The sequence below is a fragment of the Microbacterium sp. NPDC091676 genome, from assembly GCF_044756645.1.
Taxonomy (GTDB): domain Bacteria; phylum Actinomycetota; class Actinomycetes; order Actinomycetales; family Microbacteriaceae; genus Microbacterium; species Microbacterium paraoxydans_D.
This window is the reverse complement of sequence record NZ_JBIVTI010000002.1, coordinates 1-54939: the sequence shown is the minus strand read 5'-3', so window position 1 is coordinate 54939 and position 54939 is coordinate 1. Positions and strand designations below refer to the sequence as shown.

Genomic DNA, 54939 nt, shown 5'->3' with positions numbered 1-54939 from the left:
CTCGGGCACAGGCGAGCCAATGTTCCAGTCGCCGGCTCGCCACCACTCGCGAATCTGGCGCGGGCTGGTCGTGGCGTCGTGGTGGCCGTGTTCCGTAATGGGGCGCTTTCCGTCAATCGGGAGCACCGCCCATCCGGCCATAGCGAGGTCCAGCGCGGCGCGCAGCAGGCGGCTCACGACTCGTCCTCGCCGCGTAGTGCGCGCAGGTGCAGCAGCTCTTCCAGCTCGGCGTCGTCCCACTCGATGGTCGGGGTGCCGTGCACGGGCACATCCGGGCCGAACACGAACACATCGGGATAGCGCGCGTCCAGTGGCTTGCCGTTGAACGCCTTGGAGAGCGCCCGTTCCATGTCGGCACGGGTGTCAAACGTGTAGATGCTGAGCTCGGGCTGATCGCGCGTACCCGTGAGCGTGGCGTATCCGTACTGGTGCTCGGCCCCAGGCCCGATGTGGACCGCCTGCACCGCGCCCGCAAGCTGCCGAGCCGCGATGTTGCGGTAGGCCTCCGCGCTCATCGCTGGCCCCCAGTGCGCAGCAGCCCGCGCAGTTTGCGCAACTGCGCCTCAGTCGGATCGGGGAGAGCAGCGGCCAGTCGCTTCGCAGCGGCGAGGTTGGCGGCGCGCTCCTGCTCGCGTCGAGTCTGCGCGTGCGTCGGCGTGCCCTTAGACAGTGCGGTGCTCATCGCCGATCACCCCGCAGAAGTGTGGTCAGCCGGTGAATCTGCTGATTGGTTAGCCCGATTGGTGCAAGGGCGAGCGCTTTCTCAATCGCGCCTTCGATCTTGTGTGCGGCAAGGTCGCGGCGCGCTTCGGCCTCGGCTTCGGGGTTGCGCTCACGGACGGCGCGGGCTACACGTGCAGCGGCAGCGTGCGAACGGCCACCCCTGGACAGCGGTTCGGTGGTAGACAACGGGAGTCTCCTCAAGCGGGTTGAAGAAACCCCCGCGAAGAGGCTCGGACCTGTTGTCCTCGGCACCTGGAGCGTCCAGGCATTTTGATGCCGTGTTATGAGGCCATAATGTTTTCCGCGCCGACCACCAGCGCTATTCAGTTGTGGGCAATGCTAGATGAAGATCACGCCGTCCGTCGCAGCGGCACGGTGAAGCATCTCCTGGAAGTTCTCGTGTTCGTACTTGGCAGAGCGCCCGCACCCGGCCACCGGGCACTCGAACGCGGGGTGAGGGTATACCTGCACGCCGTCGTTCGTGGTTCGCAGGTAAAACTCATCGGCCTCTCCGTCAACGCGGATGAACACGCCTTCGGCATCGGACCACTCGTAGCGACGCAACCTCACGAGCCGCTTGTGCGCGGTGCCGCGGGGGCAGGCGACAAGCACTTGGGGGTTGGTCTGTTGGCTCACAGACACTATCGTGCCCCGGCCCGCCGAGGCCTCACAAGATCAAAACCCTCCCGCAGACGGGAACTCTCCGGTCAGCCGACCAATAAGAACTTCTTGCGCCTCGGCGTGTTGACCGACGCCAGCGACCGCCTGCCCGACTGGGGCTGCCACGGCGCTACCTAGGGTCGGCGGGAGGGCGCTGGGTCGCCCAGATCGGCGCACGGCTCCGCGCTGCCGACCCGCTATCCCTTCGGGGCCACCTGCACGCTCTCGGGGTCCCACGACTTGCCGCTGCCGCTGGGCAGGATCGTCACCGTAACCAGCGTGTCCAGCACGGCGCGCTTGACGTCTATCGACAAGCTCTCCCACACCTGGCGCGCCTTCGGGCCGACCAACTCAGCGGGCACGGCAGCCGGTAGTGCCTTCTCCACTTCTGCGGCAGCCGCAGCACGGTCAGCCCGCAGTCGCTCGGTGATGCGCGCGAGCTGTGCGGCGTCGATGGTGCCGTCTGCGAACATGTCAGCCGCGTTGGCCATGCGGGCATCAATCGCCTCCACGGCGTCGCGTGCGGCTTGCAGCGCAGCCGGGTCGCCCTTGGTGAGCAACTTTGCGGCACTCGGCTTATCAGTCAGCCACGCGATGATCGTCTCCTCAACCAGCTCATCAACGAGTTCCTGCTTGCGGCGCACGCGATAGCACTCGTTACACACGTAGCTCGGCGGCTGGCGCTTGGTGCCGCCCGTCTTCGTCTTCGTCCACCGGCCAGGAGCACGGACCATCTTGCCGCCACACGGGATCGGCTCGCCGTCGTCATCCAGCGCGTCGGTAGGCCGTCCACACCGAGCGACTCCCGCCAGCAGGTGCTTCGGCTCGCGGCCAGCCGGGGCAGTACGGCGCGCCGGGTCTGTCAGCACGGCCTTCAACCGTTCGTGTGTGTCCTCGTCAATCACGCGAGGCGCACCATCAGGGGTGCGTCCCACCACCTTCTTCCGGTGGACGATCAGCCCTGCGAGGTTGGCGCGTAGCAGCATCTGCTTGAGCGTGGTGCTGTTCCACAGCGGGTCGGGAGTGCTGTAGGTCGGCTCGGGGCGGTGCTCAGCGCGGGCTTGCTCCCTGGCCCGGTTGCGCTCGACAGCACGTGGGGAGGGGATGCCTCGCTCGTTGAAGTCCTTGCACACTGACCGCAGCGAGTCGCCGTCAAGCACGCGGCGCACAGCCTCGCGGATCGTCGCGGCCTCTTCCTCGTCCAGCACCATCGCTGAGCCCTCGCGCCGGTAGCCGTAGCCCACACGACCATTGTGGATGCCGTTGGCTGCCCGCTGCCCGTTGGCGGCGACCTGCCGCGTGGCCTTCTGCTCACCCTCGTACTGGGACCACGCGGCCACGGTGCGCGCTACGGCGCGGCCTGCCGGGGTGGTCAGGTCCAGGGTGCCCGCCGTCACGGTGTACACCGGCACGTTCAGGGCGATCACCCGTTCCAAGTCCTTCGTCAGGCGCAGCAGCCGGTCTTGATGCCACGCGATGATCGCCGGGGGGTGGGCGTCCAGCATGGCCTCGAAGCCGGGGCGCACCTTGCCGCTCGTGGCGCTGATGTCGTTGTCGGTGTAGACGTGGGTCACGCGCAGCCCTAGCGACTTGGCCAGCTTGCGGCACTCGGCCTCCTGGCGGGCAACGGCCAGCGCTTCGCCGGTGCGGTCCAGACTCACCCGCGTGTATATGACGCAGTCCATAAAGGTACGTTAGCGCAATGCTCTAGCCCCTGGTGTTCCTCATCCTGCCGTTGTCCGTCGTGTTCGCGATCTATCCGGGACTGTTCATCCTGCGCCTCGGCATCGGGTGAGTGGTCTGTGGGTGAGGTCGCGAGGGCTTACGTTTTGTCTATGGGAAGTCTCGAGTACAACAGCTCTCGTCCGCCGATCGATGTCGAGGACACCCTGCTGGCGCATCTGAAGATCGTGATCTCCACGAAGCTGCGGCGCCAGGAGAGCTTCATGATGACGTGGCCTTCGGGGAAGAAGAGCCCCGGTCGGCTCTCCGCGTGGATGCACCCGGCCATCCCGCTGGTGCTCGAGTTCGACGCCGACCCGGTCCCGGCGATCGACCCGGCCCGGGTCAGTCACATGATGGAGCGCTTGAACGCGCGCGGCGAGCTCCTCATCGACGAGTTCACCTCCTGACGCTGCCGCGGCTTCCCGCGGGGCTCAGACGTCCCAGTCCGGTAGTCCCCCGAGGTCTGCGGCGAGGCTCCCCTCGCCGGCTACCTTGACCTGGAAGAGGAACACCCGCGACGTCGGGTGGACGAGGACGCTCGCGAGGCCGTCCGACGTAGCGAACGAGACGAATGTCGGCTCGGTGCGTGCGGCGGCTTCGATCCGTTCTCGGAGGGCGACGACATCGGTGCCGCGAGGCAGAGGATAGGTCAGCCCGTCGATCTCGACCCGCGCCCGCATCTCATCGTCAGGTCCAGGGCGCATGCGTGACAGGCTATCCCTCGTCGTGGTGTCCGGACCCGGGGTTGTGCGATTCACGCGACGGGAGTACAGAACTCCGCCGCTTCGCCCTCCGGGCACCGATGACGATGACGATGACCGAGACGAGGACCACCACGCCGACGACGATCGCGATCATCACGGGAATCGACGGCAGCAGAGGGTTGGGTTCCATGAGGCAGGAGCCTATTGCGTTCTCGGATCTTCCGGTAGGAGGCCGTGAAGCCCGGCCGTGTGGATGACGTCCGCGCCGCGCCAGGTCGCCTCGGTCGTGAGGCGTTCCCTGCGTCGACTGTCGGCGAACTCGGCGCGTGACAGGTGCCGCTCCATCATTCCTCTATCGAGCAGCGAGCACCCGTCTTGAACCAGCCATCTGTGTTCCAGCGCCACTCACCGACCGTGAAGTCGTCGGACCGGATCCGGACCTCGGAGGAGTAAGACGCACCGACGATGATCGAGTGCCACTCGTGACCAGGCGACGCGAAGTTGACCACGGAGCCCGCGAGGGAGGAGCCGAGGTCTTCGGTTGAACGCAACTCGATCGCCTTCTCCTGGTCTTCGGACTCGTATGAGACGGCGTACCAGTCGTCGGCGTCCGAGAAACAGGTGACATAGTCCACCGAGCCGTCGGAGTTGACTCGGAGAGCCGAGGGGTGAGTTGCGGTGCAACCCGTGAGCACGACCACGGCGCCGACGACGGCGAGCGAAAGCGCTCTCTTCCTCCGCTTGGGCATGGAAAGACGCTATAAGGCACGATCAAGTGCGTGATCTGTCGATGCCCGATCGTTACCTCGATCGGAGTGGCGAGCGACGTTGCGCTCGGGATCAACCTCCTCGGCGTTCCGCCGCTTTGCAGGTCGAGGCCTGCGCACCGGCCGAGTCGTCCGCGGCGCGACGACTCAGGATCGACATCGCTGGAGCCGTTGAGGGGGCCGTGCATCCGGCCCTGTGGATAACGTCTGCGCCGCGGTGGGTCTCCGATGCACACTGGCGGCATGATCTCTCGTGCGCGCTCGATGTTCCGTGCCTTCCACGACGACGAACGGGGAGACGTGCCCGGCTGGGTGCTCGTGACCCTGATGACCGCGGGGCTCGTCGTGCTCATCTGGGCGGTCGCCGGGCCTGCGCTCACCTCCCTCTTCGAGCAGGCCATCCAGCGGGTGTCGGGGCTCTGACATGCGTGCGCCTGCGGGGGTGACCGACGACCGCGGATCGAACCCGGTGGAGTTCGTGCTCGTCGGCACCCTGCTCACCGCGCTCACCCTCGCGGTGCTGCAGCTCGCGTTCGCGATCTACGTGCGCAACGTCGTCCACGACGCCGCCGTCGAGGGGGCGTACTACGCGGCTCTCGCGGACACGACGGCCGCGGAAGGGGAGGAACGGGCACGCGAGGTCATCCGTCGCGCGGTCGGCCCCTCCTACGCGGACGACATCACGGTGGCCTCGGCGTGGCGGGAGGGACAGGAGACCGTCGAGGTCCGGATCCGGACGATGCTCCCGGTGTTCGGCCTCGTCGGCGTTCCGGCGGCCTTGCAGGTGGAGGCCCACGCACCGGCGGAGTCGTTCGATGCGCGATGACGCGGGGTCGAGCTCGCTGGAGTTCATCGCTGTCGGGGTGATCATGCTCGTGCCGCTGCTGTACCTCGTGATCGCCGTGGGCTCGGTGCAGGAGCAGTCGTTGGGCGTCGAGGCCGCGGCGCGGCAGGCCGCACGTGCCATCGCCTCGGCGCCCGACATGTCGGAGGCTGCCGGCCGCGGGGAGCGAGTGCTGGCGGGGATCGTCGAGGAGTACGGCATCGACCCCGGCGCGATCGACGTCGCGGTCTCGTGCCGCCCCCGTCCATCGCCCTGTCCGGCGGCGGGAGCGACGGTGGTCGTCACGGTCTCGACGCGGGTGCCGCTGCCGCTCGTGCCGGGCGTGCTCGGACTCGACCAGGCGACATCCGTCCCCGTGGAGGCCGTGTCGGTGCAGAAGGTGTCTCGGCGATGGGCCGGGGGATGAGGGGACGCGCGCCGGCCCCGAAGCAGCATGGAGAGGGCGACGACGAGGGGAGCGTGCTGCTGCTCGTGCTCGGCTACCTGATCCTCGCGCTCGCGGTGCTCTTCGTGTGCGTCTGCGCCACCGATCTCTACATCGCCCAGAAGCGGCTGGACGGTCTCGCGGATGCGGCGGCGCTCGCCGGAGCGGACGGCTTCACGCTGCAGGTGGAGGGGGACGTGCCGCGCGCGACGCTCACCGACGCGGGGGTGGCCGAGCAGGCGGCGCCGCTCGTCCTCGGAGCGGGGTTCGAGGCGACCGTCGTCGATGCGGGCACCCCGGACGGCGTGAGCGCGCGCGTCACCGTCGCGGCGACCTGGCACCCGCCGCTGCTCTCCCCGTTCGTGCCGGACGGGGTGCCGCTGCAGGCGACGGCCACGAGCCGGACGGCGCTGCGCTGAGCGACCGTGCGCTCAGCCGTCGGCCGGGTCCGGCGTGCTCGGGGGCGTCCGGGGGACGAACCGGGGGATCCAGCGCAGGAACCCGGCGGCGCCGACGAGTCCGATCAGGCCCATGGCTCCCGCCGCGAACGACAGGGAGGCGACCGCGGTGATGCCCGAGACGAGGAGCGGAGCGACCGCGCCGCCGGCATCGGTCAGCGTGCGCCACGATCCGAGGAACGCGGCCGGGTCGTGCTTCGGGGCGACGTCCGCGCCGAGGGTGAGGAGGATGCCGCTCGACAGTCCGTTGCCGACGCCGAGGACCGCGGCGAACATGCCGAACCAGAGCACCGCGGAGTCGAGGTCGTGCGTGACCGACAGGGCGAGGAACCCGGCGCCCATCAGCACCATCGCGGGCATGGCCGCCCAGAGCCGGCCAAAGCGGTCCATCACCTGGCCGCTGGCGTAGAACAGGGCGAAGTCGATGGCTCCGGACACGCCGACGACGAGGGCGATGGTCGACGCGTCGAGACCCAGCGAGAGGCCCCACAGCGGGAGGACGACCTGCCGTGCCGATCGCACCGCCGAGAGCGAGGCCGCGGCGAGCCCGAGCCGGCCGAGCACTCCGCGCTGCCGCCACATCGTCTGGAAGATCCCGGCCCGCTCGACCGTGGGGATCGACCCGGTCACCGCCTCTCCGCTGTCCTCCACGAAGCGATCGGTCGTCCGCAGCGGGGCGACCGTCTTCTCCGGATCCGGTCCGAAGAGCACGAGCAGGACCATGACGACCAGGCAGGCGAGGAAGAACCAGATCGCCGCGGCCTCGGTGCCGAAGAGCTGCAGGAGGCCGGCGGAGACGAACGGACCGATGAAGATGCCCAGACGGAAGCTGCCGCCGAGCAGGGAGAGCGAGCGGGCGCGGAACACCAACGGCACCCGCGTGGTCATGAACGCGTGCCGGGCGAGCCCGAACGCGGCGGCGCACAGGCCGAGGAGGAACACCGACGCCGCGAGGATCCCGAGCGACGGCGCGAACACCATGCCGACGGCGGCGAGGATGGCGATGGCGCCCGCGATCACCATCGTGAAGCGCTCTCCGATGCGACCAACGGCCCAGCCGGCCGGGAGGTTGCCGCACAGCTGGCCGACCACGAGCGCCGAGGCGACCAGGGCCGCGAAGGCGACGTCGGCGCCCATGGACGCGGCGATGACCGGGATGAGCGGGATGACCGCGCCCTCGCCGAGGGAGAAGAGGACGGTCGGCAGGTACACCATCGGCCCGAACTGTCGGAGGACCGTGGATGCGCTGCTCACGTCCTTCACGCTACTCCGGTCGGCGTGCGGGCCTGGACATGCCCGTCCCCGCGCGCGCGGGCGGCACGTTAGGCTGAGGTGTCATGCTCGAACTAGATCTCTCCGCCGAAATCCAGGCGCTCAGGCACACCTTCGGCGACATCAGCGAGGTCGTCGATGTCAACCGTCTCCGCGAGGACATCGCGCGTCTCAGCGAGGAGGCCGGCGCGCCCGACCTCTGGGACGACACCGAGAACGCCCAGAAGGTCACCAGCGCCCTGAGTCACCGCCAGTCGGAGCTCGCCCGCATCACCGGCATCGCCCAGCGCCTCGACGACCTCGAGGTGCTCGTCGACCTCGCGAACGAGATGGGCGACGAGGAATCGGCGATCGAGGCGCGCAAGGAGCTGCAGACGCTCACCGACCTCATCAACCAGCTCGAGGTGCAGACGCTGCTCGACGGCGAGTACGACGAGCGCAGCGCCATCGTCACCATCCGCTCCGGCGCCGGCGGCGACGACGCCACCGACTTCGCCGAGATGCTCATGCGCATGTACCTGCGCTGGGCGGAGCGCCACAAGTACCCCGTCAAGGTGATGGACACCTCGTACGCGGAGGGTGCGGGCATCAAGTCGGCGACCTTCGAGATCGACGCGCCCTACGCCTTCGGCACGATCTCGGTCGAGGCCGGCACGCACCGCCTCGCCCGCATCAGCCCGTTCGGCTCGGCGGACAAGCGCCAGACGTCGTTCGCCGCCGTCGAGGTCATCCCGCTCATGGAGGAGGCGACCGAGGTCGACATCCCCGAGAACGACATCCGGGTCGACGTCTTCCGCTCCTCCGGCCCCGGTGGGCAGTCCGTCAACACGACCGACTCCGCCGTGCGCATCACCCACCTCCCGACCGGCATCGTCGTGTCGATGCAGAACGAGAAGTCGCAGATCCAGAACCGCGCCGCGGCCATGCGCGTGCTGCAGAACCGCCTCCTCCTGCTGCAGAAGGAGCAGGAGGCCGCCAAGAAGAAGGAGCTCGCGGGCAACATCACCGCGAGCTGGGGCGATCAGATGCGCTCCTACTTCCTCTACGGCCAGCAGCTCGTGAAAGACCTCCGCACGGGCCAGGAATCCGGCAACCCCGCCGCCGTGTTCGACGGCGACCTCGACGACTTCATCTCGGCGGGCATCCGCTGGCGCAAGCGCAAAGACGAGGACTGACCACCACGACGAAGGCCCCGGGAATTCCCGGGGCCTTCGTCGTGTGGTGCCGACGGGTCAGCGTGCCGACGCCTCGACGGTCACCCGGGCGACCTCCTGCAGCATCTCGTCCGTGATGACGACCACATAGGACGAGCTCTCGGCGACGTCGAACGACACCGTTCCCTCCGTCGTGGAACCGGCCTTCTGCTCGCTGGACTCCAGCGTCGCGTCACCGAAGATGTCGTAGTCGCCCTCGGTGCCATCGGCCGTCTCGACGGAGAAGTAGAGCGGGTTGACGTACGTCGTCCCGTCGAGCGTCTCCCAGGCGACGTCGATCATGAGGTAGCCGCCGTTGTTCGCCTCGAAGTCCGAGCCGTTGCTCGGTCCGTACGTGGCCGACCGGATCGTGACCTCGGCCGTGCCCTCCAGCTGGGGTACGGCGACCGGCTCGCCCAGCGTGGCCTCGGCGACCTCGCCCGTGCCTGCGTCGCCGGGGTCGTCGGTCTCCGGCGCCGGGCTCTGGCTCGTGCCCTCGTCGTAGTCCGGAAGGGTGACCGGGCGCACGGTGTTCGCGACGGCCAGCACGAAGAAGATGCTCACGACGATCGCGACGATGCCGCCGAGCACCGACACCCCGAGACCGGTGATCCCCGGCCACTTGGTGCCCTTCAGGAACAGGGAGATGAGCGAGACGATGAATCCCGCCGCCAGGAGGAACCAGGCGAACGGCAGCGTCACGGGGATGAACGCGAGGAGGAGGCCGAGCGCGGCGAGCCCGAGGCCGACGAGCCCCAGCACCGAGACCTTCTTCGGTGCCGCGGGAGCGGGGGCCTGGCCCGGGTAGGGGGCCTGTCCGGGGTACGCGCCCTGGCCAGGGTACGTCCCCTGTCCGGGGTACGTCCCCTGCCCCGGATACGTGCCCTGACCAGCCGGCGCCTGACCGGGGTATCCACCGGCACTCTGCGTGCCCGGGTAGGCGCCCGGTGCCGGGGAGGCACCCTGGCCCTGGTAGGGGTTCTGACCGGGGGAGCCCGCGGTACCGCCGTCGGCACCGGCGGGCGGGACGATCGGTGCCGCACCGGGAAGATCGTGCGCACCGCTGGCCGGTGCGGTCCAGTCCTGCGCCGGCTCGGGTGCGACGATGAACTCGGTCGCCGGTTCGTCCGGAGCGATCTCGCGCTCGGCGGCGACCGCCTCCGCATCAGCGGGCTCCGCCGCTGCGGTCGGTTCTTCCGCCCGCGGTGCTTCGACATCCGTCGTCGCGGCCGTGCCCTGTTCCGGGACGCCGTCCGCGGTCGCGTCCTCGGCGGCCGCAGGGGCGGCGTCCTCCGTCGTCGTCTCCGGGGCGAAGTGCTCGGTCCACTGCTGGCCGTCCCACCAGCGCAGGCGCCCGGAACCGTCGTCGTACCAACCAGCAGGTGTCGTCATGGGGATCCCCTCCGTGTGTGCGCTCGCGTGGTGCACGCGAATCGACACTCCATGTATAGCAGCGGGCGGCGACGTCGGTGGGGCCGTGGGCACAGAGGAATCGCGGTCCGGCGTGCCGCGCGGCGGGGTGTCGTGCCGAGCCCCGGCCGATGCCGCGCTTAGGCTCGAATCGCCATGATTCGGTTCGAGAACGTCACGAAACGCTACCGCGGGACGTCGAAGCCCGCCCTGTCCGGTGTCGACTTCGAGGTGCAGCGCGGGGAGTTCGTCTTCCTCGTCGGCGCCTCCGGGTCCGGCAAGTCGTCCTGTCTGCGCCTCATCCTCCGCGAGGACGTGCCGACGAGCGGTCGGGTGGCCGTCCTCGGCCGCGACCTGCGGGCGCTCGCGAACCGGAAGGTGCCCTACTTCCGTCGGCACATCGGCTCGGTGTTCCAGGACTTCCGACTGCTGCCGTCCAAGACGGTGTATCAGAACGTCGCGTTCACGCTGCAGGTCACCGGCTCGTCCCGCGGCTTCATCCAGCAGGCCGTTCCCGAGGCGCTCGCGCTCGTCGGGCTCGACGGCAAGGAGAAGCGCATGCCGCACGAGCTCTCCGGCGGGGAGCAGCAGCGCGTCGCGATCGCCAGGGCGCTCGTCAACCGTCCGCAGGTGTTGCTCGCCGACGAGCCCACCGGAAACCTCGACCCCGCGACCTCCGTCGACATCATGCAGCTGCTCGCCCGGATCAACGCGGGCGGCACGACCGTGCTCATGGCCACCCACGAGGCCGGATTCGTCGACCAGATGCGCCGCCGCGTGATCGAGCTCCGCGACGGCGAGATGGTCCGCGACGAGGTGCACGGCGGATACGGGGATACCTCGAACATCCCGCGCCTGGTGCCGGAGGAGGTCCGCGGCGCCGCGGCCGCCGCCGCTCTCACCGCCGTCCAGGAGGTGCAGCGCCAGACCGCCGACCTCTCCGTCGTCCGCGCCGCGCTGGCCGAGGAGCTGGATGCCCAGCGTCGGGCCGCCGCCGCGTCTCCTGCAGTCACCAAGCCCGCTGCCGCCCCGGCCCCGCAGGTGGTCGAGCCGCCGGAGCCCTCGCGGGAGCCGGGCGTGGTCGAACCGCCGGATGTCGTGCATCCCCCGGCCGCATCGCCGCCGTCCGCGGCCGCCGTGGCGCCGCGGACGCGTCCGATCGTGATCCCGGAGGTGGATGTCGCCGAGCTCGGCGTCGCCGACCGCCTCGGGCTTTCCGATCAGGACGACGAGGAAGTGGGCCCGACCTCATGAGAATCGGACTGATCCTGACCGAGGCCCTCGTCGGCCTGCGGCGCAACATCTCGATGGTGATCTCCGTCGTGCTCGTCACGTTCGTGTCGCTCACGTTCGTCGGCGCCGCGATCCTCATGCAGTCCCAGATCGGCGTCATGCGCGGGTACTGGTCCGAGCGCGCCCAGGTGGCCGTCTACATGTGCTCCGCGGTGTCGGAGTCGGACACCTGCGTGGACGGTGCGGCGAGCGAGGAGCAGGTCGCCGCCGTGCGCGCCCAGCTCGAAGGCGACGCGCTGTCACCGCTCATCAGCTCCATGACCTTCGACACGAAGGAGGAGACGTACGCCAAGCTCGTCGAGCAGGTGGGGGAGGAGCAGGCCAGTGTGCTCTCGCCCGACCAGGCGTTCGAGGTCTTCTTCGTCACCATGAAGGACCCCGGGCAGTCCCAGGTCCTCGCCGAGGCGTTCAGCGGCCAGGCCGGAGTGGAACAGGTCCAGGACCAGCTCCAATACCTCGAACCGCTGTTCTCCGCGCTCACCGTGGCCACCTACATCGCCGTCGGCATCGCCGTGCTGATGCTCATCGCCGCGACGCTGCTGATCGGCACGACGATCCGCCTGTCGGCGTATGCGCGGCGCAAGGAGATCGGCATCATGCGCCTCGTGGGCGCCTCGAACCGCTTCATCCAGACGCCGTTCGTGCTCGAAGGCGTGTTCGCCGCGCTGCTGGGTTCCGCCCTGGCCAGTGCCGCCGTCGTCGCCGGGATGCACTTCGGCGTGAACGGATACCTGCGCGGGCGCGTGCCCTTCATCACCACCTGGGTGACCATGCAGGACGCGGCGCTCGTCGTCCCGGTCCTCGTCGGGATCGGCGTGATCCTCGCCGCGCTGTCGGCGGGCTTCGCGATCCGGCGCTGGCTGCGTACCTGATACCCTGAAAGGCTGCTCGGCCGATCCGCTGCCGAGCCGTCCACGGCACCACAGCACAGGAGATCATCATGCCCAGGGAACGCGGGGAGAAGGTCATCGCGACCAATCGTCGCGCGCGTCACGACTACAACATCGAGAAGTCGTACGAGGCGGGGATGGTGCTCACCGGCACCGAGGTGAAGTCGCTCCGTCAGGGGCGCGCGAACCTCAGCGACGGCTACGCCTTCGTGAAGGGCAACGAGGTCTTCCTCGACGCCGTGCACATCCCGGAGTACTCGCAGGGGCACTGGACGAACCACTCGGCCAAGCGAATCCGCAAGCTCCTCCTGCACCGCGAGGAGATCGCGAAGCTCGCCCATGCCGTCTCCGCGGGCGGATACACGCTGATCCCGCTCAAGCTGTACTTCTCCGACGGTCGCGCCAAGGTCGAGATCGCTCTCGCGAAGGGCAAGCGCGAGTACGACAAGCGGCAGACCCTCCGCGAACGCCAGGACACCCGTGAGGCCGAGCGGGCGATGCGTCTGCGCAACCGGGTGGGCGAGTAGCCTCCCCGGCTCAGAGGCTCGGCGTGAAGCCGAACACCCGGCCGAGGAACGCGAGCTCGCGTTCCAGCGCGTCGACGATGGTCTCCGCGCTGCGGAACCCGTGGCCCTCGCCCGGGTACAGCACGTACTCGTGGTCGATGCCGTTCGCCGCCAGCGCGTCGCGGATGGCCTCCGACTGGGACGGCGGCACGACACGGTCCTCCCCGCCCTGCAGCAGCAGCACCGGTACGTCGATGCGGTCGGCGTGGGTCAGAGGCGAGCGCTCGATGTACACGTGCTCCGCAGCGGGGAGCGGACCGACGAGGCCGTCGAGGTACGACGCCTCGAAGTCATGGGTCTCGGCGGCGAGCATCCGCAGATCGGCGACGCCGTAGCGGCTGATGCCGGCGGCGAACGTCCCGCCGCGCACGAGCGCAGAGAGCACCGTCCAGCCGCCGGCCGAGCCGCCGCGGATGGCGATGCGCGCGGGGTCGGCGAGCCCGGCGTCGGCGAGCCCGCGGGCGGCCGCGATCACGTCGTCCACGTCGACGACGCCCCACTGCCCCTGCAGGCGGTCGCGGTACGCCCGACCGTAACCGGTGGACCCGCCGTAGTTCACGTCGAGGACCCCGATTCCCCGGCTCGTGAAGAACGCGATCGAGGCGGAGGCCGCTCCCGTGACGTGGGCGGTCGGCCCGCCGTGCACGAGCACGATGTAGGGCGGGAGCTCGCCGTCGGCGCCGCGGGGCTCTCCGGGCGCGGCGGGCGGATAGGCGAAGGCGTGCACCGGCCCGTGCGCCCCCTCCACGACGAGCTGCTGGGCCGCAGGCATCCAGTCCTCGTCGACCAGAGCGCCGCCGGTGACGGTCTCGACGGCACCGCAGTCCACGTCGACGCACCAGATGCCGGAGGTCACGCGCGAGCCGTCTCCGCTGAGCAGGACGCGTGAGCCCGCGACGTCGTCCACGCTGAGGTGCCCGTCGGCCGGGACCGCGAACACGCGCGTCTCGCCGTCCGGGGACACGAGCTGCACCTCGTCGCGTCCGTCGGTGCGGACGGCCACGAGGCGGCCATCCGCCAGCGGCTGGAACCAGCGGTTGCCGAGCACCCACAGGCCGTAGCCGGTGTCCGCGTCGGACGAGGTGAGCGGACGGGAGGCACCGGGCTGGAGTCCGTCGAGCGCGAGGTGCTGGAGCTGCCAGCGTCCCGAGGAATCATCGGCGAACACGAGCGCGTCGTCGCCGGTCCATTCCGGCTGCAGGGCGGCGGAAGTGGGGACCCGGGTGATCGTCCCGCCGGCCGCCGATCCGATCGCGAGCGTGGCGCTCTCCCAGGGCATGCTGTCCGCCTGCCATTCGACCCAGGCGACGCGGCTGCCGTCGGGCGAGAGCGCGGGGTGGGCGAAGAACCCGGGGCCCTCGACGATCACCCGGATGGCGGAGGCGTCCTCGGCGGCTGCGCCGTCCACGGGGATCTCCACGATCGCGCGGCGGTGCGGATCGGTCGAGAGGTCTTCCCGGACGGCCAGCAGCCTGCCGCTCCGCACGCGCAGTCCGCCGTACGAAGGGCCGGCGGCGGTGAGCGGGCTCGGCTCCGCACCCCGATCCATCCGGTGCACGCGCTGGTCGGCGCCTGAGACGAAGTACAGGGTGTCGCCATCGACGGTCCAGGCACCGCCCCCGTACTCGTGCACGCGGGAACGGGCGTTCCAGGGGGCCGGGAGGATCTCCGCCCCGGTCGAGCTGCGTACCGTCACCCGTCCGCCTTCGGCGGGCACCGACTCAGCCCACCACACCTCGTCACCGACGAAGCGGGCGCCGTCGATGCGCGGAGCCGCTCCCGCGACGGCGGCGGCGGTGAAAGGGGAGGACCAGGAACCGAACGGTGAGGACATGCCTCGAGCCTATGGGCGGTGACACACGACGTCACACTCGTGCGGCGGGCCGAGGCCGTGTTCTAGGTTTCTGGAAACGCCCGGTTCATCCCGGGCGTGGAGCGACAGCCGAGCCCGGCACCCGCCCGCGAACGACGTGCTCTTCGTCGTGCGCGGACCCCGGCCCCTGTCCCCTGGAGAGAAGATGTCTTCCACGTTCGACACCGCTCGCGCCTCCCGCGTGCCGTTCTCGTTCGAGCTCTACCCGCCGCGCTCGGAGTCGAGCCAGGAGGCCCTGCACGAGACGGTCCGTCGCCTCGCCGCCGCCGGGCCCGAGTTCCTCTCGGTGACCTACGGCGCCGGCGGGTCGACCGGAGGGCGCTCGCTCGACGTGCTGCGGTTCATCCGCGAGCACACCGACGTCGAGCCCCTCGCCCACCTCACCTGCGTCGGCAACACCTACGCCGGTGCCACGGCGCTCATCCGGGAGTTCCTCGACGCCGGGATCCTCCGCTTCCTCGCTCTGCGCGGAGATCCGCCCGCGGGGCAGAGCGAACCCTTCCTCGGCGACCTGGAGAGCGCCGCGCAGCTCGTGCAGCTCATCGATCGCGTCCAGGCCGAGCGCGCGCCGTATCAGGAGTCACCGGTCCCCGGACTTCCCGGGGCTGCGCTCGTGGCCCCGCGGCAGAAGGTCGACATCGCGGTCGCTGCCTTCCCGAAGGGGCACCCGCGGGCCACGCACCGGACGCAGGATGTGGAGGCTCTGCTCGCCAAGCAGGCCGCGGGGGCGACCTTCGCGATCACCCAGCTCTTCTTCCACCCTGACGACTACCTCGCCTTCGTGGAGCGCGCCCGCGCCGGCGGCGTCACCATCCCGATCCTCCCCGGCATCATGCCGATCACCTCGCCGGCCCGTCTGGCTCGGGTCCTGGAGCTGACGGGGGAGGACCTGCCCGGCGAGCTCGCGATCGCTCTCGACGTCGAGCCGACCGCCGAAGGGCGCCGGGAGATCGGGATCTCGTGGGCCGCGCGCCTCGCCGCCGACGTCGTCGCCGGCGGCGCCCCCGGCGTCCACCTATACGCGTTCAACCAGCACGAGACCGTCCTGACCGTCCTCGCCGAAGCCGGCATCGTCCCGGCGCTCCGGCACTAGTCCCCGCCGAAAGGAAACACCATGACCGCATTCCCCGAGGGCACCATCCTCGGCTACCCCCGCATCGGCCGTCGCCGCGAGCTCAAGAAGGCCGTCGAGGCGTTCTGGGCCGGCCGCATCGACGAGCAGGAGCTGGAGCGGACGGCCGCGGAGCTGCGCGCGGCGACCCGCGAGCGCCTGGCGGGGCTCGGCCTCGGCCGCACGGACTCGTCGATCCCGGAATCCTTCTCGTACTACGACCAGGTCCTCGACGCCGCCGTCACGGTCGGCGCGATCCCCGCCCGCTTCGACGACCTCCGCGAGGCCGACGGCACGATCGGCCTGCCCGCGCTGTTCACCGTCGCCCGGGGCGAGGGCGAGCGCGCGCCGCTGGAGATGACGAAGTGGTTCGACTCGAACTACCACTACCTCGTGCCGGAGATCGGTCCGGAGACGGTGTTCTCCCTCGCCAGCGACCGCCTGGTGCGCGAGGTCGCGGAGGCCGCCGCCGCCGGCTTCGTCACCCGACCCGTGGTCGTCGGACCGGTCACCCTGCTGGCGCTCGCGAAGGCGTCGGACGACGCGCCGGAGGGCTTCGAGCCGCTCTCGCGGCTGGAGGATGTGCTGCCCGTCTACGTCGACCTGCTCGCCCGCCTGCGCGCCGCGGGCGCCGAGTGGGTGCAGCTCGACGAGCCCGCCCTCGTGAGCGAGTCCCTGCCGGCCACGACCGCACAGCTCGCCGCGGCCGCGGAGCGCGCGCTCGCGGTGCTGGGCACCGCCGAGGAGCGTCCCTCGATCCTCGTCGCGGCCCCGTACGCGAGCCTCGGCGAGACGTTCGCGACCGTGGCCGCGGCCCCCGTCGAGGCCATCGCCGTCGATCTCGTGCGCGGCACCGTGCCCGCCGCGGTGCCGGGCCTCGAGGGCAAGACCCTCGTCGGCGGTGTGATCGACGGGCACAACATCTGGCGCGGCGACCTCTCCGCGGCGTTCGACGCGCTGGAGGCGCTCCGCGCGCTCGGCGCCCCGGTGTCGGCATCGACCTCGACCTCGCTGCTGCACGTGCCGCACGACGTGGACGACGAGACCGCTCTCGACGAGCGCCTCGTCTCCTGGCTCGCGTTCGCGGACCAGAAGGTGCAGCAGGTCGTGACCCTCGCCCGCGGTCTGTCCGCAGGGCGCACGGCGATCGCGGCCGAGCTGGACGCGGCGACCGCTGCGCTGCAGGACCGCCTGACCGCTCCCGGCGTGCGGGACGGTGCGGTGCGTTCCCGCGCGCTGGGCGACGCCGACTTCGCCCGTGCCCCGTACCAGGAGCGCGAGGAGGCGCAGAACGCCCTCGGCCTACCCGCGCTGCCCCTGACGACGATCGGCTCCTTCCCGCAGACCGGCGACATCCGCCGTGCCCGCGCCCAGTTCCTCCGTGGCGAGATCCCCGAGGACGACTACGAGGAGTTCCTGCGCCGTGAGGTCGCCGCGGTCGTCTCCCTGCAGGAGGACCTCGGTCTCGACGTCCTCGTGCACGGTGAGCCGGAGCGCAACGACATGGTGCAGTACTTCGCGGAGAACCTCGACGGCTTCGCGGTCACGCAGCACGGCTGGGTGCAGTCCTACGGCTCGCGGGCCACGCGACCGTCGATCCTCTGGGGCGACGTCTCGCGTCCCGCGCCCATCACGGTCGCCTGGTCGGCGTACGCCCAGTCGCTCACGGCAAAGCACATGAAGGGGATGCTCACGGGCCCCGTCACGATCCTCGCGTGGTCCTTCGTCCGCGACGACCAGCCGCTGGGCGAGACCGCGAACCAGGTGGCGCTGGCGCTGCGCGATGAGATCGCCGACCTGGAGGCCGCGGGCATCCAAGTGATCCAGGTCGACGAGCCGGCGCTCCGGGAGCTGCTCCCGCTGAAGCAGGCCGACCAGCCGGCGTACCTCGACTGGTCGGTCGCCTCGTTCCGACTGGCCACGGGCGGCGCGGCACCGGCCACGCAGGTGCACACCCACCTCTGTTACTCGGAGTTCGGCGTCGTGATCGACGCGATCCGTGCGCTCGACGCGGACGTGACCTCCATCGAGGCGGCCCGGAGCCGCATGGAGGTCGTCGCGGACATCGCCGAGGTGGGCTTCGACCACGGCATCGGCCCCGGCGTGTACGACATCCACTCGCCGCGCGTGCCCACCGTGGAGGAGGTCGAGTCCCTGCTCCGGCGTGCGGTCGACGAGATCCCGCTCCGGCAGCTCTGGGTGAACCCGGACTGCGGTCTGAAGACCCGCGGCTACGCCGAGACCACGGCGTCGCTGCGGAACATCGTCGAGGCGACCCGACGGGTGCGCGAGGACGTGGTGGTCACCGCCTGACGCGGTCGTCCCCGGACACACGAAGGCCCTCCCGGCGCGGGAGGGCCTTCGTCGTCGTCTCTCCGACGATACGGCGTCTCAGACCGCGCGCATGACCGCGACGACCTTGCCGAGCACGACCGCCTCGTCGCCCAGGATCGGCTCGAACGCGGAGTTGCGGGGCAGCAGCCACGTGTGGCCGTCGCGACGGCGGAGCACTTTGACGGTCGCCTCGCCGTCGAGCATGGCGGCCACGATCTCGCCGTTCTCCGCCGTGTTCTGCGAGCGCACCACGACCCAGTCGCCGTCGCAGATGGCGGCGTCGATCATCGACTCCCCGGAGACCTTGAGCATGAAGAGGTCGCCCTTGCCGACGAGCTGACGGGGGAGCGGGAAGATCTCCTCGACCTGCTGATCGGCGGTGATCGGCACACCGGCGGCGATCCGCCCGACCAGCGGGACCAGGGCGGCATCGCCGACGGGGGTCGTCACATCGGCCGGGTTCTCCGTGCCCGTGCCGGGGAGGTCGATGAGGACCTCCATCGCGCGGGTCTTGCCCGGGTCGCGCCGCAGGTAGCCGCTGAGCTCGAGCTGACCGAGCTGGTGGGTGACGCTGGACAGCGACTTGAGCCCGACGGCGTCGCCGATCTCACGCATGCTCGGCGGATAGCCGTTCTGTGCGATCGAGGCCTGGATGACCTCGAGGATCGCCATCTGCTTCGGGCTGAGGTTCTTGCGACGACGGGTGCGCGGCGCCTCGGACTCGAGGGCTGAGGTGTCGCTCATGGTGCTCCTTCACTGCGTGATCCGACGTGCCGCTTCGAATGTCGGTGGCCCGTGGTGGGGTGTCCTTATCGAAACCGTATCCGAGAAAACCGCCGATCTGGAAGATCTGTTCGAGCGTGTCGGGGGATTCGCGGGGCCTGGTTTCGAAGACAGCTTGACAGATGTTCGAACTCGAAGATATCTTCGGAACGTAGCTTCGCATTCACGGCTCCCGGCCGAGTCGCGGATGCGAACGCTACGCCAACCTCCCCGGGCTCCGGCGCCGGGACAGTAAGGAGCAGACATGAGCAGCATGAGCCTCAGCACCGCGACCGCCCTTCCGGCATCGGCCCGTCCGGCCACCCGGCTGCGGATCACGGCCCGCGGTCGCCGCACGCTGCTCGCGCTCGCCTCCGTCCCGCTCGCTGCGGGCATCGCCTTCGCCGCCCTCGGCGGGGGCAGCGCGATCGCCTCCGGCGCGGACGCACCGGCCGTCTCCGTCCAGACCGTCACGGTCATGCCCGGTGACACGCTGTGGTCGATCGCGAGCAGCATCGCTCCCGACGCCGACCCGCGGGATGTCATCGGCGAGATCAGCCGGATGAACCTCCTGCGTGGTGGTGAGCTCCAGGTCGGGCAGGAGCTCGCGCTCCCGGCACGGTACACCGACTGACACGGCGGTCGAGGTCCGGCCTCCGGTCCGTGACGATCCGATCGTCACGATGACCTCGGCTCTCCGCGCTCCTCTTAAGATGGGAAGGGTGACCTTCTCCCTCAACGATCTCCCGCTCCGCGACGATCTGCGCGGACTCACCCCGTACGGCGCACCTCAGGCCCCGCTCCCGGTGGCCCTCAACGTCAACGAGAACACGCATCCTGTTCCCGACGAGGTCGCCAGCGACATCCTCGACGACATCGCGGTGGCGATCCGAGACGTGAACCGGTACCCGGACCGTGAGTTCACCACGCTGCGGGAGGCGTTCGCCGACTACCTGGGTCACGGCCTCACGCCGGAGCAGATCTGGGCGGGCAACGGATCCAACGAGGTGCTGCAGCACATCTTCCAGGCGTTCGGCGGACCGGGGCGCACGGCCTTCGGCTTCGCTCCCACGTACTCGATGTACCCGCTCATCGCGAAGGGGACCGGCGCCTCCTGGATCGCCGGCACCCGTCAGCCCGACTACACGGTCACCCCGGAGGAGGCGGCGCAGCAGGTGCGCGCGGCAGACCCCGACATCGTGATCCTCTGCTCGCCGAACAACCCGACCGGCACCCCGCTGGGGCTCGACGTCGTGGAGGCCGTCTACGAGGCGGCCCGCGGCGTCGTGATCGTCGACGAGGCCTACCAGGAGTTCGCGCCGCGGGATGCGGCGTCGGCCCTCACCCTCCTGGAAGGACGGCCGCGGCTCGCCGTCTCCCGCACCATGAGCAAGGCGTTCGCCTTCGCCGGTGCCCGCGTCGGCTACCTCGCGGCCGATCCGGCGTTCATCGATGCGCTGCGTCTCGTCCGGCTGCCGTACCACCTGAGCGCGCTGACGCAGGCGGCCGCCGTCGCCGCGCTCCGCAACGCCGACGTCATGCTCGGCATGGTGCAGGAGATCGTGGAGCAGCGGGACCGCATCACGGCGACGCTCGAAGCGCTGGGCTACACGCCGCACCTCTCGTGGTCCAACTTCGTGCTGTTCGGGGGCGTCGCGGACCCGCAGGCGACGTGGCAGCAGCTGTACGACCGCGGCGTGCTCGTCCGCGACGTGGGCATCCCCGGCCACCTGCGCGTCAGTGCCGGCACGGAGGCGGAGACGACGGCGTTCCTGGACGCCCTGGCCTCGATAGGATCGGCATCATGACCATCCCCGCGCCCACCGCACGCACCGCGAGCCGCGTGCGCAGCACGTCGGAGTCCACCGTCGAGGTCGAGCTGAACCTCGACGGCACCGGCGCGAGCCGCATCGACACGTCGGTGCCGTTCTTCGACCACATGCTCACGGCGTTCGCGAAGCACTCGCTGACGGATCTCACCGTGCGGGCGTCCGGGGACACCCACATCGACGCGCACCACACCGTGGAGGACGTCTCGATCGTGCTCGGTCAGGCGATCCTCGCGGCCCTCGGGGACAAGTCCGGCATCTCCCGCTACGGCGACGCCCTCGTCCCCCTGGACGAGGCGCTCGCGCAGGCGGTCGTCGACATCTCGGGTCGCCCGTACCTCGTCCACGAAGGGGAGCCCGCAGGTTTCGAGCACCACCTGATCGGCGGGCACTTCACCGGGTCGCTCGTGCGGCACGTCTTCGAGGCCATCACCTTCAACGCCGCGCTGACCGTGCACGTGCGGGTGCTGAGCGGGCGCGACCCGCACCACATCGCCGAGGCCGAGTTCAAGGCGTTCGCGCGGGCGTTCCGTCAGGCGAAGGCGCTGGATCCCCTCGTCGACGGCATCCCGTCCACCAAGGGAGCCCTGTGAGCACCGCGCCCCGGGTCGCCGTCTTCGACTACGAATCCGGCAACGTCCACTCCGCGGTCAAGGCCCTCGTCGCGGCGGGAGCCGACGCCGTGCTCACGCGCGACCGCACCGAGGCGCTCGAGGCCGACGGGTTCGTCGTGCCCGGTGTCGGCGCCTTCCAGGCGGTGCGGGACGCCCTGCACGCCCACGGCGGCGACGAGATCATCGGCCGTCGCCTCGCGGGCGGCCGACCGGTGCTCGGCATCTGCGTCGGCATGCAGGTGCTCTTCGCGCACGGCGTCGAGCGGGGGCACGACACCGCGGGCCTCGGCGAGTGGCCGGGCGCCGTGACGGAGCTCAACGCCCCCGTCCTGCCGCACATGGGCTGGAACACCGTCGAGCCGGGGGAGGACACCGTCCTGTTCCGCGGGATCGAGCAGGAGCGCTTCTACTTCGTGCACTCCTATGCGGCGCAGTCCTGGGAGCTCGACGTGATCCCGCCGTTCCCGCAGCCCGTGCTCACGTGGGCGGACTACGGCGGACCGTTCCTCGCGGCCGTGGAGAACGGCCCGCTCTCGGCGACGCAGTTCCACCCGGAGAAGTCCGGAGACGCCGGCATCCGGCTGCTCCGGAACTGGGTGGAGAGCCTCTGACGCCGAGCCGCGTCGGCGCCCGGCGTCACGCGGTTTGTCCCGCGCCCCGCGGCGGACTACCCTCGTCTCTCGTGCCCTCTCGGGCCGCAGACCCACCCGAACCAAGGACCCCATGAACGACTTCGCGCAGTCCCCCTCGCTCACGCTCCTTCCCGCGGTCGACGTCGCCGGCGGCAAGGCGGTCCGTCTCACGCAGGGGGAGGCCGGGACCGAGACCAGCTACGGCGACCCGCTCGACGCCGCCGGGGAGTGGGTCTCGCAGGGAGCCTCCTGGATCCACCTCGTCGACCTCGACGCGGCCTTCGGTCGCGGGAGCAACGCGCCGATCCTGCGCAAGGTCATCAAGCAGTTCAAGAACGTCAACGTCGAGCTCTCCGGCGGCATCCGGGACGACGCGAGCCTGGAGGCCGCCCTGGAGAGCGGCGCCGCGCGCATCAACCTCGGCACCGCCGCCCTGGAGAACCCGGAGTGGGCGGCCGACGTGATCAGCCGCTTCGGTGAGGCGATCGCCGTCGGCCTCGACGTCCGCGGCACGACGCTCGCCGCCCGAGGCTGGACGAAGGAGGGCGGCGACCTCTGGGAGGTGCTCGAGCGCCTCGAGGACGCCGGCTGCAGCCGCTACGTCGTCACCGATGTGACCAAGGACGGCACGCTGCGCGGCCCGAACCTGGAGCTCCTGCGCGAGGTGACCTCGCGCACGCCGAAGCCGGTCGTCGCATCGGGCGGCATCTCGAACCTCGACGACATCGCCGCGCTGCGCGACCTCGTGCCCCTGGGCGTCGAGGGCGCCATCGTCGGCAAGGCTCTGTACGCGGGCGCCTTCACGCTGGCGGAGGCCCTGGATGTCGCCGGAGACTGAGCCGCACGCCTGCGGTCCGGAGTCGCACAACCGGGCCGATTCCGCCGGGGTGCCGTGGGAGGGACGCAGCTTCGAGTCGAATCCGCATGCGGCCGACGACGGCTCGGCGGACCCGGCTCTCCTCGCGGCGCTGCACCGCTTCCGTGCCGGGGAGGGGAGTCAGGCGGAGGTCGTCGACGCGTTCCGTTCCGCCCGGGTGCTCATCCCCCTGATCGCCGAGAAGGGCGAGGAGGGGGTGGCCCCCAGCGGGCTCGCGGTCGACAAGACGCAGGAGCTCTCGATCGTCACCGTCGCCGCCCCGGACGGACGCCGCGTGCAGCCGGTGTTCTCGTCGGTCGAGACGATGCAGCGCTGGGATCCGTCGGCACGCCCCATCCCAGTCGAGGCCGTCCGTGCCGCCCTGGCCGCGTCGTCGGAGGACACCGACCTCATCGTGCTCGACCCCACGTCCGACACCGAGTTCGTCATCCGGCGTCCGGCCGTGTGGGCCGTGGCGCAGGGGCACGCGTGGGAGCCGAGCTTCCTGTCTCCCGAGGTCGTCACCGCCCTCCGGGAGAGCATCGCGCATGAACTCGCCGTGATCGACGTCGCGGTCGCGCCGGGAGACCCGGACGCGCGGCTCCGCGGACCGGAGCTCATCGTCGTGCTGGAGCTCGTCGACGGCCTGGAGCGCGAGGTCCTGGATGCCGTGCTCGCACGGCTCGCTCAGCGCTGGGCGGCGGACGACCGCATCGCCGTCCTCGCCGATTCGCTGACGGTCAAGCTCCGCCGCAGCATCTGAGGCGGAGCGTCGGCCGGATCAGGTGACGGGACCGGTCCACTTCTCGCCCGGCCCCTTGCCGATCGGGTCGGGGATGGTCGAGGCCTCGCGGAAGGCGAGCTGCAGCGAACGGAGGCCGTCGCGCAGCGACCGGGCGTGCATGTCGCTGATCTCCGGGGCGCCGGCGGTGATGAGCCCCGCCAGGGCGTTGATGAGCTTGCGCGCCTCGTCCAGGTCGAGCTGGGCCGCGGCGTCCGGGTCGTCCGCCAGGCCGAGCTTCACGGCGGCGGCACTCATGAGGTGCACGGCGGCGGTCGTGATCACCTCGACGGCCGGGACGTCGGCGATGTCGCGGACGGCCGAGGAGGCTGCCTCTTCCTGCCGAGCCCATCGCTCCTCGCGCTCGCGGGCTGCCTCGTCCGATGCCTGGTTCGTCACTTCGCCTTGCTTTCTGTTAGACTTTGGCGGGCTCCGGAGCGTCATGCTCCGGAACGAAAGAGGATTCACTTCCCACCCGCGCTTGCCGTTCCAGGCTACCGGGTCTTGCGCTCCGCCGGCTCCGCTCGCCACGAGAGGACCGGTAGACAGGGTGCAGAGCCGGCGTCTGAGAGCCGGCGGGTGGGGGACGACTCCGATTTCGCCCGGGATGCAGACAGCATCACGGTGGCCGAATCACATCGTCTAAGGAGCTCCGCATCAGCGATCCCCGTACCAATGAGCGCATCCGCGTCCCCGAGGTCCGCCTCGTCGGCCCCGCGGGTGAGCAGATCGGCGTTGTCCGCATCGAGGCAGCGCTGCGTCTCGCCCAGGAAGCCGATCTCGACCTCGTCGAGGTCGCCCCGAACTCGAAGCCGCCCGTCGTCAAGATCATGGACTACGGCAAGTTCAAGTACGAGGCCGCGCAGAAGGAAAAGGAAGCGCGTCGCAACCAGGCGAACACGATCCTCAAGGAAGTCCGCTTCCGTCTGAAGATCGAGGCGCACGACTACACGACGAAGCTCAAGCGCGCCGAGGGCTTCCTCAAGGCCGGCGACAAGGTCAAGGCCATGATCCTCTTCCGCGGTCGCGAGCAGTCGCGTCCGGAGCAGGGTGTCCGTCTGCTGCGCAAGTTCGCCGAGGACGTCGCCGAGTTCGGCACCGTCGAGTCGAACCCGACCATCGACGGCCGCAACATGGTGATGGTCGTCGCACCGCACAAGAGCAAGTCCGAGGCGAAGCAGGAGCAGAACGCCGTGCGCGCCGCGAACAAGCAGGCCGCACGCGACGCGAAGAACGACGCGGACGCCCCGGCGGAGTGACTCCCGCCCCCCAGAACTCCCGCACCGCGGGTTGACACCGTCGCCTGAGAAGGCGCCATACGAAGGAAGAGAAGATGCCGAAGCAGAAGACCCACTCGGGTGCTAAGAAGCGCTTCAAGATCACCGGCAGCGGCAAGCTGAAGAAGCAGCAGGCCGGGATGCGCCACAACCTCGAGCACAAGTCGAGCCGTCGCACCCGTCGTCTGAACCAGGACCAGGTGCTCGCGAAGGCCGACTTCAAGGTCGCGAAGAAGCTTCTCGGTCGCTGACGCGCCCGATCGCAGGATAGGAACACAGGAAAATGGCAAGAGTCAAGCGGGCGGTCAATGCCCACAAGAAGCGTCGGGTCATCCTCGAGCGCGCCTCCGGCTACCGCGGTCAGCGTTCGCGCCTCTACCGGAAGGCCAAGGAGCAGGTCATCCACTCCCTGGTCTACTCGTACCGGGACCGTCGCAAGCGCAAGGGCGACTTCCGTCGTCTGTGGATCCAGCGCATCAACGCTGCGGCCCGCCAGAACGGCATGACCTACAACCGGTTCATCCAGGGCCTGGGCCTCGCGGGTGTCACGGTCGACCGTCGTATGCTCGCGGACCTCGCGGTGAACGACGCCGCGACGTTCACGACGCTGGTCGAGACGGCGAAGAAGGCACTGCCCTCCGACGTCAACGCGCCGAAGTCGGCCGCGTAAGCATCTCGCTTCCGAACGGGCGCTTTCCTCCGGGAAGGCGCCCGTTCCGCGTATCCGGGCGGCGTCGGGCTGACCGTAGACTGAGTTCGTGCTGGAGAACCCCCGTTCCCCCCGAGTCCGTGCCGTCGCCAAGCTGACCAAGCGCAGCGCGCGCACCGAGACCGGTCTTTTTCTGCTCGAAGGTCCGCAGTCCGTCCGCGAGGCGCTGACGTACCGTCCCGAAGCGATCGTCGAGCTGTTCGCGACCCCGCACGGCTGGGAGAAGCACGCGGACATCCGCGCCGCCGCGGCGGAGGCGGACGTCGACGTCGAGTACGTGAGCGAGGACGTCCTCCATGCGATGGCCGACACGGTGACGCCGCAGGGACTCGTCGCGGTGGTCCGTCAGACGCCGACCTCGGTGCGGGACATCTTCGATGCCGCCCCGCGTCTCGTGGCGATCTGCGAGGAGGTGCGCGACCCCGGGAACCTCGGCACCATCATCCGGGCCGCAGACGCCGCCGGCGCCGATGCCGTCGTGCTCACCGGTCGCACGGTCGATCCGTTCAACCCCAAGGTCGTGCGGGCGACGACCGGCTCGCTCTTCCACCTCCCGGTCTCGGTGGGCAGTGAGCTCGACGAGGTCGTGCGTCGCGCGCACGATGCGGGACTGCAGATCCTCGCGGCGGACGTGAAGGGGGACGACCTCCTCGCGGCCCGTGCCGACGGGGTCCTCGGGGCGCCGACGGCCTGGCTGTTCGGCAACGAGGCGCGCGGACTCGAGGACGAGGCGCTGACCCGAGCCGACCGCGTGCTCCGGCTGCCGATCTTCGGGCGTGCCGAGTCGCTCAACCTCGCCACCGCGGCGAGCGTCTGCCTGTACGAGAGCGCGTTCGCCCAACGCGCGGCCTCCTCCGGCTGACCGGCGACGGGACGGGACGCGGGATGAGGATACTGATCGTCGAGGACGACGAGCGGGTGGCGGGGGCCTTGCAGGCCTTCCTCGCGCGCTCGGGCTATGCCACCGTGCACGCGGCGGACGGGGCGACGGCGCTGGAGCACCTCGATGCCGACACCGAGGTCGTGCTTCTCGACCTCGGGCTGCCGGACGTCGACGGGATCGACCTCTGCCGCCGCATCCGCGGACGGTCCGACGTGCCGATCGTGATCGTCACCGCCCGCAACCAGGTCGCCGAGCGGATCAAGGGGCTGCGCGCCGGTGCCGACGACTTCGTGGTGAAGCCCTACGACGTGCACGAGCTCCTGGCGCGGATCGAGGCGGTCACCCGGCGCTCACGGCCGCTGCGTACGGAACCCGACACCCGAGTGCTGCTGCACGACGGGGCCGTGCAGATCGACCTCGTGGCGCGGGAGGTGCAGGTCGGCGGGGTGCCGCTGGCGCTCACCCGCAAGGAGTTCGACATCGTCGGCGTGCTCGCCCGGTATCCGGGCGTCGCGGTGCCGAAGGAGCGCCTCATCCGCGAGGTCTGGAACACCGACTGGCGCGGCTTCGGCCACTCCCTCGAAGTGCACGTGGCCGCCATCCGGAAGAAGAGCGGGGATCGCGCGTTCATCGAGACCGTGCGCGGCGTCGGCTACCGGCTCGCGGGGTCCTGACACGTGCGCCGCCGCCTGATCGTCGTCTTCCTCGTGCCGCTGATCGTGGTGCTCGTCGCGCTGGGCGGCGTGACCGGGTGGAGCGCGGCGCGCAGCGTCCAGCAGTCGTTCTACGCCGAGCAGCTCGGCGACCTCGGCTACTTCGCGACGAGCGCCAGACAGGCGCTCCGCTCCGGGAGCCCGGCCGTGATGGACGCGGAGGTCCGCCGCTTCGAGGAGGTCTACGGGATCGAGGTGACCGTGTTCGATCTCACCGGAAGCCCGTGGGCGGCGGGCGGGCACGGCGACGCGGTGCTGTCGGAGGGGGACGCGCAGCGGGTGCGGCTGGCGCTCTCCGGGCGGCGCGCCGAGCAGCCGTCGTCCTCCGCGTGGGTCGTGTCCGATGCGGCGCTGGTGGAGCCGGTGTTCGACGACGGCGATGTGATCGGCGCCGTGCTCGTGAGCGGCGGCACGGACACGCCGCAGACCGTCATCCTGCGGCAGACGCTCGTGCTCGCCCTCATCGTCGTGCTGCTCAGCGCGCTCGGCATCCTCCTGGTCGCGGGGCTCGCACGCTGGGTGCTCTCGCCGGTGCGCCGTCTCGACGAGGCGATGGCGGCGATCGAGCGGGGCGAGATGGATGCCAGGGTGGCCGAGGGTACCGGCCCCCCGGAGCTGCGCCGCATGACGCGGGTGTTCAACGGCATGGCCGACGAGATCGAGCGCGTCATGACCCGGCAGCAGGAGTTCGCGTTGAACGCGTCGCACGAGCTTCGGAATCCCCTCAACGCGCTGCTGCTGCGCGTCGAGCATCTCGCGACGGGTCTGGGGCGCGAGTGGGACCATGACGTCGAGGAGACCAGGGAGGAGGGCCGGCGGATGACCCGCATCCTGGAGACGCTCCTCGGGCTCGCCCGCGGCGGTCGCACCGACTCCACCGTGTCGGCCGTCGATCTCGCCGCCGTCGCCGGCCGTCGGATCGAGGCCTGGCAGGAGGTGGCGGCGCAGCGGGCCATCGAGCTGCGGCCCACGGGGGAGCCGTCGGTCATGACGATCACGGACCGCACCATCGTGGAGAGCGCGCTCGATGCCGCGATCGACAACGCGGTGAAGTACTCGCCGGAGGGCTCGTCCATCGAGGTCGGCGCGCGGCGCGTGGGCGGCGAATGCCACCTCACCGTGCGCGACCACGGCCCCGGGCTGTCTCCGGAGGACGCCTCGTCGGCGGCGGACCGCTTCTGGCGGAGCGCGGACAGCGGCGACATGCCGGGGACCGGGCTCGGCCTCGCGATCGCGACCGACCTCCTCGCGACGGTCGGGGGCGAGCTGCGGGTGCGCGGCGCCGATGGCGGCGGGCTCCTCGTGGCCCTCGTCCTCCCCGCGGAGGCGGCGGCATGAACGGGCGGGGACGGCGTGTCGTGGCCGGGATGCTCGCCCTCGTGACGGCGGTCGCGGTGAGCGCGTGCAGTCCGCGTTCCGAGGGATGGACGGACACCGTCGCCGTGATCGCCGCCGGAAGCCCCACCGGGGTCTACCACGACTACGGCAGTCGCCTGGCTGCCGAGCTGTCGCGCGAGCTGGACGTCGATCTCACGGCGGAGGAGACGGCGGGATCGGTCGACAACCTGCTGCGCGTGAGCGCGGGGGAGGCGCTCCTCGGGTTCGCGCAGGGCGACGCGGCCGCGGACGCCGTGGCCGGGACGGGAGCCTTCCCCGAGCCGCTGGACGTGCAGGCGGTCGCCCGTCTGTACGACGAGTACCTGCAGATCGTCGTGCGGGACGACTCGGCCCTGGACGACCTGGCGGACCTCTCCGGACGGACGATCTCCCTCGGGGCCGAGAACTCGGGCGTCAACGTGATCGCCACCCGGGTGCTCCACGCGGCCGGCGTCGCCGCCGACGGGATCGACGATCCGCAGCTCGACCTCGGTGGGTCGATCGCCGCGATGGAGCGCGGGGAGATCGACGGCTTCTTCTGGGTGGGCGGGCTGCCGACGCCCGGCATCGCGGACCTCGCGGAGACCGTCGACGTGCGTCTGCTCCCGGTCGAGCAGGACTGGGTCAATGCGGTCAACGAGCGATACTCCCACGCGTACCGGCCGGCCGACGTGCCCGCGGGCACCTACGGTCTCGACGCCTCCGTGACGACGATGGCGGTGCCGAACTATCTCGTCACCGCCGGCAGCACACCACCCGGCGTCGTCGAGGATCTCGTCGCGGGGCTGTTCGCGGCGCGCACCACGCTGGCGGCCGATGTCCCTGCGGCGGCTCTGCTCGACCGACGGTCCGCGATCTTCACCGGGCCGGTGCCCCTGCATCCCGGTGCGGAGGAGTACTACCGCGATCTGCGCCGCTGACCGGCGTCCCCTCAAGAAATCCTCAAGATCCCTGACAGCCGTCCGCGCGCTCTGCCAGGGTGAGGTCGATCGCACACGATCGGACACCTGCTGCCTGCTGTCGCTGGGAGCGTGGCAGCAGGGCGATCCCGCGGCCCGAGGGGGCGGGCCGTGGGGTGCCTCTGCGAGGGAGCATTGGCGCCGCGATCAGGTGATTACGAACGTGTAAACCTCACCGTGGTGCCTGGAACCGCGCGCATCGCGTGGCTAGTTTGGAGAAATGATGACCTCTGAAACCCCGCTCGTCGTCGTCGAGAACGTCCAGAAGCACTACGGCGAGTTCCAGGCGCTCAGCGACATCGACCTCACCGTCAACGCGGGGGAGGTCGTCGTCGTGATCGGCCCCTCCGGCTCGGGCAAGTCGACGCTCTGCCGCACGATCAACCGCCTGGAGACCATCACCAGCGGCTCCATCCGCATCGACGGCAAGGAGCTGCCCGCGGAGGGCAAGGCTCTCGCACACCTGCGGGCCGACGTCGGCATGGTCTTCCAGTCCTTCAACCTCTTCGCGCACCTCACGATCCTCGAGAACGTGACGCTCGGCCCGATCAAGGTCCGTGGCCTGAAGAAGTCCGACGCCGAGGCGGAGGCGATGATGCTCCTCAAGCGCGTCGGCGTCGCCCAGCAGGCGAACAAGCTCCCCGCGCAGCTCTCCGGCGGCCAGCAGCAGCGCGTCGCTATCGCGCGGGCCCTCGCCATGCAGCCGAAGGTCATGCTCTTCGACGAGCCCACGAGCGCGCTCGACCCGGAGATGATCAACGAGGTCCTCGACGTCATGGTCGAGCTCGCCCAGGAGGGCATGACGATGATCGTCGTCACCCACGAGATGGGCTTCGCCCGCAAGGCGGCGGACCGCGTCGTCTTCATGGCGGACGGCCGGATCGTCGAGGAGGCCAAGCCTGAGGAGTTCTTCACGAACCCGAAGAGCGACCGCGCCAAGGACTTCCTCTCGAAGCTCCTCACACACTGACTTCCCAGACCCCGCACCCACAGCACAGCACACGAAGGAGACGCACATGCGACGCACACGGACACTGGCCGGACTCGGGATCGCCACGGTGGCGCTGCTCGCGCTCACGGCCTGCAACAGCGGCACGCCGTCGAGCACCGGCACGTCGGGGAGCGACGAGGGCGACACCTCGAGCAGCACGCCCTGGACCGTCGAGGAGGACGTCACGATCGAGGGGAGCCCCACGTTCGACCGCATCTCCTCGTCGGGCACCGTCAAGGTGGGCGTCAAGGAGGACCAGCCCGGTCTCGGCTACCTCGACCCCGTGACCGGCGAGCGGACCGGCTTCGACGTCGACATCGCCCGCTGGATGGCGGCGTCCCTCGGCGTCGACCCGGAGAAGATCGAGTTCCAGGCGATCGCCTCCGCGAACCGCGAGCAGGCCATCGTCAACGGTGACATCGACTACTACGTCGGCACCTACTCCATCACGGACAAGCGCAAGGAGCAGATCGCCTTCGCCGGCCCGTACTTCGTCACCGGCCAGGGCCTCCTCGTCGCCGCCGACAGCGACATCGCGAGCGTCGACGACCTGGACTCCTCGACGACGGTCTGCTCGGCGACGGGTTCGACGCCGATCCAGAACATCAAGGAGAACTACCCCGAGGTGAAGACGAAGGAGTACGACACGTACTCCAAGTGCGTCGAGGACCTCAAGAACGGTCAGGTCGACGCGGTCACCACCGACGAGGCCATCCTCATCGGCTACGCGGCGCAGGACCCCGACAACCTCAAGGTCGTCGGCGAGCCGTTCAGCGAGGAGCGCTACGGCATCGGTGTGGCGAAGGGCGACGACGCGCTCGTCGAGTACTTCAACACGCAGCTCACCGACGGTGGCGACATCTGGCAGCAGATCTTCGACAACAACCTCGGCGCCTCCGGTGTGAAGGCCGAGCAGCCCGAGGTCGACCCGGTCGGTTGATCTCCCGGGGGCAGCCGGTCCGACCGGCCGCCCCCGTCCTCCTCCGCGTCGACCTGACGCGGAAACGAACCGAAAGGCACAGCAGTGGGAGTGATCTCTGACCACCTCGACCTCTGGGGTGAAGCGCTGTGGGGAACCATCGCGCTGTTCCTCGGCGGTGGCCTCATCGCCGTGGTGCTCGGACTCATCGTCGGAGCGGCCCGCGTGTCCCCGGTCCCGATCGCGCGCGGCGTCGGCGCCGTGTACGTGAACTGGATCCGGAACACCCCGCTCACGCTGGTGATGTTCTTCTTCGCGTTCTGCCTTCCGATCCTGCTGGGGGAGCGGGTCAACTCCCTGCTGCTGGCCACGATCGCGCTCGGCATCTACACCGCCACGTACGTCGCGGAGGCGATCCGCGCCGGCATCAACACGGTGCCGGTCGGACAGGCGGAGGCGGCACGGGCCATCGGCCTCAACTTCGGCCAGGTCATGCGCTTCGTGGTGCTGCCCCAGGCGACGCGGTCCGTGGTCCCGCCGCTCATGAGCGTGCTCATCGCCCTCATGAAGAACACCACGGTGGCCGCCGGCTTCTCGGTGGTCAACCTCGGCACGATCCGGGCGGCGCTCAGCGAACGCGGCGAGAACGCCCTCGTCGTGCTGCTCTGGGTCATGGTCATCTTCATCGTGCTCGTGCTGCTCCTGAGCTGGGTGCAGCGCGTACTCGAGAACAAGTGGAGGATCGCGCGATGAGTTCCGTCCTGTTCGACGTCCCGGGCCCCCGTGCGGTCGCCCGCAACCGGATCATCGGCGCCGTCACGATCCTGGTCGTCCTCGCCGTGCTTGGCTGGGTGGTCTGGCGCCTGTACGCCACCGGCCAGTTCTCCGCGGAGAAGTGGAACATCTTCACGTACTCGGCGGTCTGGGTGCGATTCGGGGAGGGGCTGCTCAGCACGCTCTCCGCCTTCGCCGTCGCCGGTGTCGGCTCGTTGGTCCTCGGCTTCGTCCTCGGCATCGGCCGCCTCTCCGAGCACGCCTGGGTGCGGGAGCCGGTGCGGTGGATCATCGAGATCATGCGGGCGATCCCCGTCCTGATCCTCATGATGCTGCTGTACTACGGCCTCCCGGTGATCGGCATCAGGATGCCCCCGTACTTCGCGGTGGTCATCGCGCTCATCGTGTACAACGGCTCCGTGCTCGCGGAGGTGCTCCGCGCCGGGATCGAGTCGCTGCCGCGCGGACAGAAGGAGGCCGGCTACGCGATCGGCCTGCGCAAGACCGGGGTCATGTACTTCATCCTCATCCCGCAGGCCGTCCGGGCGATGATGCCCGTGATCATCGCGCAGCTCGTGGTGGCCCTGAAGGACACCGCGCTCGGCTTCATCATCACGTACCAGGAGCTGCTGTACGTCATCAACCAGATCGGCAACCAGGCGCCCTACGGGTCGCCGTTGATCCCCGCCGCGATCGTCGGCGGCTCGATGTACGTCGCGGTCTGTCTCGTGCTGTCCTACATCGCCTACCGCCTGCAGCGTCGGGCGAAGCGCTCGGCCAAGGCCGGGCCGGACGAGGCGGACCCTCGCCAGCACGACGGCGAGACGAACACGTCGCTCATCGTGGCGCAGCGCGGGCTGGGCAAGTTCGACGCCAACAGCTCCGGCGCTTCCGGCATCTGAGCCGCTACCGGCGCGGGACGCCCGTCCCGCGCCGGTAGACTCGATTCCCGTGTCAGAGTCTCCGGAAATCACCCCCGAAGCGGTCGAAGCCGCTGTCGCCGACGCCCTCGCGGCGATCGAGGCGGCCGCCGACACCGCCGCGCTGAAAGCCGCCCGTGCGGCGCACGTCGCGGAGGGATCGCCGCTCGCGGTCCTGAACGCGTCGATGCGCCAGGTCGCCCCCGAGAACAAGGCCGCGTTCGGCAAGCTCGTCGGCCAGGGCCGAGGTCGTGTGAACCAGGCGCTCGCGGCGAAGGAGGCCGAGCTGGCCGCCGCCGAGGTCGCCGCACGCCTGGAGGCCGAGCGCGTCGACATCACCGCCGTCCCGTCGCGGACCCGCGTGGGTGCCCGGCACCCGCTCGCCCTCCTGCAGGACCACGTCGAGGACGTCTTCGTCGGCATGGGCTGGGAGATCGCGGAGGGGCCCGAGCTCGAGCACGAGTGGTTCAACTTCGACGCCCTGAACTTCGACGTCGATCACCCCGCTCGCCAGGAGCAGGACACCTTCTACGTCGACCCGACCTCGCGCCACCTCGTCATGCGCACGCACACGAGCCCGGTGCAGGTGCGGTCGATGCTCGACCGCGAGGTCCCCATCTACGTGCTGTGCCCTGGCCGCGTGTACCGCACCGACGAGTTCGACGCCACGCACCTCCCGGTCTTCACGCAGTTCGAGGGCCTGGTCGTCGACAAGGGCATCACGATGGCGCACCTCAAGGGCACGCTCGACCACTTCGCGAAGCAGCTCTTCGGCCCGGAGGCCAAGATGCGGTTCCGCACGAACTACTTCCCCTTCACCGAGCCCTCCGCCGAGCTCGATCTGTGGCACCCGACCTTCAAGGGCGGCGCGCGCTGGATCGAGTGGGGCGGCTGCGGCATGGTCAACCCGAACGTGCTGCGCGCGGCCGGGATCGACCCGGAGGTGTACAGCGGCTTCGCGTTCGGCATGGGCATCGAGCGGGGTCTGATGTTCCGCAGCGATGTGCAGGACATGCGCGACATGGCCGAGGGCGATGTCCGTTTCAGCGAGCAGTACGGGATGGTGGTGTGATGCGCGTCCCGCTTTCGTGGCTGCGTGAGTACGTCGATCTGGCAGCGGATGCCACGCCCGAGGACGTCCTCGCGGCGCTGGTGACCGTCGGCTTCGAAGAGGAGGACGTGCACCGCTTCGACATCACGGGTCCCGTGGTGGTCGGCCAGGTCGTCTCGCTAGAGCCGGAGCCCCAGTCCAACGGCAAGACGATCAACTGGTGCCAGGTGGACGTCGGCCCCGAGCACGGCGGCGTCCGTGGGATCGTCTGCGGCGCGCACAACTTCGCCGTCGGGGACAAGGTCGTCGTGACCCTGCCCGGCGCCGTGCTTCCCGGTCCGTTCCCCATCGCCGCCCGCAAGACCTACGGTCACGTGTCGGACGGCATGATCGCGTCCGCGCGTGAGCTGGGGCTCGGCGACGAGCACAACGGCATCGTCGTGCTGAGCGACCTCGGCATCGATGCGCCCGTCGGCACGGACGCGATCGCGCTCCTGGGCCTCGACGACGTCGCGGTGGAGATCAACGTCACGCCGGACCGCGGCTACGCGTTCTCGGTGCGCGGTGTCGCCCGCGAGTACGCGCACGCGACGGGGGCGGCCTTCCGCGACCCGGCCGAGCGCGACTTCGCCGAGCTGCAGCCCGGTTCCGGACACACGGCCGTGGTGGACGACCAGGCGCCGGTGCGCGGCAAGGTCGGCGCGAGCGAGTTCGTCACCCGGGTCGTGCGCGACGTCGATCCGTCGCGGCCCACGCCGCCGTGGATGATCGCGCGCCTGAGCCTCGCCGGCATGCGTCCGCTGGGTGTGCTCATCGACATCACGAACTACGTCATGCTCGAGCTCGGGCAGCCGCTGCACGGGTACGACCTCGACAAGCTCACGGGCGGCATCACCGTCCGGCGCGCGACGCCGGGGGAGAAGATGACCACGCTCGACGGCGTGGAGCGGAAGCTGCACGTCGAAGACCTCCTCATCACCGACGGCTCCGGCCCCATCGGCCTCGCCGGTGTCATGGGCGGCGGCACCACCGAGATGAGCGACACCACGCGGAACGTGCTCATCGAGGCGGCGACCTTCGACGCGACGACCATCGCCCGCACGGCCCGCCGTCACAAGCTCCCGAGCGAGGCGTCCAAGCGCTTCGAGCGGGGCGTCGACCCGCTGATCCCCTTCGTCGCGGCCCGGCGCGCAGCCGACCTCATGGTCGAGCTCGCCGGCGGCACGCTCACGGAGGAGGGCGGAGCGCTCTTCGCCGAGGTCTTCGTCGCCGAGATCGAGCTCCCGCGCGGCTTCGTGCAGGGGCTGATCGGCGTCGACTACACCGACGACGAGATCACCGGCGCGCTGACGACGATCGGGGCGGAGGTCACCGCGGCGGAGAACGGCTGGACGGTCATCCCGCCGACCTGGCGCCCCGACCTCACCGACAAGTGGACGCTCGCCGAGGAGGTCGCCCGCATCCACGGGCTCGACCGCATCCCCTCGGTGCTGCCGACGCCGCCGTCCGGCCGCGGGCTCACCGCACACCAGCAGGGGCGTCGCCGCGTGGTGAACGCCCTCGCCGCCGCCGGCTTCGTCGAGACCCCGGCGTTCCCGTTCACGACCGAGGCGCAGAACGATCTGCACGGCTCCGCGTCCGGCGAGCACCTGCCCAGCATCCGCCTCGCGAACCCGCTCGACGGGCAGGTGCCGTTCCTCCGGCGCTCGCTCATCCCCGGCCTGCTGCAGACCGCGCACCGCAACATCTCGCGCGGGCTCACCGATCTCGCGCTGTTCGAGACGGGCGCCGTGTTCGTCCCGGAGCCGGGCGTGGAGTACGGCACCGCCGAGGTCCCGCCGCTCGGCGTCCGGCCCTCGGATGAGGTGCTCGCCGCGCTCGACGCCTCCATCCCGCCGCAGGAGCGCCACGTCGCGGTGCTGCTGACCGGCAACGTGTCGCCGCGTCAGCCGGGTCGTGCGGCCGAGGCCGCCGGGCTCGTCGAGGCACTCGACGCGGTCCGCGTGATCGGGGCCGCCGCGGGCATCGAGATCGACGTCGTGCAGACGCAGCGCGCCGCGCTCCACCCCGGACGCGCCGGTGCGCTCGTCGCCGCCGGCGAGGATGTCGGCTACGTCGGCGAGCTGCATCCCGCCGTCGCCGAGGAGGCCGATCTGCCCGGTCGCGCGACCGTGCTGGAGCTCGACCTCGACCGGCTGCTCACGCTCGCCGGAGGACGCATCGTGGCGGCATCGCTCTCCACGTTCCCGGCCGCGACGCAGGACGTCTCGCTCACGCTCCCGGCCGAGGTGCCGGCAGGCGAGGTCCGCGCGGCTCTCGCCGAGGGCGCGGGGGCCCTGCTGGAGTCGGTCCGGCTCGTGGACGACTACCGCGGCGAAGGCGTGCCCGAGGGATCGAAGTCGCTGACGTTCGCCCTGCGCTTCCGCGCCGATGACCGCACGCTGACCGCCGCGGAGGCCTCCGCGGCGAAGATGGCGGGCGTCGCCGTGGCCGCGGAGCGCTTCGGCGCCGCCCTCCGCGACTGATCGGGAGAGCGCACGGCCCCTTTCCGGGGAGCCGTGCGCTCTCGCGATAGCGTGGCCGGATGACGAGCCTCCTCCTGCAGCCCACGCCACCCTCGGTCCCCGCCGGAGCGCGATCGCTCGGGGAGGGGCCGTTCCTCTCGCCGGGTGCGCAGCTCGACTGGCACTACCGCAAGCCGGGGTGGACCACGGGGGAGGCGGCGACCATCACCCCCATGCGCGTCGTCCGTGACGATGAGCGCGGTCTCGTCGCGTGGCTCGCCGCCGGGACGCAGCAGGAAGGCCAGGGCACGCGGGACGGGGAGCGCATCCGGACCGTCCCGCTCGATCGGCGGTGGCGGGAGACCCGGCGCCGGATCGTCGAGGAGTGGTGGGGCAACGGCATCCTGCGCATCGCGCCCGCGGGAGTGCCGTGGTCGGTCTGGCTGTTCTGGAGCGCGGCCACCGGGACGACGTGGGACTTCGCCGGCTGGTACGTCAACCTCGAGAACGCGCACCTGCGCACCGACAGTGCCACCTACACCTCCGATCACATCCTCGACGTCGAGATCGCACAGGACGGGCGCGTGGCGATGAAGGACGAGGACGAGCTGGTCGCCGCCGTCGACCAGGGACGGCTGACCGCCGCGCAGGCTGCGCAGATCGAGCGGCACGCGGTCGCGGCCATCGCGTCTTTCCATGCCGGCGACTGGCCGTTCGATCGGGAGTGGATCGACTGGCGACCGGACCCGTCGTGGACGATCCCGGTGTTGGACGGACTCGACGACATCGTCGTCCCCTGACCGCCTCGAGGCCGCCCTCCGCGACGGCGCCGAGGCAGCGCGGCATCAGGCGTTCGCGCGGCATCAGGCGACAGCAGTGCCGGTCGCCTGTGCTCGCGTGATGACCTGTGTTCGCGTGAGGGCCTGGGCCCACGTGAAGGCCTGTCCTCGCGTGACGGCCTGTACTCCCGTGACGGCCTGTCCTGCCGCTCCGCTCTGAGCGGAGGCCCTTCCCCCGAGTCGTCGATCCTGGTGACATGGGCACATGACGGATGTGCTGATCCTCGGGGGAACCGGATGGCTGTCGGGACGCATCGCCGCGCAGGCGCTCGGGGCAGGGGCGACCGTGACCTGCCTGGCCCGCGGCGGACGCCCGGCGCCGCCGGGGGCGACCCTCGTGCTGGCGGACCGGGATGAGGAGGCCGCCTACGACGTCGTCTCGCGCACCGATTGGGACCACGTCGTCGACGTCTCCTCCCGCGCCGATCACGTCTCCGGGGCGGTCCGTGCGCTCGGCGACCGTGCCGCTCGGTGGACGTACGTCTCGTCGATGTCGGTGTACCGCGACGACGACACGGTGGGGACCGACGAGTCGGCACCGCGGCACCCGGCGGCGCAGGCCGGTGAGGACGACGACTACGCGCGGCAGAAGGTCGCGGCGGAGGATGCCGTGCAGGCGGGCGTCGGCGACCGCGCACTCCTCGTCCGCCCCGGCCTCATCGTCGGCGACGGCGACCCCAGCGATCGCTTCGGCTACTGGGCGGCGGCGTTCCTCCGGGCGTTGGACGAGCCGGTGCTGCTCCCGCCGCTGGAAGGGCGCACAGCGCAGGTCATCGACGTCGAGGATGTCGCCGCCTTCGTCATGGCCGCCACCGTCACCGGTGCCGTGAACGCGATCGGCGACGTGCGCGAGCTCGACGACGTGTTGCGGACCGTGCGCGCGGCCACCGGGCACACGGGGCCGCTCGTCGTCGGCACCGAGGACCGTCTCGTCGCGGAAGGCGTCGCGTACTGGGCGGGACCGCGGTCGCTGCCGCTGTGGCTGCCACCCGAGATGAGCGGATTCATGACCCGCTCGAATGCGCGGTATCGCCGCAGCGGAGGCACGCTCCGCCCCCTCGACGAGACGGTGGAGCGCGTCGTGGCGGACGAGCGCGAACGGGGCGTGGACCGGGAGCGCCGCGCCGGCCTCACGCGGACGGAGGAGCGGGCGCTGCTCGACGCCCTCGCTCGCTAGACTGCGAGGCAGTGACACGGGGTGCCGCATCCGCGGCTGAGATCACACCCGTCGAACCTGATCTAGTTCGTACTAGCGAAGGGATGTCGCCCATGAGCGATCCTGTGCGTCCGCAATCCGTCCTCGACCTCGCCGCCACGGCGGGAAGGCTGCGGGAGGAGGTCAAGGCTACGCCGCCGTTGACGCACTGCATCACGAACGCCGTCGTGACGGGGTTCACCGCCAACGTGCTGCTGGCGCTCGGGGCGGCGCCGGCCATGGTCGACATCGTCGGCGAGGCCGAGCCGTTCGCCGCTGCCGCCTCGGGGCTCCTCATCAATCTCGGGACGCCGACCCCGGAGCAGCGGGAGGCGAGCAGGGAGGCGGTGGCGGGAGCGCACGCCGCCGGCACGCCGTGGGTGCTCGATCCCGTCGCGATCGGCACCCTCCCGGTGCGGACGGCCCTGGCCCACGAGCTGGTCGCGCTGCGCCCCACCGCGATCCGCGGCAACGCGTCGGAGATCCTCGCGCTGGCCGGACACAGCAGCGGCGGCCGCGGTGTCGACGCGACGGACGGGACCGAGGCGGCGGCAGCGGCGGCGCGGGAGCTCGCCGACCGGCACGGTTCCGTGGTCGCCGTCTCCGGCCCGGTCGATCTCCTCACCGACGGGGAGCGGGTGATCCGCATCGCGAACGGGCACGAGCTGCTCACGCGGGTGACCGGCGGCGGCTGCGCGTTGGGCGCGGTGATGGCGGCCTTCCTCGGGGCGGCCCGCGGTTCCGCGACCGACGCGCTGACGGCGGTGGCCGCGGCGACCCTCGTCTACACGGTCGCGGCGGAGCAGGCGGCGGGCGTCTCGCGCGGACCGGGCAGCTTCGCCGTCGGACTGCTCGACGCCCTGTCCGCCGTGACTCCGGGGGACCTCCGTGCCCGCGCCCGCGTCGAGGAGGCCCGATGACCGTCGACCTGTCCCTCTACCTCGTCACCGATCGGTCGCTGTGCGGCCCTCGCGGGGTGGTCGAGACCGTCCGCGAGGCCGTGGCGGGTGGGGTCCGCATCGTGCAGCTCCGCGACAAGGAGGCGACGGACGAGGAGACCGTCGTGCAACTCCTCGCCCTGTCCGCGGCCATCGACGGTCGCGCGCTGCTCGTCGTGAACGATCGCCTCGATGCGGCCGTCGAGGCCCGTCGCCGCGGTGCCAGGGTGGAGGGGGTGCACCTCGGCCAGGCGGATGCCTCGGTGCTCCGCGCGCGCGAGCTCCTCGGCCCGGAGGCGCTGATCGGGCTCACGGCGAACACCCCTGCCCATCTCGATGCCGTGACGGCGCTGCCGCCCGGCACGGTCGACTACCTCGGGGTCGGCGTGATCCGCCCCACGCGCACGAAGCCCGACCATCCGGACCCGCTCGGCATCGACGGCTTCGCCGCGTTCGCCGCGCGCAGTGCGCTGCCCTGCGTCGCCATCGGCGGGGTGGACCTCGACGACACGGCGGCGCTGCGCGAGGCCGGTGCCGCCGGGATCGCGGTGGTCTCGGCGCTGTGCGCGGCAGAGGATCCCCGGGCCGCCGCCGCGGCGTTCCGTCGGCGGTGGCTGGGGCGGGCGGTGCCGCATGTGCTCAGCATCGCCGGCAGCGATCCGTCCGGCGGCGCGGGCATCCAGGCCGACCTCAAGGCGATCGCCGCGCACGGGGGCTACGGCATGGCCGCCCTCACGGCCCTGACCGCCCAGAACACGCAGGGCGTCCGCGCCGTGCACGTCCCTCCCGCGGAGTTCCTGCGGGCGCAGCTCGAGGCCGTCGGCGAGGACATCCGCATCGACGCCGTGAAGATCGGCATGCTCGCGGACGTCGAGGTGATCCGGACGGTCGCCGCGTGGCTCCGGGCGACGCAGCCCCCGATCGTCGTGCTCGACCCGGTCATGATCGCGACCTCGGGGGACCGGCTGCTCCAGGCCGACGCGGAGCGCGAGCTCCGGGACCTGCTGGCTCTGGCGACCGTGGTCACCCCGAACCTCGCCGAGCTCGCGGTGCTCGTCGGTCGTGAGGTGGCGGACTGGGCGGACGCGCTCGCCGCGGCGCGGGAGCTGTCGGCCGCCACGGGGACCGCGGTGCTCGTGAAGGGCGGTCACCTGCCAGGGGACGAGGCGCCGGACGCCCTGATCGATGCCGCGGCGGGAGAGCACGTGGAGTTCCCCGGGGCACGCATCATGACGGAGAACACCCACGGGACCGGTTGCTCGCTGTCCGCGGCGCTGGCCACACGACTGGCGAGGGGCGACGATCCGGCGACCGCGGTCCGCGCCGCGCGCGCCTGGCTGCGGGAGTCCCTCCGCGCGGCGGACGACCTGGACGTCGGGCGAGGACACGGCCCGATCCATCACCTCGCGGGGCTCTGGGCGCGCGGCGGGGTCGAGACCCGGCCGGCGCCGGAGGAGGTGGCCGCGGCCTGGTGGGATGAGACCGCCGCGATCCGCCGCGACATCGATGCGCTGCCCTTCGTGCGCGCGCTCGCCGCGGGGACCCTCGACCGCGACGCCTTCGTCTTCTACCTCGCGCAGGATGCCCTCTACCTCCGCGAGTACGCCCGGGTGCTCGCGGAGGCCTCGCGCCTCGCCCCGACCCCCGACGAGCAGGCGTTCTGGGGCGACGCCGCGCACGGAGCGATCCGCGGAGAGCTGGAGCTGCACGCGTCGTGGCTGACGCCGGAGACCGGGGTGAGCGGTGCCACCTTCGCGACGGAGCCCGCCCCGGCGACGGTCGCCTACCTCGACCATCTGCGGGCCGTCGCGTTCGGCGGCGACTACGCCGCACTGATCGCGGCCGTGCTGCCGTGCTTCTGGCTCTACACCGACCTGGGGGAGCGGCTCCATGCCGGGGCTTTCGGCGCGGCACCGCGCGACCCCCGGCATCCCTACGCGTCGTGGCTCGCGACGTACGCGGATCCCGCCTTCGCGGAGGCCACCCGGCAGGCCGTCGCGCATGTCGCCGCCGCGGCCGCGAGGGCCGACGACGCCGGCCGGGAACGGATGCGGCGCGCCTTCCTCGCCTCGAGCGCCCACGAACGCGCCTTCTTCGCCGCGCCGGTCGCGCGCGCTGTCGTGTGACGCCCCGGATTTGCGGTGCCGAACGCGCCCGCGCTATCGTCGCCGCATGCCTTCGGTCGCCACCGCTCCTTCGACGCTCGTCCCGAGCGTCATCGCCGTGCGCCGACGTCGCGGCCGCCGATTCTAGGCGACCCCGCCCTTCTGCCTGCGTCCGCGCGGCGGTCGAGTGCCGGTGTCGCCGCCTCCGGCCCCGCCCCCGGTCCCGAGATCGTCGAGGACCCGACCGTTAAGGTAGAAGCATGACGTTTTCCGTCGCCGTCTCCGGCGCCTCCGGCTACGCAGGCGGCGAGATCCTGCGCCTCCTGGCCGCTCACCCCGACGTCGAGATCCGCACCGTCACGGCGCACTCGAACGCCGGACAGCCTCTCGTCGCCCACCAGCCGCACCTCCGCTCGCTCGCCCACCTCACGCTGCAGGACACCACGCCGGAAGTCCTCGCCGGACACGACATCGTGTTCCTGGCTCTTCCGCACGGCCAGTCCGGGCAGTACACGGACGCCCTCGGCGACACCCCGCTGGTGATCGACGCCGGAGCCGACCACCGGCTCACGTCGTCCGCGGAGTGGGACGCGTTCTACGGAGGGGCGTTCCACGAGCCGTGGACGTACGGCGTGCCCGAGCTCCTCGTCGGAGCCGGTAAGCAGCGGGAGGCGCTGCGCAGCGCGACCCGGATCGCCGCACCAGGGTGCAACGCCTCCACGGTGAGCCTCAGCCTCGCCCCCGGTGTCGCGGCCGGGGTCATCGACCCGGGCGACATCGTCTCCGTCCTGGCCGTCGGCCCGTCCGGGGCAGGCAAGAGCCTGAAGACGAACCTCCTCGCCAGCGAGATCCTCGGCTCCGCGAATCCCTATGCCGTCGGCGGCACGCACCGCCACATCCCGGAGATCCGGCAGGCGCTCGCCGCCGCCCGCCCGTCGACAGGCTCAGGCCCTTCGGCAGGATCAGGGGCCCACTCAGGGGCCCAGGACATCCGGATCTCGTTCACTCCGGTCCTCGTGCCGATGTCGCGCGGCATCCTCGCCACGTCCACGGCGCCGATCGTCGAGGGTGTGAGCGACGCCGAGATCCGTCAGGCGTGGGAGAGTGCCTACGGCGACGAGACCTTCGTCCAGCTGCTGCCGGAGGGGAGCTTCCCGCGCACCGCCGACGTGCTCGGGGCGAACACGGCGCTCATCGGCCTCGCGATCGACCGCGCCGCGAACCGCGTGACGGTGGTCGCCGCCGTCGACAACCTCGTCAAGGGCACCGCCGGAGCTGCCGTCCAGTCCATGAACATCGCGTTGGGGCTTCCCGAGACCCGCGCCCTCTCAGTGAACGGAGTCGCCCCGTGAGCGTCACCGCCCCCGCAGGATTCGAGGCGGCCGGGGTCGCCGCCGGACTCAAGTCGACCGGCAAGCCCGATGTCGCCGTCGTGGTCAACCGCGGTCCCCGCAAGGTCGGCGCCGCCGTCTTCACGAGCAACCGCGCGAAGGCCAACCCCATCATCTGGTCCCAGCAGGCCGTCGCGGACCGCGTGGTCGAGGCCGTCGTCCTCAACTCCGGCGGTGCGAACTGCTTCACCGGCAGCTTCGGGTTCCAGACCACCCACCAGACCGCGGAGAGGGCGGCCGAGCTGCTCGGCATCAGCGCGGGCGACGTGCTCGTCTGCTCCACGGGGCTCATCGGGACGGGCGACGAGGTCTTCCGCGAGAAGGTCCTCGCGGGCACCGCGCAGGCGATCACCGAGCTGAGCTCGGACGGCGGGGAGAGCGCCGCGCACGCCATCATGACCACGGACACCGTCGCGAAGACCGCTGTGGTGACCCGCGACGGCTGGACGATCGGCGGCATGGCGAAGGGCGCGGGCATGCTCGCCCCGGGTCTGGCGACGATGCTCGTGGTGCTCACCACCGACGCCGTGCTCGAACCGCTCCAGGCCGACGAGGCGCTGCGTCGGGCGACGGGGCGCACGTTCGACCGCCTCGACTCCGACGGCTGCATGTCGACCAACGACCAGGTGACGCTGCTCGCCAACGGCGCGTCCGAGGTCGTGCCCGATCTCGACGACTTCGCCGAGGCTCTCACCGCGCTCTGCCATGAGCTCGCGGTCAAGCTGCAGGGCGACGCGGAGGGGGCGAGCCACGACATCACGATCGAGGTGCAGCACGCCGTCTCCGAGCAGGACGCCGTCGAGGTCGGCCGCTCGGTCGCCCGCAACAACCTGTTCAAGGCCGCCGTCTTCGGCAACGACCCGAACTGGGGACGCGTCCTCGCGGCGATCGGCACGACGGCCGCGCAGTTCGATCCCTACGACGTCGACGTGTGGATGAACGGCGTGCGCGTCTGCACCGCCGGCGGCCCCGACCGCCCGCGCGAGGAGGTCGATCTGACGCCGCGTGCCACGCACCTGGTGATCGACCTCAAGGTCGGGGAGGCCACCGCCACGGTGCTCACCAACGACCTCACCCACGACTACGTGCACGAGAACAGCGCCTACGCCTCATGACCGACATCCAGGACACCACGCCGGACATCGCGGCGCAGAAGGCCACCACCCTCATCGAGTCGCTGCCGTGGCTGAAGAAGTTCCGCGACCAGATCGTCGTCGTCAAGTACGGCGGCAACGCCATGGTCTCGGACGAGCTGCAGGAGGCCTTCGCCCAGGACATCGCGTACCTCCGCTATGTCGGCGTGCAGCCGGTCGTCGTGCATGGTGGCGGGCCGCAGATCTCCGACATGCTCCAGCGGCTGGAGATCCCCAGCGAGTTCAAGGGCGGCTACCGCGTCACCAACACCGAGGCCATCGGCGTCGTGCGGATGGTGCTCACCGGTCAGGTGAACCCGCAGCTCGTCTCGAAGATCAACTCGCACGGCCCCATCGCCACCGGGCTCAGCGGCGAGGACGCCGGACTCTTCGGCGGCCGCCGCCGCGGTGTGATGATCGACGGCGAGGAGGTGGACCTCGGCCGCGTGGGCGACGTGGTCCAGGTCGACCCGACGCCGGTGCTCGATCACCTCGCCGCGGGGCGGATCCCGGTCGTGTCGAGCATCGCGCCCGACCTCGACCATCCGGGGCAGTCCCTCAACGTCAACGCCGACGCCGCGGCTGCCGCGCTGGCCGTGGCCCTCGGGGCGCGCAAGCTCGTCATCCTCACCGACGTGCCGGGGCTGTACGCCGACTGGCCCAACCGGGACTCGCTCGTGTCGCACCTCACGTCCGGCGCGCTCGTGGAGATGCTGCCGCGCCTGGAGTCGGGCATGATCCCGAAGATGCGCGCGTGCCTCGATGCGGTCGAAGGCGGCGTCGACGCGGCCGCGATCATCGACGGACGGGTGCCGCACTCGGTGCTCGTCGAACTGTTCACCAGCAAGGGAATCGGGACCGAAGTGGTCCTGGGAGAGAAAGGGGCGACGGCATGACCGTCTGGCAGGACGACGCGGCACGTGATCTCGTGCTCAACGCGGGGGAGCGCCTCGCGCTGCTGACCCGCGGTGAGGGCTCGTACCTGTGGGACGCCGAAGACCGACGCTATCTCGACTTCCTCGCCGGCATCGCCGTGACCTCCCTCGGGCACGCGCACCCGGTGTTCGTCGAGGCGGTGTCGCGGCAGGCCGCCACCCTCGCGCACGTCTCCAACTACTTCGCGACCCCGCCGCAGCTCGCGCTCGCCGCCCGGCTCAAGCGCCTGGCCGGCGCGGGGCTCGACGGTCGCGTCTTCTTCTCGAACTCCGGTGCCGAGGCCAACGAGGCCGCGTTCAAGCTCGCCCGGCTGCACGGCGGGGCGGAGCGTCCGCGCATCCTCGCGCTGGAGAACGGCTTCCACGGGCGCACGATGGGCTCGCTCGCGCTCACCGCCAAGGAGTCGATGCGTGCGCCGTTCGCGCCGATGCCCGGAGGCGTGGAGCACATCCCGGCCACGATCGAAGCGCTGGAGGCCGCGATGGACGACCGCGTCGCCGCCGTCATCGTGGAGCCGATCCAGGGCGAGGCCGGCGTCGTCGAGCTCCCCGAGGGCTACCTCGCCGCGGCGCGCTCGCTGACCCTCGCGCACGGAGCGCTGCTCATCGTCGACGAGATCCAGACAGGCGCGGGCCGGACCGGCGCCTGGTTCGGGTTCAGCCACGAGGGCATCACGCCCGACGCCATCACGCTCGCGAAGGGCATCGGCGGCGGATTCCCGATCGGCGCCCTCGTCACCTACGGTGCCGCGAGTGCTCTGTTCACGCCCGGCTCGCACGGCTCCACGTTCGGCGGCAACCCGCTCGCGACGGCCGTGGCGGACGCCGTGCTGGCCGAGATCGAGCGCGCCGACCTCGTCGACAACGCCGCACGTCGCGGTGCCGAGCTGCGGGACATCATCCTCGGCATCGACTCTCCGCTGGTCGCCGGGGTCCGCGGCCGCGGACTCCTCGTCGGTGTCGCGCTCACGGAGCCCGTGGCGGGTGCGGTCGTCGCCGCCGCCCAGGACCGCGGCCTCATCGTCAACGCCGCCAACCCCGAGACCGTGCGTGTCGCGCCGGCGCTCACCATCGGCGATGCGGAGCTGGCGGAGTTCCGCGAGCTGTTCGCCGCCGCTCTCTCCGACGTCCACACCTCCGCCACCGGAAAGGTCCCCGCATGACCCGCCACCTGCTGCGCGACGACGATCTGACGCCCGCCGAGCAGGCGGAGATCCTCGATCTCGCGCTCGAACTCAAGAAGGACCGCTGGGCGGACAAGAGCCTCGCCGGCCCCCAGACCGTCGCCGTGATCTTCGACAAGTCGTCCACCCGCACGCGCGTCTCGTTCGCGGTGGGGATCGCCGATCTCGGCGGCACGCCGCTCATCATCTCCACGGCGAGCAGCCAGCTCGGCGGGAAGGAGACGCCGTCCGACACGGCCCGGGTCCTCGAGCGCCAGGTCGCGGCGATCGTCTGGCGGACGTACGCGCAGGCGGGTCTGGAGGAGATGGCCGCCGGCACCCGGGTCCCCGTGATCAACGCGCTGTCCGACGACTTCCATCCCTGCCAGCTCCTCGCCGACCTGCTCACGATCCGTGAGCACAAGGGCGACCTGAAGGGCCTGACGCTGACGTTCTTCGGCGACGGTCAGAGCAACATGGCGCACTCGTACGCGCTCGCGGGCGTCACGGCGGGCATGCACGTGCGCATCGCCTCGCCGGAGGACTACGCGCCGCGCGCCGACGTCATCGAAGCGGCCGACCGTCGCGCCGGGGAGACCGGGGGCTCGATCACGCTCTTCACCGACCCTGTCGAGGCGGCCGCGGGCGCCGACGTCGTCGTCACCGACACGTGGGTGTCGATGGGCAAGGAGGAGGAGAAGCTCGCGCGGATCCGCGATCTCGGGGGCTACAAGGTCACGCCCGAGACCATGGAGCTCGCGCACGACGACGCGATCTTCATCCACTGCCTCCCCGCCGACCGCGGCTACGAGGTGGATTCCGCCGTCATCGACGGCCCGCAGAGCGTGGTCTGGGACGAGGCGGAGAACCGCCTGCACGCCCAGAAGGCCCTGCTGGTCTGGCTCCTCGGGAAGAAGGACGCGTGATGGCCGGCTCGCACGAAGGCACCAACGAGGGCGCGCTCTGGGGTGCGCGGTTCGCCACCGGTCCGTCGCCGGAGCTCGTCGAGCTGAGCCGCTCGACGCACTTCGACTGGATCCTCGCGCCGTACGACATCGCCGGTTCGCACGCGCATGCCACGGCGCTGGCCGCCGCGGGCTACCTGGAGCCGGATGAGGCCGCCCGGATGCACGAGGGCCTGGACGCCGTGGCGCGCAAGGTCGCCGACGGCACCCTGCAGCCGCAGCCCACCGACGAGGACGTGCACGGCGCGCTCGAGCAGGCGCTGATCGCCGAGCTGGGTCCGGAGCTGGGCGGACGTCTCCGCGCCGGCCGCAGCCGGAACGACCAGATCGCCACGCTCGTGCGGATGTACCTGATCGACCACGCCCGCGTGATCGCCCGCGACCTGCTGCGCGTGATCGATGCCCTCGTGGCGCAGGCCGAGGCGCATCCCGACGCGATCCTGCCCGGTCGCACGCACCTCCAGCACGCGCAGCCGGTATTGCTCGCCCATCACCTCCAGGCCCACGCCTGGCCGCTGGTGCGCGAGCTCGAGCGCCTCGTCGACTGGCGTCGTCGCGCCGGCGTCTCGCCGTACGGCGGGGGAGCGCTCGCGGGATCGACCCTGGGCCTGGATCCCGCGCTCGTCGCGACGGAGCTCGGCCTCGACCGTCCCGCCGAGAACTCCCTCGACGGCACCGCCGCGCGGGACATCGTGGCGGAGTTCGCGTTCATCGCGGCGATGACGGGTGTGGACCTCTCCCGGCTGTCCGAGGAGATCATCCTCTGGAACACCCGCGAGTTCGGCTTCGTCACCCTCGACGACGGCTACTCCACGGGTTCCAGCATCATGCCGCAGAAGAAGAACCCGGACATCGCCGAGCTCGCGCGCGGCAAGTCCGGGCGCCTCATCGGCAACCTGTCCGGCCTGCTGGCGACCCTCAAGGGCCTGCCCCTCGCGTACAACCGCGATCTGCAGGAGGACAAGGAGCCGGTCTTCGATTCGGTGCAGACGCTCGAGGTCGTGCTGCCGGCGTTCGCCGGGATGGTCGCGACGCTGCGTTTCCACACGGAGCGCATGGCCGAGCTCGCCCCTCAGGGGTTCTCGCTGGCCACCGATGTCGCCGAGTGGCTGGTGAAGCGGCGCGTGCCGTTCCGCGATGCCCACGAGATCTCCGGCGCGCTCGTGCGCGCCTGCGAGGAACAGGGGATCGGGCTGGAGGACGCGTCCGACGAGCTGCTGCTGTCGGTGTCGCCGCACCTCGTCCCGGAGGTCCGCGAGGTGCTCACGATCGAGGGCTCCGTCGCGTCCCGCACGGGCGTCGGCGGCACCGCTCCGGAGCGGGTGGCCGAGCAGCGCGCGGAGCTCGTCGCCCGCGCGCAGGCCGCCGCGCACGCGCTCGGCCTGTAGTCGCTCCGGCGGCGGCCTCGCCTCAGTGCAGGTCGCCGTCGGCGGCCGAGCGCTCCCACCGGGTGAACCGGACGGTCAGGCCCGCTCGGGTGGGCGCTGCCAGGAACGGTCCCGCCGAGACGGTCGCGTCGCCGGCGAAGGGCGCCACCCTGACCAGTCGCCACGGTCCGTCATCCGCACGGGCCCGCACGATCATCGCGTCCTCCCAGCGACTGACCCGGACCGTGATCTCGCTCTCGCGCCAGTCGTCGACGTAGCCGACCGACCAGTCCGAGCGGACGGCGGTCACGACGGCCCCCAGACCGAGATGGCCGTCGGCGAACTCGACGCCCGCTTTGATCCAGTGCTCGTCGTCGGCGCGCACGAAGAGGCCTGCCTGGTCGAACTGCCCCTCCCACGGCGCACGGAACGCGACCTCGATCGCCTCGCCGACGGCGAGCGGCGCGAGCAGCGCGTGCTCCGTGTCGTGCACGAAGCCGTACGCCGTGTGGCGCCAGGCGTCGCTGCCCTCGACGGCGGTGGCGTCGAGGTGGCCGTCGATGTGCGTCAGAGCGGGGGTGTGGGTCCAGGTGCCATCGGTCCAGTTGATGATGCGTGAATCAGGCATATTTCCTATCTATAGCTAATAGAGGCATAAACTGCGGATATTCGTGCTACGGTTATGACATGGTCATCGCCGTGATCGCCGACATCGTGGGCTCCCGGGAGCTCGGAGACCGGAGCGCCGCACAGCGCGCTCTGGACGAGACCATCGCGCAGGTGGAACAGGACCGTCCGTTGGCCGTCCAGCCGCTCACGCCCACGGTAGGGGACGAGCAGCAGGGCGTCTACCGCGAGCTGCCGGACGCGCTCCTCTCGCTCCTGATGATCCAGCTCCGCCTCCCGGAGGGACTCGCCTTCCGCTTCGGCGTCGGCGTCGGCGAGGTGCGACCGGTCGCCTCGGTGCACGGCGAGCTGGCGGACGGCCCCGGTTGGTACGCGGCACGCGCGGCGATCGAGACCGTGCACGCGCGCGAACAGCGCGCCGTGCCGCGCACGCGCACCTGGATTGTCGGCGCCCCGGGTCAGGATGAGGTCATGGAGACCGTGATCGCCGCGTCCAACGCCTACGTCCTCGCGCGCGACGAGCTGGTGGGGGCGATGAGCGCGCGCGAGCGCCACCTCACGTACGGGCGTCTGGTCGGCCGGTCCCAGCAGGAGCTCGCGGCCCAAGAGGGCATCTCGCAGCCCAGCGTCTCCAAGTCGCTGCGGAGCGCGGGAGCCGCCGCTCTCATCGAGGGCGTGGCCGCGCTCCGGGGGGAGTCCGCATGATCCTCGCCGGCTTCGTCCTCCTCGCCGTCGGCGCGACCGACCTCGTCCGGCAGTTCGTGCCACGGCGGTGGGTCGGGTACGTCGTGGCCGCGGCCGTGATCCTCCTCCTCGGCATCGGCGGAGACGCGCTGCTGCCCGCGCTCCTGGGGCTCGGCTTCGGAGCCCTGTGGGCATGGAGCATGCCGGACGCGGGGTCCACGCGCGCCGGGTTCTGGCCCGCGGTGGCGCTGGCCGCGCTCAGCATCGGCGCCGTCGTCTGGGGCGGAGCCCGCGACACCGCCGGTCTCATCGGCGAGATGTGGACGCTCCGCTCTCCTTTCGGCGAGGTTCCCTTCGACCTCGTCGTGCTCGCACTCGGGGCCGGTGTCTTCCTGCTCGAATCCGCCAACCTCGTGGTCCGTGCCGCTCTCGACGGCGAGCACACCTGGCGTCCGGCAGAGGTCTCGGCTCCGGCGCCTCCGTCCGACGCGACGTCGGACCCCGTGTCCGCGCCGGCGGACGCCGGCGAGACCGCCGCGGTGTCCGCGGTCATCCCGACCGATCCGCGCCACGGCTTCAAGGGCGGACGCCTCATCGGCCCGCTCGAACGCGTCCTCGTGATGATCCTCACGCTCGCCGCGGCCTATCCCGTGCTCGCGGCCATGCTCGCCGCCAAGGGCATCGTCCGGTTCCCGGAGATCTCGCGCGACGGGGAGACCGGCGCACGTGCCGAGTACTTCCTCGTCGGCAGTCTCGTGAGCTGGGTGATCGGTCTCGGCGCGGCGTTCCTCGTGTGGTGGGCGGCGCACAGCTGACACCCCCGCGCACGACGCAGCGGGAGGGTCGTGCGCTGCTAGCCTGGAGCGCGTGTCAACTCCCGCTCTGACGACCGCGCCGCAGGCGATCGACCCCACGTTCGAGAACGTGTGGGACGAGATCGTGTGGCGTGGCCTCGTCCACGTGTCCACCGACCAGGAGGCGCTGCGCGCCCTGCTCGCGGGAGACCCCGTCACGTATTACTGCGGCTTCGATCCGACGGCACCCAGCCTGCACCTGGGGCACCTCGTCCAGCTGCTCCTGCTCCGCCGCCTTCAGCTCGCCGGGCACAAGCCGCTCGGTCTCGTCGGCGGCTCCACCGGCCTGATCGGCGATCCCCGCCCCACCGCGGAGCGCACGCTGAACACCCGCGAGACGGTGGCGGAATGGGTCGACCGTCTGCGCGGACAGGTCGAGCGCTACCTCAGCTTCGAGGGCGACAACGCCGCCCGCATGGTGAACAACCTCGACTGGACGGCGCCGCTCTCCGCGATCGACTTCCTCCGCGAGATCGGCAAGCACTACCGCGTCGGCACGATGCTGAAGAAGGACGCGGTGGCCGCGCGCCTCAACTCCGACGCCGGCATCAGCTACACCGAGTTCAGCTACCAGATCCTGCAGGGGCTCGACTTCCTCGAGCTCTACCGCCAGTACGACTGCGTGCTGCAGACGGGCGGCTCCGATCAGTGGGGCAACCTCACCAGCGGCACGGACCTCATCCATCGGGTCGAAGGGACGTCAGTCCACGCGATCGGCACGCCGCTGATCACCAACAGCGACGGGACGAAGTTCGGCAAGAGCGAGGGCAACGCGATCTGGATCGATGCGGAGCTCACGAGCCCCTACGCGTTCTACCAGTTCTGGCTCAGCACGGCGGATGCCGACGTGATCGAACGCCTCAAGGTGTTCACGTTCCTGACCAGGGCCGAGATCGAAGAGTACGCCGAACTCGTCGCCACCGAGCCGTTCCGCCGCGCCGCCCAGAAGCGCCTCGCGCTCGAGGTCGTCGCGACGGTGCACGGTGTGGAGGCGACGGCGGCCGTGATCGCGGCGTCCGAGGCCCTGTTCGGTCAGGGCGACCTCACGACTCTCGACGCGGCGACCCTGCGCACGGCTCTGGACGAGCTTCCGCACGCGACGGTCCCCGCCGGTACCCCGGTCGTCGACGCACTCGTCGCGACCGGGCTGGTGTCGAGCCTGTCGGAGGCCCGTCGCGCCATCGCGCAAGGCGGCGTCTCGCTCGACGGCGAACGGGTGGAGGACGACACCGCGATCGTGCAGGGCACGCTTCCCGGCGGCGTCTCGGTGCTGCGCCGGGGGAAGAAGACACTCGCCGGCGTCTTCCTCGGCTGATCCCGGTCAGTCATGCCGTTCACTCCGAGTCACGCGATCGTGGCGTTGCCCTTCGTGCGCACGCCCCTGGTCCCCGCGGCGATTGCGATCGGAGCGATGACGCCGGACATCTCGCTGTTCCTGCGGAACGTCGGGCTCAACTACGCCTTCCTGCATGATCCGGTCCACGTCGTGTGGACGGCGCTGCTCGCGCTCGTGCTCTTCCTCCTGTGGCGTGTCCTGCTGCGCCCCGCGACCCTGGAGCTGCTGCCGGACCGGGTGAGCACGCGGCTGCCCGCCGGGTGGGGTGCGAGCGGACTCCGGGCCGGGGTCGAGACGTTGACCCGCGACGACCGCCCCCGGTATCGGTCCGCGCGGTCGCTGTATCCGTTCCTGCTCGTGCTCTCCGCGATGCTGGGGGTGCTCTCGCACATCCTCTGGGATGCGTTCACGCACGAGTCGCGGTGGGGCGTCGAGCTGCTGCCCGCGCTCGCGGACTCGTGGGGTCCGTTCGACGGCTACAAGTGGCTCCAGTACGCATCCAGCGCACTCGGCCTGCTGGGCCTGGCGATCTGGGCGGAGCTGTGGCTGCGGCGTGCGACACCGCGAGCGGGTGCGCCGCGGATCCTTCCGACGTTCGTGCGGGTCGCGTGGTGGCTCTCGCTGCCGGTGATCCTCGTCGTCGCGTGGGTCGGTGGACTGCTGGCGTTCGGTCCGCTCTCCGCCGACTTCACGGTGCAGCATCTCGCGTATCGGGTGCTGCCGCCCGCCTGTGCGGTGTGGGGCCTGCTCACCCTGGTCCTCTGCGTGGTCGTCGCCGTGCGACGGCCCCGCCTCGCCGTCTGATCCCGCTTCCCGGAGGCCTCCCGCACCGGGGGAACCGCTCACCAGCGTGGTGCGTCCGAACCCCAGGCATGCGGGGCGGCGAAGGTCAGCCCGGGGAGCGCCGGTGCCGCCGTCACGACCGGGACCCCGTCCACGTCGAATCGCGCGAGATGCGCCGACGCGTCGATCTCCGGAGCGCGCACGACATCCGTCGTGCGCGGCAGCGCGAGCAGCTCGGCGGCGACGCGGCGCAGCGACGTGCGCACGATGCGCGAGTGTCCGTCGCGCGCACGGAGCAGCCGGGTGAGTGCGGCGGCGAGGAGATAGCCGCTGCTGTGATCCAGCGCCTGGGCGGGGAGTGCGCCCGGCCGTCCGTCGTCGCCCTCGATCATCGCGATGCCGCTCTCCGCCTGGACGAGGCTGTCGAAACCGGCGCGCTCGGGATGATCGGGGCCCCAGGCGCTGAGCTGCGCGACGAGGAGACCCGGGTGCTGATCGACCAGAGCGTCGGGGGAGAGGCCGAGCCGATTCAGCGCGGCGGGCCGATACCCGAGCACGACCGCATCCGCCGACTCGAGGAGGGCGCGCAGTTCGGGGGACCGGGCGTCGAGACGTGCGGTGCGCTTGCCATGACCGGTGTCGAGGTGCTGCCACGGGAGCTCGGGAAGCTGCGGAGAATCGAGACGCAGCACGTCGGCACCGAGGAGAGCGAGAGTCCGTGTGCACACCGGTCCCGCGATCACTCGCGTGAGGTCCAGCACACGGAGGCCGGCGAGGGGCAGGCGCGCCGAGGCGCCGGGGGACGGGCTCCGTCGCTCGCGCCGCCGTGCGTCCCCCGCCTCGATGGTCGCGACGTCGAGGAGGGGAGTGCTCCGCAGGGCCTGATCGGCGTCCGGGTCTTCGCGGCGCACGGCGACGGCGAGACCACCGGCTTCGGAGATCCGGCCGACGGCCGCGTCGCTCGACAGGGCCGCCACCCTGCGGGCGACCGCCTCCGGACCCGCCGCGTCGGTCAGGCCGAGCGCGCGACGAAGCGCCCGAGCATGGTGCGGGTAGTTGCCGTGCGTCCGGATCCAGCCGTCGGAGCTCTCCCAGAATCTGGAGAGGGGCGCCCACACCGGCGGGGGAGCACCGTCGACCCGCAGGTACCGGTCGCTCCGATAGGCGACGGCCACTCGATGGGGATCGATGGACGCCGGGTCGAGTCCTGCGGCGAGGGCGACCGAGGCCACGCTGACGAGAGCGAGCTCCGCGGTCGCGGTGCGCGAGGGGAGCGGCACGGCATCCCGGGTGCGCAGGACGGCGAGGGCAGAGGCGGATGAGGACTCCTCGCCCATCTCCCGCCGGACGCGGGCGAGTAGATCGGCAGCGGCGGGGGACGGGTGCGGGGTCATGGGCGTGATGCTACTCCCGGCACCGATCCGGCCGGAAAGCGCCCCTGACCCGGCCGAAGAGCTGCGAGCTGCGGGTGCGACACGCCCGGGGTGGTGCGCCCGATTTGCCAGACCCCCGGAATCCACGTAACTTATTACTTGTTCGCCCCACAGGGAAGCGGAGAAGCCGAGAGCTTCACCCCCCTCAAGCGGAGAACCACTCCCGATCCTCTCTCACTTGAGAGATCTGGCGCTTGCGCCTAGGATGGGAGATCCACCCCTTCTGCGGCTGTCACCGGCTGCGCAGCGGATCCAAGATCCGCACGGCGCGCCGATTTGACAAGCGGGTCGGGATGGCTAAGATAGAGAAGTTGCCCTGCGGGCCTGGTCGTGATGGCTGGGTCGTGGGAGCATCCGATCCTTGAGAACTCAACAGCGTGCACTTGTCAAATG

General features: G+C 71.0%; 58 protein-coding genes and 1 riboswitch (1 of these 59 only partly in view). Of the genes, 44 read left to right on the top strand and 14 right to left on the bottom strand.

Annotated features, from left to right (window positions below; translation table 11 throughout):
* The 4 genes from ACIQID_RS13355 to ACIQID_RS13340 all read right to left on the bottom strand — a co-directional run.
* Positions 1 to 177, bottom strand: partial view of a bifunctional DNA primase/polymerase gene (locus ACIQID_RS13355; protein ID WP_400285921.1) — the start only. The gene continues 549 nt to the left of window position 1, outside the view; 177 of the gene's 726 nt are visible here — the first part of the coding sequence; the start codon lies at positions 175 to 177; its stop codon lies beyond the left edge, outside the window.
* A complete protein-coding gene (locus ACIQID_RS13350) occupies positions 174 to 515 on the bottom strand; it encodes a hypothetical protein (RefSeq protein WP_400285918.1) in 342 nt (113 codons plus the stop codon). Before ACIQID_RS13350 ends, ACIQID_RS13355 begins: the two co-directional genes overlap by 4 nt.
* Positions 516 to 1062: 547 nt before the next feature.
* Positions 1063 to 1359: a hypothetical protein gene (locus ACIQID_RS13345; protein ID WP_400285915.1), complete on the bottom strand. Its 297-nt coding sequence runs from the start codon at positions 1357 to 1359 to the stop codon at positions 1063 to 1065.
* Positions 1360 to 1580: 221 nt separating this feature from the next.
* The gene (locus ACIQID_RS13340) at positions 1581 to 3068 is read right to left on the bottom strand and encodes a recombinase family protein (RefSeq protein WP_400285912.1); all 1488 of its coding nucleotides are present in this window, start codon (positions 3066 to 3068) and stop codon (positions 1581 to 1583) included.
* Between the two features lie 150 nt (positions 3069 to 3218).
* Here ACIQID_RS13340 and ACIQID_RS13335 point away from each other — a divergent pair, with 150 nt between their 5' ends.
* The gene (locus tag ACIQID_RS13335) at positions 3219 to 3515 is read left to right on the top strand and encodes a hypothetical protein (protein ID WP_025105304.1); all 297 of its coding nucleotides are present in this window, start codon (positions 3219 to 3221) and stop codon (positions 3513 to 3515) included.
* Between the two features lie 24 nt (positions 3516 to 3539).
* On the opposite strand, the gene ACIQID_RS13330 is transcribed toward ACIQID_RS13335, so the two are convergent.
* The 3 genes from ACIQID_RS13330 to ACIQID_RS13320 all read right to left on the bottom strand — a co-directional run bounded on the left by ACIQID_RS13330 (position 3540) and on the right by ACIQID_RS13320 (position 4561).
* Positions 3540 to 3812 (bottom strand): hypothetical protein, encoded by a 273-nt coding sequence (locus ACIQID_RS13330; protein ID WP_312675167.1) that lies wholly within the window; start codon positions 3810 to 3812, stop codon positions 3540 to 3542.
* 10 nt (positions 3813 to 3822) lie between these two features.
* On the bottom strand, positions 3823 to 4002 hold the full coding sequence (locus tag ACIQID_RS13325) for a hypothetical protein (RefSeq protein WP_312675165.1): 180 nt from the start codon (positions 4000 to 4002) through the stop codon (positions 3823 to 3825).
* 154 nt (positions 4003 to 4156) lie between these two features.
* Positions 4157 to 4561, bottom strand: coding sequence for a hypothetical protein (locus ACIQID_RS13320; protein ID WP_400285907.1), 405 nt, complete (start codon positions 4559 to 4561; stop codon positions 4157 to 4159).
* 261 nt (positions 4562 to 4822) lie between these two features.
* Between ACIQID_RS13320 and ACIQID_RS13315 the strand changes: the two genes are divergently transcribed.
* From ACIQID_RS13315 to ACIQID_RS13300, 4 genes are read left to right on the top strand one after another with little or no spacing between them, the layout of a single operon-like run.
* Complete coding sequence (locus tag ACIQID_RS13315) at positions 4823 to 5002, top strand: hypothetical protein (protein WP_400285904.1); 180 nt, start codon at positions 4823 to 4825, stop codon at positions 5000 to 5002.
* Position 5003: 1 nt separating this feature from the next.
* Positions 5004 to 5405 (top strand): TadE/TadG family type IV pilus assembly protein, encoded by a 402-nt coding sequence (locus ACIQID_RS13310; RefSeq protein WP_312675161.1) that lies wholly within the window; start codon positions 5004 to 5006, stop codon positions 5403 to 5405.
* Complete coding sequence (locus ACIQID_RS13305; RefSeq protein WP_400285900.1) at positions 5395 to 5829, top strand: TadE family protein; 435 nt, start codon at positions 5395 to 5397, stop codon at positions 5827 to 5829. The genes ACIQID_RS13310 and ACIQID_RS13305 overlap by 11 nt, the downstream gene beginning before the upstream one ends.
* On the top strand, positions 5826 to 6266 hold the full coding sequence (locus tag ACIQID_RS13300) for a pilus assembly protein TadG-related protein (RefSeq protein WP_400285897.1): 441 nt from the start codon (positions 5826 to 5828) through the stop codon (positions 6264 to 6266). The genes ACIQID_RS13305 and ACIQID_RS13300 overlap by 4 nt, the downstream gene beginning before the upstream one ends.
* 12 nt (positions 6267 to 6278) lie before the next feature.
* Here ACIQID_RS13300 and ACIQID_RS13295 read toward each other — a convergent pair whose 3' ends face one another.
* Positions 6279 to 7520 (bottom strand): MFS transporter, encoded by a 1242-nt coding sequence (locus ACIQID_RS13295; RefSeq protein WP_312675925.1) that lies wholly within the window; start codon positions 7518 to 7520, stop codon positions 6279 to 6281.
* A 122-nt stretch (positions 7521 to 7642) separates the two neighbouring features.
* Between ACIQID_RS13295 and prfB the strand changes: the two genes are divergently transcribed.
* Positions 7643 to 8752 carry a peptide chain release factor 2 gene (gene prfB / locus ACIQID_RS13290; RefSeq protein WP_187661893.1) on the top strand — a complete coding sequence of 370 codons (1110 nt, stop codon included), beginning with the start codon at positions 7643 to 7645 and terminating at the stop codon, positions 8750 to 8752.
* Positions 8753 to 8809: 57 nt separating this feature from the next.
* Here prfB and ACIQID_RS13285 read toward each other — a convergent pair whose 3' ends face one another.
* The gene (locus ACIQID_RS13285) at positions 8810 to 10162 is read right to left on the bottom strand and encodes a DUF2510 domain-containing protein (protein ID WP_400285892.1); all 1353 of its coding nucleotides are present in this window, start codon (positions 10160 to 10162) and stop codon (positions 8810 to 8812) included.
* Positions 10163 to 10336: 174 nt separating this feature from the next.
* On the opposite strand from ACIQID_RS13285, the gene ftsE reads away from it, so the two are divergent.
* The 3 genes from ftsE to smpB all read left to right on the top strand — a co-directional run bounded on the left by ftsE (position 10337) and on the right by smpB (position 12890).
* Positions 10337 to 11434, top strand: coding sequence for a cell division ATP-binding protein FtsE (ftsE, locus tag ACIQID_RS13280; RefSeq protein ID WP_400285889.1), 1098 nt, complete (start codon positions 10337 to 10339; stop codon positions 11432 to 11434).
* Positions 11431 to 12345, top strand: a complete 915-nt coding sequence (gene ftsX, locus ACIQID_RS13275; RefSeq protein ID WP_312675149.1) for a permease-like cell division protein FtsX — start codon at positions 11431 to 11433, stop codon at positions 12343 to 12345. The genes ftsE and ftsX overlap by 4 nt, the downstream gene beginning before the upstream one ends.
* Before the next feature lie 68 nt (positions 12346 to 12413).
* Complete coding sequence (gene smpB, locus ACIQID_RS13270; protein WP_050722832.1) at positions 12414 to 12890, top strand: SsrA-binding protein SmpB; 477 nt, start codon at positions 12414 to 12416, stop codon at positions 12888 to 12890.
* 10 nt (positions 12891 to 12900) lie between these two features.
* On the opposite strand, the gene ACIQID_RS13265 is transcribed toward smpB, so the two are convergent.
* Complete coding sequence (locus ACIQID_RS13265) at positions 12901 to 14763, bottom strand: S9 family peptidase (RefSeq protein WP_400285884.1); 1863 nt, start codon at positions 14761 to 14763, stop codon at positions 12901 to 12903.
* Between the two features lie 184 nt (positions 14764 to 14947).
* Between ACIQID_RS13265 and ACIQID_RS13260 the strand changes: the two genes are divergently transcribed.
* Both ACIQID_RS13260 and metE read left to right on the top strand, forming a co-directional pair.
* Entirely contained in the window at positions 14948 to 15895 is a 948-nt protein-coding gene (locus tag ACIQID_RS13260) for a methylenetetrahydrofolate reductase (protein WP_400285881.1), read from the top strand.
* Between the two features lie 21 nt (positions 15896 to 15916).
* Positions 15917 to 18226, top strand: coding sequence for a 5-methyltetrahydropteroyltriglutamate--homocysteine S-methyltransferase (gene metE / locus ACIQID_RS13255; RefSeq protein ID WP_312675146.1), 2310 nt, complete (start codon positions 15917 to 15919; stop codon positions 18224 to 18226).
* A gap of 78 nt (positions 18227 to 18304) precedes the next feature.
* Here the strand turns inward: metE and lexA are convergent, their stop codons facing one another.
* The gene (lexA, locus tag ACIQID_RS13250) at positions 18305 to 18991 is read right to left on the bottom strand and encodes a transcriptional repressor LexA (protein ID WP_136051128.1); all 687 of its coding nucleotides are present in this window, start codon (positions 18989 to 18991) and stop codon (positions 18305 to 18307) included.
* 283 nt (positions 18992 to 19274) lie between these two features.
* Between lexA and ACIQID_RS13245 the strand changes: the two genes are divergently transcribed.
* From ACIQID_RS13245 to ACIQID_RS13220, 6 genes are all read left to right on the top strand, one after another.
* Entirely contained in the window at positions 19275 to 19643 is a 369-nt protein-coding gene (locus tag ACIQID_RS13245) for a LysM peptidoglycan-binding domain-containing protein (protein ID WP_400285876.1), read from the top strand.
* Positions 19644 to 19722: 79 nt separating this feature from the next.
* Positions 19723 to 20817 (top strand): histidinol-phosphate transaminase, encoded by a 1095-nt coding sequence (locus tag ACIQID_RS13240; RefSeq protein WP_172400031.1) that lies wholly within the window; start codon positions 19723 to 19725, stop codon positions 20815 to 20817.
* Entirely contained in the window at positions 20814 to 21431 is a 618-nt protein-coding gene (gene hisB / locus ACIQID_RS13235; RefSeq protein WP_025105286.1) for an imidazoleglycerol-phosphate dehydratase HisB, read from the top strand. The genes ACIQID_RS13240 and hisB overlap by 4 nt, the downstream gene beginning before the upstream one ends.
* Positions 21428 to 22063 carry an imidazole glycerol phosphate synthase subunit HisH gene (gene hisH, locus ACIQID_RS13230; protein WP_400285871.1) on the top strand — a complete coding sequence of 212 codons (636 nt, stop codon included), beginning with the start codon at positions 21428 to 21430 and terminating at the stop codon, positions 22061 to 22063. Before hisB ends, hisH begins: the two co-directional genes overlap by 4 nt.
* A gap of 112 nt (positions 22064 to 22175) precedes the next feature.
* On the top strand, positions 22176 to 22922 hold the full coding sequence (priA, locus tag ACIQID_RS13225; protein WP_025105284.1) for a bifunctional 1-(5-phosphoribosyl)-5-((5-phosphoribosylamino)methylideneamino)imidazole-4-carboxamide isomerase/phosphoribosylanthranilate isomerase PriA: 747 nt from the start codon (positions 22176 to 22178) through the stop codon (positions 22920 to 22922).
* Complete coding sequence (locus ACIQID_RS13220; protein ID WP_312675140.1) at positions 22906 to 23703, top strand: SseB family protein; 798 nt, start codon at positions 22906 to 22908, stop codon at positions 23701 to 23703. The genes priA and ACIQID_RS13220 overlap by 17 nt, the downstream gene beginning before the upstream one ends.
* Before the next feature lie 18 nt (positions 23704 to 23721).
* Here ACIQID_RS13220 and ACIQID_RS13215 read toward each other — a convergent pair whose 3' ends face one another.
* A complete protein-coding gene (locus ACIQID_RS13215) occupies positions 23722 to 24120 on the bottom strand; it encodes a DUF1844 domain-containing protein (RefSeq protein WP_025105282.1) in 399 nt (132 codons plus the stop codon).
* 233 nt (positions 24121 to 24353) lie between these two features.
* On the opposite strand from ACIQID_RS13215, the gene infC reads away from it, so the two are divergent.
* The 23 genes from infC to argH all read left to right on the top strand — a co-directional run bounded on the left by infC (position 24354) and on the right by argH (position 48850).
* Entirely contained in the window at positions 24354 to 24980 is a 627-nt protein-coding gene (gene infC / locus ACIQID_RS13210; protein WP_312675923.1) for a translation initiation factor IF-3, read from the top strand.
* 74 nt (positions 24981 to 25054) lie between these two features.
* Positions 25055 to 25249 carry a 50S ribosomal protein L35 gene (rpmI, locus tag ACIQID_RS13205; protein WP_025105280.1) on the top strand — a complete coding sequence of 65 codons (195 nt, stop codon included), beginning with the start codon at positions 25055 to 25057 and terminating at the stop codon, positions 25247 to 25249.
* A 32-nt stretch (positions 25250 to 25281) separates the two neighbouring features.
* Positions 25282 to 25668 (top strand): 50S ribosomal protein L20, encoded by a 387-nt coding sequence (rplT, locus tag ACIQID_RS13200; protein WP_017202428.1) that lies wholly within the window; start codon positions 25282 to 25284, stop codon positions 25666 to 25668.
* Positions 25669 to 25756: 88 nt separating this feature from the next.
* Positions 25757 to 26569: a TrmH family RNA methyltransferase gene (locus tag ACIQID_RS13195; RefSeq protein ID WP_400285862.1), complete on the top strand. Its 813-nt coding sequence runs from the start codon at positions 25757 to 25759 to the stop codon at positions 26567 to 26569.
* A gap of 23 nt (positions 26570 to 26592) precedes the next feature.
* On the top strand, positions 26593 to 27264 hold the full coding sequence (locus ACIQID_RS13190) for a response regulator transcription factor (RefSeq protein WP_268776862.1): 672 nt from the start codon (positions 26593 to 26595) through the stop codon (positions 27262 to 27264).
* A 3-nt stretch (positions 27265 to 27267) separates the two neighbouring features.
* A complete protein-coding gene (locus ACIQID_RS13185; protein WP_312675130.1) occupies positions 27268 to 28641 on the top strand; it encodes a HAMP domain-containing sensor histidine kinase in 1374 nt (457 codons plus the stop codon).
* Positions 28638 to 29600, top strand: a complete 963-nt coding sequence (locus ACIQID_RS13180; RefSeq protein WP_400285857.1) for a TAXI family TRAP transporter solute-binding subunit — start codon at positions 28638 to 28640, stop codon at positions 29598 to 29600. The genes ACIQID_RS13185 and ACIQID_RS13180 overlap by 4 nt, the downstream gene beginning before the upstream one ends.
* A 262-nt stretch (positions 29601 to 29862) precedes the next feature.
* Complete coding sequence (locus tag ACIQID_RS13175; protein ID WP_025105274.1) at positions 29863 to 30609, top strand: amino acid ABC transporter ATP-binding protein; 747 nt, start codon at positions 29863 to 29865, stop codon at positions 30607 to 30609.
* A gap of 46 nt (positions 30610 to 30655) precedes the next feature.
* Positions 30656 to 31570 (top strand): glutamate ABC transporter substrate-binding protein, encoded by a 915-nt coding sequence (locus ACIQID_RS13170; protein ID WP_312675128.1) that lies wholly within the window; start codon positions 30656 to 30658, stop codon positions 31568 to 31570.
* Positions 31571 to 31654: 84 nt separating this feature from the next.
* Entirely contained in the window at positions 31655 to 32302 is a 648-nt protein-coding gene (locus ACIQID_RS13165) for an amino acid ABC transporter permease (protein WP_312675127.1), read from the top strand.
* The gene (locus ACIQID_RS13160; protein WP_312675126.1) at positions 32299 to 33225 is read left to right on the top strand and encodes an amino acid ABC transporter permease; all 927 of its coding nucleotides are present in this window, start codon (positions 32299 to 32301) and stop codon (positions 33223 to 33225) included. Before ACIQID_RS13165 ends, ACIQID_RS13160 begins: the two co-directional genes overlap by 4 nt.
* Before the next feature lie 49 nt (positions 33226 to 33274).
* Entirely contained in the window at positions 33275 to 34315 is a 1041-nt protein-coding gene (gene pheS, locus ACIQID_RS13155; RefSeq protein ID WP_312675125.1) for a phenylalanine--tRNA ligase subunit alpha, read from the top strand.
* Entirely contained in the window at positions 34315 to 36819 is a 2505-nt protein-coding gene (gene pheT, locus ACIQID_RS13150; protein WP_400285851.1) for a phenylalanine--tRNA ligase subunit beta, read from the top strand. The genes pheS and pheT overlap by 1 nt, the downstream gene beginning before the upstream one ends.
* Before the next feature lie 59 nt (positions 36820 to 36878).
* Entirely contained in the window at positions 36879 to 37598 is a 720-nt protein-coding gene (locus ACIQID_RS13145) for a DUF402 domain-containing protein (RefSeq protein ID WP_400285848.1), read from the top strand.
* A 244-nt stretch (positions 37599 to 37842) separates the two neighbouring features.
* On the top strand, positions 37843 to 38814 hold the full coding sequence (locus ACIQID_RS13140) for an NAD-dependent epimerase/dehydratase family protein (protein ID WP_400285845.1): 972 nt from the start codon (positions 37843 to 37845) through the stop codon (positions 38812 to 38814).
* 7 nt (positions 38815 to 38821) lie between these two features.
* Positions 38822 to 38915, top strand: a riboswitch (TPP riboswitch).
* On the top strand, positions 38907 to 39752 hold the full coding sequence (thiM, locus tag ACIQID_RS13135; protein ID WP_400285842.1) for a hydroxyethylthiazole kinase: 846 nt from the start codon (positions 38907 to 38909) through the stop codon (positions 39750 to 39752). Its footprint overlaps the riboswitch before it by 9 nt.
* Positions 39749 to 41896: a bifunctional hydroxymethylpyrimidine kinase/phosphomethylpyrimidine kinase gene (locus ACIQID_RS13130; protein ID WP_400285839.1), complete on the top strand. Its 2148-nt coding sequence runs from the start codon at positions 39749 to 39751 to the stop codon at positions 41894 to 41896. The genes thiM and ACIQID_RS13130 overlap by 4 nt, the downstream gene beginning before the upstream one ends.
* 239 nt (positions 41897 to 42135) lie before the next feature.
* Complete coding sequence (argC, locus tag ACIQID_RS13125; protein WP_400285836.1) at positions 42136 to 43227, top strand: N-acetyl-gamma-glutamyl-phosphate reductase; 1092 nt, start codon at positions 42136 to 42138, stop codon at positions 43225 to 43227.
* Positions 43224 to 44381, top strand: a complete 1158-nt coding sequence (gene argJ, locus ACIQID_RS13120; protein WP_400285833.1) for a bifunctional glutamate N-acetyltransferase/amino-acid acetyltransferase ArgJ — start codon at positions 43224 to 43226, stop codon at positions 44379 to 44381. Before argC ends, argJ begins: the two co-directional genes overlap by 4 nt.
* A complete protein-coding gene (argB, locus tag ACIQID_RS13115; protein WP_312675112.1) occupies positions 44378 to 45295 on the top strand; it encodes an acetylglutamate kinase in 918 nt (305 codons plus the stop codon). The genes argJ and argB overlap by 4 nt, the downstream gene beginning before the upstream one ends.
* Positions 45292 to 46497 (top strand): acetylornithine transaminase, encoded by a 1206-nt coding sequence (locus ACIQID_RS13110; protein ID WP_400285829.1) that lies wholly within the window; start codon positions 45292 to 45294, stop codon positions 46495 to 46497. Before argB ends, ACIQID_RS13110 begins: the two co-directional genes overlap by 4 nt.
* Entirely contained in the window at positions 46494 to 47423 is a 930-nt protein-coding gene (gene argF / locus ACIQID_RS13105; RefSeq protein WP_312675109.1) for an ornithine carbamoyltransferase, read from the top strand. Before ACIQID_RS13110 ends, argF begins: the two co-directional genes overlap by 4 nt.
* Entirely contained in the window at positions 47423 to 48850 is a 1428-nt protein-coding gene (gene argH / locus ACIQID_RS13100; RefSeq protein ID WP_400285824.1) for an argininosuccinate lyase, read from the top strand. Before argF ends, argH begins: the two co-directional genes overlap by 1 nt.
* A gap of 22 nt (positions 48851 to 48872) precedes the next feature.
* On the opposite strand, the gene ACIQID_RS13095 is transcribed toward argH, so the two are convergent.
* Positions 48873 to 49457, bottom strand: a complete 585-nt coding sequence (locus ACIQID_RS13095; RefSeq protein ID WP_400285821.1) for a DUF1349 domain-containing protein — start codon at positions 49455 to 49457, stop codon at positions 48873 to 48875.
* 59 nt (positions 49458 to 49516) lie between these two features.
* Here ACIQID_RS13095 and ACIQID_RS13090 point away from each other — a divergent pair, with 59 nt between their 5' ends.
* From ACIQID_RS13090 to ACIQID_RS13075, 4 genes are read left to right on the top strand one after another with little or no spacing between them, the layout of a single operon-like run.
* Positions 49517 to 50161, top strand: a complete 645-nt coding sequence (locus ACIQID_RS13090) for a SatD family protein (RefSeq protein ID WP_400285818.1) — start codon at positions 49517 to 49519, stop codon at positions 50159 to 50161.
* On the top strand, positions 50158 to 50955 hold the full coding sequence (locus tag ACIQID_RS13085; RefSeq protein WP_400285815.1) for a hypothetical protein: 798 nt from the start codon (positions 50158 to 50160) through the stop codon (positions 50953 to 50955). The genes ACIQID_RS13090 and ACIQID_RS13085 overlap by 4 nt, the downstream gene beginning before the upstream one ends.
* Before the next feature lie 52 nt (positions 50956 to 51007).
* Positions 51008 to 52309, top strand: coding sequence for a tyrosine--tRNA ligase (gene tyrS / locus ACIQID_RS13080; protein ID WP_331201808.1), 1302 nt, complete (start codon positions 51008 to 51010; stop codon positions 52307 to 52309).
* A 12-nt stretch (positions 52310 to 52321) separates the two neighbouring features.
* Positions 52322 to 53134, top strand: coding sequence for a DUF4184 family protein (locus ACIQID_RS13075; protein ID WP_400285810.1), 813 nt, complete (start codon positions 52322 to 52324; stop codon positions 53132 to 53134).
* A 38-nt stretch (positions 53135 to 53172) separates the two neighbouring features.
* Here ACIQID_RS13075 and ACIQID_RS13070 read toward each other — a convergent pair whose 3' ends face one another.
* Positions 53173 to 54507, bottom strand: a complete 1335-nt coding sequence (locus ACIQID_RS13070) for a CoA transferase (protein ID WP_400285807.1) — start codon at positions 54505 to 54507, stop codon at positions 53173 to 53175.
* Between the last annotated feature and the right edge of the window lie 432 nt (positions 54508 to 54939).

Bases quoted from the DNA above. Each gene is read 5' to 3' on its own strand.
- ACIQID_RS13350 (WP_400285918.1), bottom strand. From the start codon at position 515: ATGAGCGCGGAGGCCTACCGCAACATCGCGGCTCGGCAGCTTGCGGGC.
- ACIQID_RS13340 (WP_400285912.1), bottom strand. From the start codon at position 3,068: ATGGACTGCGTCATATACACGCGGGTGAGTCTGGACCGCACCGGCGAA.
- ACIQID_RS13335 (WP_025105304.1), top strand. From the start codon at position 3,219: ATGGGAAGTCTCGAGTACAACAGCTCTCGTCCGCCGATCGATGTCGAG.
- ACIQID_RS13330 (WP_312675167.1), bottom strand. From the start codon at position 3,812: ATGCGCCCTGGACCTGACGATGAGATGCGGGCGCGGGTCGAGATCGAC.
- ACIQID_RS13325 (WP_312675165.1), bottom strand. From the start codon at position 4,002: ATGGAACCCAACCCTCTGCTGCCGTCGATTCCCGTGATGATCGCGATC.
- ACIQID_RS13320 (WP_400285907.1), bottom strand. From the start codon at position 4,561: ATGCCCAAGCGGAGGAAGAGAGCGCTTTCGCTCGCCGTCGTCGGCGCC.
- ACIQID_RS13315 (WP_400285904.1), top strand. From the start codon at position 4,823: ATGATCTCTCGTGCGCGCTCGATGTTCCGTGCCTTCCACGACGACGAA.
- ACIQID_RS13310 (WP_312675161.1), top strand. From the start codon at position 5,004: ATGCGTGCGCCTGCGGGGGTGACCGACGACCGCGGATCGAACCCGGTG.
- ACIQID_RS13305 (WP_400285900.1), top strand. From the start codon at position 5,395: ATGCGCGATGACGCGGGGTCGAGCTCGCTGGAGTTCATCGCTGTCGGG.
- ACIQID_RS13300 (WP_400285897.1), top strand. From the start codon at position 5,826: ATGAGGGGACGCGCGCCGGCCCCGAAGCAGCATGGAGAGGGCGACGAC.
- ACIQID_RS13295 (WP_312675925.1), bottom strand. From the start codon at position 7,520: ATGGTGTACCTGCCGACCGTCCTCTTCTCCCTCGGCGAGGGCGCGGTC.
- prfB (WP_187661893.1), top strand. From the start codon at position 7,643: ATGCTCGAACTAGATCTCTCCGCCGAAATCCAGGCGCTCAGGCACACC.
- ACIQID_RS13285 (WP_400285892.1), bottom strand. From the start codon at position 10,162: ATGACGACACCTGCTGGTTGGTACGACGACGGTTCCGGGCGCCTGCGC.
- ftsE (WP_400285889.1), top strand. From the start codon at position 10,337: ATGATTCGGTTCGAGAACGTCACGAAACGCTACCGCGGGACGTCGAAG.
- ftsX (WP_312675149.1), top strand. From the start codon at position 11,431: ATGAGAATCGGACTGATCCTGACCGAGGCCCTCGTCGGCCTGCGGCGC.
- smpB (WP_050722832.1), top strand. From the start codon at position 12,414: ATGCCCAGGGAACGCGGGGAGAAGGTCATCGCGACCAATCGTCGCGCG.
- ACIQID_RS13265 (WP_400285884.1), bottom strand. From the start codon at position 14,763: ATGTCCTCACCGTTCGGTTCCTGGTCCTCCCCTTTCACCGCCGCCGCC.
- ACIQID_RS13260 (WP_400285881.1), top strand. From the start codon at position 14,948: ATGTCTTCCACGTTCGACACCGCTCGCGCCTCCCGCGTGCCGTTCTCG.
- metE (WP_312675146.1), top strand. From the start codon at position 15,917: ATGACCGCATTCCCCGAGGGCACCATCCTCGGCTACCCCCGCATCGGC.
- lexA (WP_136051128.1), bottom strand. From the start codon at position 18,991: ATGAGCGACACCTCAGCCCTCGAGTCCGAGGCGCCGCGCACCCGTCGT.
- ACIQID_RS13245 (WP_400285876.1), top strand. From the start codon at position 19,275: ATGAGCAGCATGAGCCTCAGCACCGCGACCGCCCTTCCGGCATCGGCC.
- ACIQID_RS13240 (WP_172400031.1), top strand. From the start codon at position 19,723: ATGGGAAGGGTGACCTTCTCCCTCAACGATCTCCCGCTCCGCGACGAT.
- hisB (WP_025105286.1), top strand. From the start codon at position 20,814: ATGACCATCCCCGCGCCCACCGCACGCACCGCGAGCCGCGTGCGCAGC.
- priA (WP_025105284.1), top strand. From the start codon at position 22,176: ATGAACGACTTCGCGCAGTCCCCCTCGCTCACGCTCCTTCCCGCGGTC.
- ACIQID_RS13220 (WP_312675140.1), top strand. From the start codon at position 22,906: ATGTCGCCGGAGACTGAGCCGCACGCCTGCGGTCCGGAGTCGCACAAC.
- rpmI (WP_025105280.1), top strand. From the start codon at position 25,055: ATGCCGAAGCAGAAGACCCACTCGGGTGCTAAGAAGCGCTTCAAGATC.
- rplT (WP_017202428.1), top strand. From the start codon at position 25,282: ATGGCAAGAGTCAAGCGGGCGGTCAATGCCCACAAGAAGCGTCGGGTC.
- ACIQID_RS13190 (WP_268776862.1), top strand. From the start codon at position 26,593: ATGAGGATACTGATCGTCGAGGACGACGAGCGGGTGGCGGGGGCCTTG.
- ACIQID_RS13180 (WP_400285857.1), top strand. From the start codon at position 28,638: ATGAACGGGCGGGGACGGCGTGTCGTGGCCGGGATGCTCGCCCTCGTG.
- ACIQID_RS13175 (WP_025105274.1), top strand. From the start codon at position 29,863: ATGACCTCTGAAACCCCGCTCGTCGTCGTCGAGAACGTCCAGAAGCAC.
- ACIQID_RS13170 (WP_312675128.1), top strand. From the start codon at position 30,656: ATGCGACGCACACGGACACTGGCCGGACTCGGGATCGCCACGGTGGCG.
- ACIQID_RS13160 (WP_312675126.1), top strand. From the start codon at position 32,299: ATGAGTTCCGTCCTGTTCGACGTCCCGGGCCCCCGTGCGGTCGCCCGC.
- pheT (WP_400285851.1), top strand. From the start codon at position 34,315: ATGCGCGTCCCGCTTTCGTGGCTGCGTGAGTACGTCGATCTGGCAGCG.
- ACIQID_RS13145 (WP_400285848.1), top strand. From the start codon at position 36,879: ATGACGAGCCTCCTCCTGCAGCCCACGCCACCCTCGGTCCCCGCCGGA.
- ACIQID_RS13140 (WP_400285845.1), top strand. From the start codon at position 37,843: ATGACGGATGTGCTGATCCTCGGGGGAACCGGATGGCTGTCGGGACGC.
- thiM (WP_400285842.1), top strand. From the start codon at position 38,907: ATGAGCGATCCTGTGCGTCCGCAATCCGTCCTCGACCTCGCCGCCACG.
- ACIQID_RS13130 (WP_400285839.1), top strand. From the start codon at position 39,749: ATGACCGTCGACCTGTCCCTCTACCTCGTCACCGATCGGTCGCTGTGC.
- argC (WP_400285836.1), top strand. From the start codon at position 42,136: ATGACGTTTTCCGTCGCCGTCTCCGGCGCCTCCGGCTACGCAGGCGGC.
- argB (WP_312675112.1), top strand. From the start codon at position 44,378: ATGACCGACATCCAGGACACCACGCCGGACATCGCGGCGCAGAAGGCC.
- ACIQID_RS13110 (WP_400285829.1), top strand. From the start codon at position 45,292: ATGACCGTCTGGCAGGACGACGCGGCACGTGATCTCGTGCTCAACGCG.
- argF (WP_312675109.1), top strand. From the start codon at position 46,494: ATGACCCGCCACCTGCTGCGCGACGACGATCTGACGCCCGCCGAGCAG.
- argH (WP_400285824.1), top strand. From the start codon at position 47,423: ATGGCCGGCTCGCACGAAGGCACCAACGAGGGCGCGCTCTGGGGTGCG.
- ACIQID_RS13095 (WP_400285821.1), bottom strand. From the start codon at position 49,457: ATGCCTGATTCACGCATCATCAACTGGACCGATGGCACCTGGACCCAC.
- ACIQID_RS13090 (WP_400285818.1), top strand. From the start codon at position 49,517: ATGGTCATCGCCGTGATCGCCGACATCGTGGGCTCCCGGGAGCTCGGA.
- ACIQID_RS13085 (WP_400285815.1), top strand. From the start codon at position 50,158: ATGATCCTCGCCGGCTTCGTCCTCCTCGCCGTCGGCGCGACCGACCTC.
- ACIQID_RS13075 (WP_400285810.1), top strand. From the start codon at position 52,322: ATGCCGTTCACTCCGAGTCACGCGATCGTGGCGTTGCCCTTCGTGCGC.
- ACIQID_RS13070 (WP_400285807.1), bottom strand. From the start codon at position 54,507: ATGACCCCGCACCCGTCCCCCGCCGCTGCCGATCTACTCGCCCGCGTC.